Below are 57,671 nucleotides of genomic sequence, written 5' to 3'. Positions count from 1 at the left end.
CCGCGTTCGTCTACTACGCCTGGCTGGGTCCGCTCATCCCCGGCGACTTCGGGCACTCGGGCGCCACGATCCAGCGCATCTCCACGCACGTCTACCTGGGCAACGACGGGATCTACGGGCTCACGCTCGGGGTCGTCGTGACGTTCGTGTTCGTGTTCATCCTCTTCGGGGCACTGCTCTCCAAGACCGGCGGCGGCAACTTCTTCGTGGGCCTGTCCTACGTCCTCACCGGGCGCATGGTCGGCGGCCCGGCCAAGGGCGCGGTCCTGGGCAGCGCCCTGATGGGCTCGGTCTCCGGTAGCGCCATCGCCAACGTCGTCACCACCGGCCCCTTCACCATCCCGCTGATGAAGAAGGTCGGCTACAAGAAACACGACGCCGCCGGGGTCGAGGCCGCCGCCTCCACCGGCGGGCAGGTCCTGCCGCCCATCATGGGCGCGGGCGCGTTCCTCATGGCCGAGCGGCTGGGCATCCCCTACGCCGACATCGTCAAGGTCGCGATCATCCCGGCCATCATGTACTTCGCCCTGATGTTCCTCTTCGTGGACATCCTGGCCCGCAAGAACAACATCCGCCCGATGGACCGGGACGAGGTCCCCACCTTCGCCATCGTGATGCGCGCGGGCTGGCACTTCATGGCCCCGCTGATCCTGCTCATCGTCCTGTTGCTCAACTACGTGCCGCCCACGCGGGCGGGTCTGGCCGCCTGCGGCGCCCTGCTCGTCGTGGCCATGCTGCGCGCGGGCAGCCGCCTCAGCTTCAAGGACTTCCTGGAGGTGTTCGTGATGGCGGCCCGCAGCACCCTGCCGGTCTCCGTGGCGTGCGCCGTGGCGGGCATCATCGTGGGCATGGTCGGCCTCACCGGTCTGGGCCTGGTCTTCTCCGACGTGCTGGTCAACGCCTTCGCGGGCAACCTGCTCATGACCCTGGTGATGGTGGCGCTGGCCTCCCTGATCCTGGGCATCGGCCTGCCGGTGACCGCCTCCTACGTGGTGCTGGTCATCCTGGCGGGCCCGGCGCTGGAGCAGCTCGGCCTGGCGCTCATCGTGGCGCACATGATCGTGTACTGGCTCAGCCAGGACTCCAACGTGACCCCGCCGGTGGCCTTCGCGGCCTTCGCGGCGGCGGGAATCGCCAACTCCAGTCCCATGCGCTCGGGCGTGTCCTCGTGGAAGTTCGCCAAGGGCCTCTATCTGATCCCCCTGCTGATGGCGTACTCGGCGCTCATGGAGGTGGACGGGCCCGTCCTCGACCTGGTGATCGCGATCGGTACGGGATCGGTCGCCCTGGCGGCCGGAGCGATGGCGATCGAGGGCTTCTTCCTGCGCCGTACCCTGCTCGGTGAGCGCATCGCGCTGGGGCTGTCCGCCGCCCTGGTCCTGATCGCCCCCGAATGGAGCGGCTGGGCCGAGTCCCTGCTGTCCGTGAGCGTGTCCTCGGACGTGTTCATCACCGCCGGAACCGTCTCGGGCCTGGTGCTCATCACCCTCCAGGTGATCAACCACCGCCGTGACAAGGCCAAGGGCCTGGTAGCCCCGCTCGGCGAGGAGCAGCCGAAGACGGTGGAGACCGCGAACGCCTAGCGGTCCGCCCACGGGACCCGAAGGGGCCCCGGACGGGGCGCGGAGGCCACGGCCGCCGCGCCCCGTCGGCGTTCCCGGTCCCGGTCCCCGGACCGCATGTCCTAACCTCGCTGGCATGTGGCGATTCGGATGGAAACCGGGACGGGGCCTCCAGGGCACCGACCTGGAGGCGGTGCTGGTGTCGGCCTCCTACGGAACGGACCCCCTGCTGCGCTCCGCCTGCGAGGCGGTGCGCGAGGGCGACGCGGAGGCCGGCGCGGCCCTGCTCGTGGAGACCCGGCGGGACCCCGAGGCCCGCGCCTACCAGGCGCAGGCCCTGGGGCGGGCCGCCGTGGACCGCCCCGACGAGATCGCCGAACTGTCCGGGACGGGCGCCGACCCCGCCGACGTACTGCTGTGGCTCGGCCACGCCCTGCTCGCCCGCGCCGTGGCACTGCCCTCCGGCGGAGCCGACACCGCCCAGGCCGACCGCAAGGCCTTCGAGGCCGCCCTGCACGAGGCGCGGGTGCCGCTCGCGGAGTCGGCCCGCCTCAACCCCGACGACGCCGCGCCCTGGGCCGCCCTCCAGACCGTGGCGATGGGACTCGGGGAGCGGGAGGAGCGCGAGCGGGCCTGGGAGGAGGTGGCCGCCCGGGCTCCGCACCTGTACCCGGCGCACATGACCCGTGTGCGCGCCCTGGCCCCCGCCCGAGGGGGTTCGGCGGAGGAGATGTTCGCCGCCGCCGGTGCGGCCGCCGACACCGCGCCCGAGGGCAGCCCCCTGCCGTCCGTGCTCGCCCTGGCCCACGCCGAGTACCTGCGGGGCGAGCGGCGGCGTCTGGTCCGGGAGGGCAACAGCGCCTACATCACCTCCATGGCGATGGGGCGCCTGCACGGCGACGCCGTCAGCGAACTGTTCCAGCTGGCCCAGGCATGGGCGTCCGCCGCCGTGCCGCACGTGCGCGACGTCCAGGCCCACCACCTGTTCGGCTGGGCCTTCCACCGCGCGGGGGAGGCGGACCTGGCCCGGTGGCACCTGGGGTCGGTCGGCCGGTACGTGTGCGACGTGCCCTGGTCCTTCTTCGGTTCCGCGCGCACCGAGGCGGCTCTGGCCATGTCGGAGCTGGGAGTGGACCCCCGGGTGGCGCCCGGCGAGGAGTGAGCGGGGGGAGTGAGGAGTGAGCGGGCCGGGGAAGCACGGTCCGGCGCGAGGACCGGGGTGGGAGAGGGTCAGCGGGGGAGGCCCCCGGCCGGGTTGAGTAGCCGTACTCAGGTGCGTCGGGCGGGCCCGGACCAGACTGGTCCCATGACGAACACGACCCCCGCGTCCACCCCGGCCCGCGCGGCGCTCCTCGGCCTCGCCGCCGGTGCCGGAGCCGCCCTCGTCGCCGAGGGCCTCGGCTGGCTGGTGAGCACCGGCCTCGTCGCCACCCAGTCCGACGACGTCGTCGGAGCCAACATCGGCGCCGGGATGGCCGGTATGACCGTCGCCCTGTTGGTCGCCCCGGCCCTAGCCCTGCTCCTGCTGCGGCTGGCGCGCACCCCCCGCCCCCTCGCCGCCGTGCTCTACTCCCTGCCCCTCTACCTGCTTCTCACCATGGTCGGCACGTCGGCGGCCATCCCGCTGGAGACCTGGCTGTGGGACCGTTTCCCCGGCCTGGCCGCCGCCACCAGCCCCTGGCTGCCCTGGCACCTGATCACCGTGCTCACCCTGGCCGCCTCCCTCGCCCTGACCTCGCTGCTGACCAGCCGTTCCCGCGGCGCCGGGGCCCCGGACCGCGTCTGACACGGCCCGAGGCCGACCGAAAAGCACTGGTCAGCCTCGGCCGGGTCGGAAACAATGCACGGGTGCTACTGACGATCACCACCACCGCCCAGCCCGCGACGGACCTCGGGTACCTGCTGCACAAGCACCCCGACAAGGCGCAGAGCTTCGAGCAGTCCTTCGGTACGGCGCACGTCTTCTACCCCGAGGCCACCGAGGACCGCTGCACGGCCGCGCTCCTGCTGGAGGTGGACCCGCAGGCGCTGTTGCGCTCGCGGACGTCGGTGAGCACCCCCGACTTCGCCCTCGCGCAGTACGTCAACGACCGCCCCTACGCCTCGTCCTCGCTGTTCACGGTGGCGCTGGGCCGGGTCCTGCGGTCGGCCATGCGGGGCGACACAGAGCTCCGCCCCGAACTGGCCCGCACCCCCATCCCCCTGGAACTGCGCCTGCCCGCGGTGCCCTGCCACCCGGGCCCGGAGCGGGCGCGCGCCCTCTTCGAGCCCCTGGGCTGGACGGTCGCGGCCGAACCGGTCCCGCTCGACCCCGGCCTGCCCGGCTGGGGCGACTCCCACTACCTGTCGCTCACTCTGACCGGAACCCTCCGGCTGTCCGAGGCGCTCAGCCACCTGTACGTGCTGCTGCCCGCGATGGAGGGCGGCCACAAGCACTACTGGGTGGACTCCACCGAGATCGACAAGCTCCTGCGCGCGGGCGGCGCCCCGGTCGACGGCGCCCTGCCCGAGGACGGCCGCGACGCGGGCTGGCTGGCCGGGCACCCCGAACGCGACTGGATCACCCGCCGCTACCTCGCCCGCCGGGAGAGGTACGTGCGTACCGCCCTGGCACGTCTGACCGAGGCCGACGACCGGCGCGCGGCCGCCGACGACGCTCCGGAGGACGCGGCCGCCCCCGCCCGGGACACCGCCGCGACCGCACCGGCCGAACCCGCCGCCGAAGAGCGCGCGCCGTCACTGGCCGACCAGCGCGCGGGCGCGGTCACGGCGGTGCTCGCGGCCGAACGCGCCACCAGCGTCATCGACCTCGGCTGCGGCGGGGGCAAGCTGCTGGAACGGCTCGTCCGCGACCGCACCCTGGAGCGCGTCACCGGCGTGGACGTGCACCTGGGGAGCCTGGAGATCGCGCACCGCAGACTCTGCAAGGGCTGTGACCCGGGCGGGGGCCGGGGCCACCGGCCCCTCCTCGACGCCCCCGGCACCGGCCGCGACGGCGCCGCGTCCGCGACCCGCCCCGAGCTGCTGCTCGGCTCGGTCGTCTACCGCGACCGGCGTTTCCGGGGCCACGACGCGGCCGTGCTCATGGAGGTGGTCGAGCACCTCGACCCCTCCCGCCTGACCGCCATGGAACAGGTCGTCTTCGGCGACGCCGCCCCCCGGGTCGTCGTGGTCACCACGCCCAACGCCGAGTACAACCGCCACTACGAGGGCCTGGCGCCGGGCGCGTTCCGCCACCCCGACCACCGCTTCGAGTGGACCCGCCCCGAGTTCGCCGCCTGGGCCGACCGGGCGGCCGCCGAACACGGCTACACCGTCCGGTACCTTCCCGTCGGCCCCGAACACCCCGAGACCGGCGCCCCGACCCAGATGGGAGTCTTCACCAGATGACCGAGCCCAACGACGCGGCCCACCGCGAGCCCCGCGTGCTCGGCGTGCCCCGGATGGGGCTCGTCCTGCTGGTCGGGGTGTCCGGATCGGGCAAGTCCACCTTCGCCGCACGACACTTCGCCACCACCCAGGTGATCGGCTCCGACTTCTGCCGGGGCATGGTCTCCGACGACGAGAACGACCAGACCGCCACCGCCGACGCCTTCGCCCTCCTGGGTACCATCGTCGACGTGCGGCTCCGGCGAGGGCTGCTCACCGTCGTGGACGCCACCAACGTCCAGCGCAAGGCCCGCGAACAGCTCGTCCGTATCGCCAAGGCCAACGACGTCCTGACCACCGCGATCGTCCTCGACGTCCCCGAGGCGGTGGCCCGGGAGCGCAACCGGGCCCGGCCCGACCGCGACTTCGGCGACCACGTGATCCGCCGCCAGCGCCGCGACCTCAGGGACTCGGTCAAGCGGATGTCCCGCGAGGGCATCCGCAGGACGTACGTCCTCAAGGGGCAGGAGGAGATCGACGCCGTCCGGATCGAGCTCGAACGCCCCTGGCCGGAGCGGACCGAGCTCACCGGGCCCTTCGACATCGTCGGCGACGTCCACGGCTGCCGCTCCGAACTGGGGAGCCTGCTGGAGGAGCTCGGCTACGCCCTGCGCCTCGACGACCGGGGGCGCCCGGTCGGCGCACGTCACCCCGAGGGCCGCACGGCGGTGTTCGTCGGCGACCTCGTCGACCGCGGCCCCGACAGCCCGGGCGTCCTGCGCCTGGTCATGGGCATGGTCGCCGACGGCGACGCCCTCTGTGTGCCCGGCAACCACGAGAACAAGCTCGTCCGCTACCTCAAGACCGGCAAGGGCCGGCTCACCCACGGCCTCGCCGAGACCGTCGAGCAGCTGGACCGCGAGAGCGAGGACTTCCGCAAGGAGGTCCTGGAGTTCTGCGACGGCCTCGTCAGCCACCTCGTGCTGGACGGCGGCGACCTCGTGGTGGCCCACGCGGGGCTCAAGGAGGAGTACCACAACCGCGCCTCCGGCCGGGTGCGCTCCTTCGCCCTGTACGGCGAGACCACCGGCGAGACCGACGAGTTCGGCCTGCCCGTCCGCCTGCCCTGGGCCCGCGACTACCGGGGCCGGGCCACGGTGGTCTACGGCCACGTGCCCACGCACAAGGCCGAGTGGATCAACCGCACCATCTGCCTGGACACCGGTTGCGTGTTCGGCGGCAAGCTCACCGCGCTGCGCTACCCCGAACGGGAGATCGTGGACGTGGACGCCGAACGCACCTGGTACGAGCCGGTCCGCCCCCTGGTGGAGAGCCCGCCCGCGCGGGAGGGCTCCGCGGACGGGCGCGTCATCGACATCACCGACGTCGGCGCGGGCGACGCGCGCACCGGCCTGTTCGTGGAGACCGAGAACGGCACCGTGCGCGCCGGAGCCGAGAGCACCGCGGCGGCGCTGGAGGTGATGAGCCGCTTCGCCGTCGACCCGCGCTGGCTGCTCTACCTGCCGCCCACCATGGCCCCGGCGCCCACCGCCGTCGCGCCCGACCTGCTGGAACACCCCGACGAGGCCTTCGCCTCCTACCGGGCCTCCGGCATCGGTGAGGTGGTCTGCCAGGAGAAGCACATGGGCTCCCGGGCGGTGGCCGTGCTGTGCCGGGACGAGGCCGCCGCCTCCCGTCGCTTCGTGCCCGGCGAACTCGGCGCCTTGTACACCCGCACCGGCCGCCCCTTCTTCCGGGACCCCGAGGTCGGGGCCGAGGTCGTCGAACGGCTGCGCCGGACCGTGACCGAGGCCGGGCTGTGGGAGCGGCTGGGCACCGACTGGCTGGCCCTGGACGGCGAGATGCTGCCCTGGTCCGCGAAGGCCCGTTCCCTGATCCGGGAACAGTACGCCTCGGTGGGGGCGGCCGCCCGGGCCTCGCTGCCCGCCGCCACCGCCGCCCTGACCGCCGCCGCCGGGCGGGGCGTGGACGTCGCCGGGCTCGCCGCGACCATCGCCCGCCGCACCGAACAGACCGGCGCGTTCAGCGAGGTCTACCGCCGCTACACCTGGGACACCGACGGCGCCGACGGTCTGCGCTTCGCCCCGTTCGCGCTGCTCGCCACCGAGGGCAGGGAGTACACCGGGGCCGACCACCTCTGGCACATGGGTGTGGCCGAACAGCTCGCCGCGACCGGCGGCATGGTCCAGGCCACCCGCTACCGCGTGGTCGACACCACCGACCCCGACTCCTGCGCGGCGGCGGCCGCCTGGTGGCGCGAGATGGTCGACCGGGGCGGTGAGGGCATGGTGGTCAAGCCGCTGCTCGGCGCCCGCGCCCGGGGCCGCAAGGGTCTGGCCCAGCCGGGGCTGAAGGTGCGCGGCCCCGAGTACCTGCGCATCGTCTACGGAGCGGACTACACCGACCCGGAGCGCATCGCGGTGCTCAAGGACCGCAAGCTCGGCCGCAAGAACGGGCTCGCCATGCGCGAGCACAAGCTCGGACTCGAAGCGCTGACCCGCCAGGCGGCGGGCGAGCCCCTGTGACGGGTGCACGAACCGGTGTTCGCGGTGCTCGCCCTGGAGACCGAACCGGTCGACCCGCGCCTGTAGGGCGGGCTGGACCGGACCGGACCAGTACGGTGACGGCGGCCCGGACCTTGGAGGATCACACCGGGGTCCGGGCCGCCGCCTGTCGTGGGATCACAACAATCGGACACCGGGTCGCCTTCTTTTCACGCGCACTCCTTCAAGCGGACACCCGTGACCGCCATGATGTGGCCGCACAGACCCCGCGAATCCCCCGATCCCCGCAGAAACCGGAGCAGGCGTGTCCCCAACCCCCGCCAGACCCACGTTCCCGGCCCTCAGGAGAACCCTCGCCCCGGCGGCGGCCCTGGCGGCCGCAGCCCTGGGCGCGAGCCTCGTGGCCCCCCTGCCCGCCCTCGCGGCGGCCGACACCCCCGTGATCAGCGAGGTCTACGGCGGTGGCGGCAACAGCGGTGCGCAGCTGCGCCACGACTTCGTCGAACTGGGCAACCCGACCGCCGCCGACGTCGACCTGACCGGTTGGAGCGTGCAGTACCTGCCCGCCCGCCCCGGACCCAACACCCAGGTCCAGGTGACCCCGCTCAGCGGCGCCGTCGCCGCCGGTGAACACCACCTGGTCCGCCAGGCCGCGGGGACCGGGGGCACCACCGACCTCCCGACCCCCGACGACACCGGCAACACCAACATGTCGGCCACCGCCGGGACGGTGCTGCTGGTGGAGGGCACCGGCGCCGTCACCTGCCGCACCGCCGAGGCCTGCGCCGAGGACGGCTCGGTCGTCGATCTCGTCGGCTACGGCGACGCCGTGATCCACTCCGGTACCCCCGCACGCGGCGCGGGCAACACCGCCTCCGTGTCACGCGACGCCGCCTTCACCCACACGGGCGACAACGGCGCCGACTTCACCTCCGGCGACCCGACCCCCACCAACGGCGCGGGCGAGACCGCCGAGGGCCCCGGCGGCGGTGAGCCCGAGGAGCCGGTCGAACCCGGTGACCTGCGCGTCCACGACGTCCAGGGCACCACCCGCACCTCCCCGTACGCGGGGCGCCAGGTGAGCGGCCTGCCCGGCGTGGTCACGGCCGTGAACGCCTTCGGTAGCGGCCGTGGCTTCTGGTTCCAGGACCCCGAGGGCGACGACGACCCGCGCACCAGCGAGGCGCTCTTCGTCTTCACCGGCTCCACCACCCCCGACGTCGCTGTCGGCGACGAGGTCTTGGCCGCCGGACTGGTCAGCGAATACCGTCCCCAGGCGGGCGCGCAGACCATCACCCAGCTGGAGAGGGCCCGCTGGACCATCCTGTCCCGGGGCAACGACCTGCCCGAGGCGGTCCTGCTCGACGCCGACACCCTCCCCTCGACGTACGCCCCCGACCACGGCGGCGACGTCACCGACCTCGAACTCCGCCCCGACGAGTACGCCCTCGACTTCTGGGCGGCCCACGAGCACATGACGGTCCGCGTCGAGGACGCGCCGGTCATCGCGCCCACCGACGCCTACGACGCCCTGTGGGTGACCACCGACCCCGACGCGAACCCCACCCCCAACGGCGGCCAGCACTACGGCTCCTACGACGACCCCAACAGCGGCCGCGTGAAGATCGAGTCGCTGCTGGACCGGAACGTGCGCCCCTTCCCGCAGGCGAACGTCGGCGACACCCTCGCGGGCGTCACCGAGGGCCCGGTCTACTACAGCCGCTTCGGCGGCTACCTGGTCCGCGCCACCACCCTCGGCGAGCACGTCTCCGGTGACCTGGAGCGCCGTCCGGTCCGCCCCACCGCCCGCCACGAGATCAGCCTCGCCACCTACAACGTCGAGAACCTCGGCGGAGCGGACGACCAGGCCGACTTCGACGCCCTCGCCGAGGGTTTCGCGGCCTACCTGGGCTCGCCCGACATCGTCGGGCTGGAGGAGATCCAGGACAACAGCAGCGAGACCGACGACGGAGTCGTGGCCGCCGACGTCACCCTGGACCGCCTCGTCGACGCCATCGCGGCGGCGGGCGGCCCCGCCTACGAGTGGCGTGAGATCAGTCCCGAGGACAAGAAGGACGGCGGCGTCCCCGGCGGCAACATCCGCAACGCCTTCCTCTTCAACCCCGCGAGGGTCCAGTTCGTCGACGTCGAGGGAGGCGACGCCACCACCCCCGTGGAGGTCGTCGACGGCCCGCGCGGCGCCGCGCTCTCGGCCTCCCCGGGCCGGATCGCCCCCCAGGACCCGGCCTGGAACTCCAGCCGCAAGCCCCTGGTCGGGCACTTCCGGGCGCTCAACCGCGACGTCTACGTGGTCACCAACCACTTCAACGCCAAGGGCGGCGACCAGTCCCTGCACGGCGTCATCCAGCCGCCGAACCGCACCAGCGAGACCCAGCGCCACCAGCAGGCCACCCTGGTCCGCGAGTTCGCCGACGAGCTCCTGGCCGTCGACCCGGACGCCAACCTCGTGGTGATGGGGGACCTGAACGACTTCCAGTTCTCCACCACCCTCGACATCCTCACCGGGGACGGCGCGCTCACCAACCCCATGGTGGACCTGCTCGGCGAGGGCGAGGGCTACAACTACAACTTCGACGGCAACTCCCAGGCGCTCGACCACATCCTGGTCAACGGCGCCCTGGCCGGACGCGTCGACTACGAGATCGTCCGGATCAACTCCGAGTTCCACGACCAGGTGAGCGACCACGACCCGCAGGTCCTGCGGATCGACACCCGGCGCAGCACCTCCCCGGGCCGGAACTAGCCACAAGGCGACGGGCGGGGCGAACCGGACCTTGAGGGACCGGCGGCGAACGGGGCGGGCACCGGTGACGGCGCCCGCCCCCTCGCGTACCGGGCGCCCTCACCGAGGGGGCGGACCGACACGTCAGCGGGGTCACTCCTCCCGGTCGCCGCGCGCCCCTATCCTGGAAAGGTCCGCAGCGCCCACCCAGGGAAGCGATGATGAACGTACTGCTCACCGGCGGTGCCGGGTACATCGGCACCCACACCGCGGTCGAACTCCTCGAGGCCGGGCACGACGTCGTCGTCCTGGACTCCCTCGTCAACAGCCACGAGGAGGCCGTCCGCAGGGTCGAGCGGATCACCGGCCGCACGGTCGCCTTCCACCGCGCCGACTGCACCGACCCCGAAGCCGTGCGCGCCGTGTTCGACCGGCACGAGATCGACGCCGTCATCCACCTGGCCGGGCACAAGGCGGTGGGCGAGTCGGTCCAGCGGCCCCTGCGCTACTACCGCAACAACCTCGACGCCCTGCTCACCCTCTGCGAGGTCATGGACGGCGCCGGGGTGCGCGACCTCGTCTTCAGCTCCTCCGCCACCGTCTACGGCGACCCCCGCAGCGTGCCCATCACCGAGGACGCCGACCTCTCGGCCACCAACCCCTACGGCGCCACCAAGCTGTTCGCCGAGCGGGTCCTCGACGACCTGGCCGCCGCCGACCCGCGCTGGCGGATCATCTCCCTGCGGTACTTCAACCCGATCGGCGCGCACCCCAGCGGCCTGATCGGCGAGGACCCCCAGGGCGTACCGAACAACCTCTTCCCCTACATCGCCCAGGTCGCGGCGGGGCTCCGCGAGCGACTGAGCGTGTTCGGCGACGACTACGACACCCCCGACGGCACCGGAGTGCGCGACTACCTGCACGTGGTGGACCTGGCCGGCGGCCACCTCGCCGCCGTCGACCACCTCGCCGACACCTCCGGCCACCGCTACTACAACCTCGGCACCGGGCGGGGCACGTCGGTCCTGGAGGGCGTACGCGCCTTCGAGCGGGCCACCGGCGCCCCGCTGCCCTACACGGTCGTCGCCCGGCGCCCCGGCGACATCGCCGTCTGCTACGCCGACCCCTCGGCCGCCTCCCGCGACCTGGGATGGAAGGCCGAACTCACGGTGGACGACGCCTGCCGCGACACCTGGCGCTGGCAGCGCGCCAACCCCCGGGGGTTCGCGGGCTGAACCCGCCCGGGCCCCCGCACCCGCGTGCCGGGCGGCACACCCGGGCGTGCGCCCCGACCACGGGCAACGGCCTAGACTGAGGGGACATCCACTTCTTTCTGCGGAAGGTCCTCCGTCGTGTCCGTTGGTGCTGACAGCACGTTCGACACCGTCCTCGTCGTCGACTTCGGTGCGCAGTACGCGCAGCTGATCGCCCGACGGGTCCGGGAATGCCACGTGCACAGCGAGATCGTGCCCTCGACCATGCCGGTCGAGGAGATGCTCGCGAAGAATCCCAAGGCCATCATCCTCTCCGGCGGGCCGTCCTCGGTGTACGCCGAGGGCGCCCCGAGCGTGGGGGCCGAGCTCTTCGAGACCGGGGTCCCGACCTTCGGCATCTGCTACGGCTTCCAGGCCATGACGCGCGCCCTGGGCGGGGTCGTGGACCGCACCGACCTGAGCGAGTTCGGCCGCACCGCGCTGACCGCCAGCACCGGCTCGGTCCTCTTCGAGGGCCTGCCCGAGGAGCTGAGCGTGTGGATGTCGCACGGTGACTCCGTGGTCCAGGCCCCGGCCGGATTCACCAGCACCGCCAGCACCGCGGGCGCCCCGGTCGCCGCCTTCGAGGACACCGACCGCCGCCTCTTCGGTGTGCAGTTCCACCCCGAGGTCATGCACACCGAGCACGGCCAGGACCTGCTGCGCCGCTTCCTCTACGAGGGCGCGGGCTGCCGCCCCACCTGGACCATGGTGAACATCGTCGAGGAGCAGCTGGGGCGCATCCGCGAGCACATCGGCGACAAGCGCGTCATCTGCGCGCTCAGCGGCGGTGTCGACTCCGCCGTGGCCGGTGCCCTGGTGCAGCGCGCCGTCGGCGACCAGCTCACCTGCGTGTTCGTCGACCACGGTCTGCTCCGCAAGGGCGAGGCCGAGCAGGTCGAGAAGGACTTCGTCGCGATCACCGGCGCCAAGCTTAAGGTCGTCGACGCCGAGGAGCGCTTCCTGTCCGCGCTGGCCGGGGTCACCGACCCCGAGGAGAAGCGCAAGATCATCGGCCGCGAGTTCATCCGCGTCTTCGAGCAGGCGGCCCGCGAGGTCGTCGCCGAGAGCGGCGAGGACGGCGCCGAGGTCGAGTTCCTGGTCCAGGGCACCCTGTACCCGGACGTCGTGGAATCCGGCGGCGGCACCGGCACCGCGAACATCAAGTCGCACCACAACGTGGGCGGCCTTCCCGACGACCTCCAGTTCACGCTGGTCGAGCCGCTGCGCGAGCTGTTCAAGGACGAGGTCCGCAAGGTCGGCGAGGAGCTGGGCCTGCCGTCCGAGATGGTGTGGCGCCAGCCCTTCCCCGGCCCCGGCCTGGGCATCCGCATCATCGGTGAGGTCAACCGGGAGCGCCTGGAGATCCTCCGCGAGGCCGACGCGATCGCCCGCGAGGAGCTCACCCGCGCCGGTCTGGACCGCGACATCTGGCAGTGCCCCGTGGTGCTGCTCGCCGACGTCCGCTCGGTGGGCGTCCAGGGCGACGGCCGCACCTACGGCCACCCCGTCGTGCTCCGCCCCGTCAGCAGTGAGGACGCGATGACCGCCGACTGGTCGCGCGTGCCCTACGACGTACTCGCCCGCATCTCCAACCGCATCACCAACGAGGTGCGCGAGATCAACCGGGTGACGCTGGACGTGACCAGCAAGCCCCCGGGCACCATCGAGTGGGAGTAGCGGCGCGGCGCCACCCCTGACACGAACGGGCCCGGCACACGGTGTGTGCCGGGCCCTTCCGCGTCGGTACGGGTGCTCAGTCCGGGAGTTCGTAGACCTTCAGGACCGTGCTCTGGGCGCCCTCGGCGTGGAGGAGCTCCAGGGTGTCGGGCCGCTCGTTCGAGGCGACGCTGAACACCAGGTCGCCGTGGGCCTCGGAGCGGGGGGAGATGGGGTCCCACAGCGACCCCAACTTCTCGACGGAGGTGGGGGTCTCCGCGCCGATCTGACGGCCCTGCTCGGTGACCAGCCGCTGCTCCGCGGAGCTGAACTGGATCTCGTCGTCCCCCAGGTTCTCCAACGACAGGTCGACGACGCAGTACACGCCCCCGCTGAGCTTGGACCGCCCGTCGATCTCGTTGCCGCACTGGAACTCGGCGCGGTACCGGACCGTGCCGTCGGGCGAGGTGACACTGCCGTCGGAGTTCGTGGGATGGGGCGGTTCGGGCCTGGCGTCACCGAGGCCGTCGTCGGTCCCGGGGCCGACGTCGTCCTGCTCCTGCCGGGTGGGCGGAGTGCCCTGCTCGGCGCCGCCCTCGGGCTGGTTGAGGACCAGTACGGCCACGACCACCAGCAACAGGGCCAGGGCGATACCGCCCGCGACCAGGCCCCAGAAGAGTCCGCTGCCCCGGCCGGGGGCCGCGGGCTGGTGCGGGGGCGGCGGCACGGGTGGCACGTACGGCTGCGGACCCCGCTGCTGCTCGGCCGGAGGGGGCACCATCGGGATGGGGCCGGTGGCGGCGGGGTGCTGCACCGGAGGCGGGCCCGCCGGGGCGGGCCGCTGCTGGGCGTGGACGGCCGGGGGAGGCCCGGCCGGATGCCCCGCCACGGGATGTCCGGGCGGCGGGCCGTGCTGCGCGCGGGTGAAGTTGCCGGTCTGGTGCGCGGGAGGCGGCATCGGCGGCGGGGCCTGCTGGTAGGGCGGCCCGGGCACCGGGTGGCGCATACCCGTCATGGTCTGGTGCGCCGGGTGCGGCATCCCGGGCGGCATCGGGGGCAGGTTGGGCCGCCAGGACTGGTGCAGCGCGTGCGAGACCATGTCGTTGGGGTTGCTGGTGTCCTCGCCGCCGGCCAGCTCCAACAGGAGGTCCTGGGCGGTGGGGCGGCGGCCCGGCTCCTTGGCCAGGGCGCGGGTCACCAGGCGGTCCAGCGGGCTGTCGAGGTCCCCGATCTGCGGTTCGGCGAACAGCACCCGCTTGCCCAGCGTCATGGCGTCACCGTTGCCGAAGGGGTGCGTGCCGTTGCCCGCGAACGCGACCAGACAGCCCCAGGCGAAGATGTCCGCCGAGGTGGTGACCTTCTCCTCCAGCAGCTGTTCGGGCGCCATCCAACCGGGGCTGCCCATGACGATGCCGGTCTGGGTGTGGTTGGTCGCGGTGTTCATCGCCCGCGCGATGCCGAAGTCGATCACCCGGGGGCCGGAGAGCGACAGCAGGACGTTGGCGGGCTTGAGGTCGCGGTGGACCAGCCCGGTGCGGTGGATGGCGGCGAGCGCGGCGGCCACGCCCAGGGCGAAGCCGTGCAGCGTGGAGGAGTCCAGCGGGCCGTGCTCGGCGATGTGCTCGGCCAGGGCCGTGCCCGCGATGTACTCGGTGACCATGTAGGGGCGGTTCTCGAACGTCCCGTGGTCGAGCACCTTGGCGGTGCAGAAGGAGGCGACCTTGCGCGCGTTCTCCATCTCGTCGCGAAAGCGCGCCCGGGTCTGCTCGTCGAAGGCGAGCTCCGGACGGATGACCTTGATGGCTACCTGGTTGTTCTTCTCCGGCGTGCTGCCCAGGTAGACGGTGCCCATGCCGCCGCTGCCCAGCTTCCCGGACAGCACGTAGGGACCGATGGTGGCCGGATCTCCGGCGGCCAGCGGTTCCAGGTTCTTCGGGAGCCCATCCGACGGCAAGCGACCCTCCCCGACGGTGTCCAAACTCCGCCTTGCCCCAAGGTAGCGGTGTTTGTGCCCTGATTCCCACTCACGGACCGGATTGGGTCGTTCGGGGTCTGGGCGGTAGCTGACATGACAGTGGTGACGAACCCCGGTTCGAGGGGCCCCGCCCTCCCGGGCGCGCAGGTACGCGCCGGTGGAAGGCGGTGAACACGGCGCACCCCGGTGAGGGGTCTGTGTTCACGCAAGGTGGGGGTTCCTTTACGATTGGGGACTCGTGACCGTTGATACCACCGTAACCGTGCGGGTCCCCGCGAAGGTGAACCTCCAGTTGGCGGTGGGGCCCAGACGCGAGGACGGCTTCCACGCCCTCGTGAACGTGTTCCACGCCGTCTCGCTGTTCGATGAGGTTACCGTCAAGGCGGCGTCGCCGCGTCGGCCGCGTGCCCTCACCGCGTTGACCGCCACCGGCCAGTCCGAGTCGCACCTGGCCAGGGTGCCGCTGGACGAGCGCAACCTCGCGGCCCGCGCCGCGATCCTGCTGGCCGAGGAGACGGGTGCCGGCCATCCCGTGGACCTGCACCTGGACAAGCGCATCCCGGTGGCGGGCGGGATGGCCGGGGGCAGCGCGGACGCCGCCGCCGCGCTGGTGGCCTGCGACCTCCTGTGGGGCTGCGGAATCTCCCGCGAGAGCCTGCTCGGCCTGGCCGCGCGCCTGGGCAGCGACGTCGCGTTCGGTCTGGTCGGGGCGACGGCGGTCGGAACCGGGCGCGGCGAGCTCCTGGAGCCGATGACCAGCCCGGGGCGGTACCGATGGGTGTTCGCGCTCTCCCCGCGCGGTCTGTCGACCGCCGACGTGTTCGGCGAGTACGACCGTCTGCGCCCCGACGCTCCCGAGCCGCGCCTGGACAGCGGTCTGGAGAAGGCGCTGGCGGAGGGGGACGCGGTCGCCCTGGGCGCCTCGCTGAGCAACGACCTCCAGCCCGCGGCGCTCTCCCTGCTGCCGGAGCTCGGGCGGACGCTGGACGCGGGACGCTCCGCCGGGGCGTTGGGCGCCCAGGTGTCCGGCTCGGGTCCCACGTGCGCGTTCCTGGTGGGCGGCGGGGGAGAGGACCCGGCCGTGGTCGGGGAGCGGGAGGCCGCCGTGGTGGCGGCGCTGCGAGCCACCGGGCTGTGTGAGCAGGTCATCGGGGCGGACGGGGACGTTCCTGGCGCCACCGTCGTGTGACGCGAATCACGATCTCCTCGTGGTGGGTGTGGAGCGCTCCGGCGCTTGACCTCAACCATGCTTGAGGAAGAACACTGGTGGCATGACGACGCCAGCCACCTTCTCCAGGTACGCCGACCTTCCGGCCCTGATCGGGCTCATGGAGGGTGACGAGAAGCACAACGCCGCCGCCCACTCGACCCTCGACGTCCTCTGGGTCCTCTACGACCGGGTCCTGGCCGTCTCCCCCGAGACCGCCGAGGACCCGGCCCGGGACCGCTTCCTCCTGTCCAAGGGCCACGGCCCCGCCGCCTTCTACGCCGTCCTCGCCGCCAAGGGCTTCCTCGACGTGCCCACCCTGCGCGGCTGGACCGCCTTCGACTCGCCCCTGGGCCACCACCCGGACCGCGTCCTCGTTCCCGGCGCGGAGATCGGCAGCGGTTCCCTCGGCCACGGCCTCCCCCTCGGCCTCGGCACCGCGCTGGGCCTGCGCGCCCAGGACGTGCGCCGGGCGGACGGAACGCGACCCCGCGTCGTCGTGCTGGTCGGCGACGGAGAGCTCGACGAGGGCAGCAACCACGAGGCCATCGCCGCCGCCGGGCGACTGGGCGCCGACGAACTCACCGTCGTGGTCATCGACAACGCCTCCGCCACCCACGGCTGGCCCGGCGGCATCGGCCGCAGGTTCGAGATCGAGGGCTGGGAGACCCGCGAGGTCCGGGCCCGCGACCACGACGCCCTCCACGACGCCTTCACCCGCGAGCACACCGGACGGCCACTCGTCGTCGTCGCCCGCGTCCGCAACGGAATCTGAAAGCGAGTCAGGTCATGCGTGACACCTTCGCCGCCGCCGCCCACGAGGCGCTCGACAACGACCCCCGTACCGCCGTGGTGCTCGCCGCCATCTCGGCGGGGATGTTCCGCCGCGCCGCCGCCCGCCACCCCCGGAGGGTGATCGACCTCGGCATCCGCGAGCAGGCGATGATCGGCGTCGCCGGGGGCCTGGCGCTCTCCGGAATGCGCCCCATCGTGCACAGCTACGCGCCGTTCCTGGTCGAACGGCCCTTCGAACAGCTCAAGATCTCCCTCGGCCACCAGGCCGTCGGCGCGATCCTGGTGAGCATCGGCGCCTCCCACGACACCTCCTCCGAGGGCCGGACCCACCAGGCCCCCGAGGACGTCGCCGTGCTGGACGCGCTCCCCGGCTGGACGGTCCACGTGCCCGGCCACCCCGACGAGGTCCGCGCCGTGATGGAGGCTGCGGTTCCCGGGGACGACCTGGTGTACCTGCGGTTGTCCACCCAGACCAACCGGACCGCGATGCCCGTGGGGCCGCGCCTCACCGTGGTGCGCACCGGCTCCTCCCGCTCCGCCGGGGTGGTGGTGGCGGTGGGGCCCATGCTGGACCGGGTTCTGGAGGCCACCGCGGGGATGGACGTCACCGTGGCGCACACCTCCACCGTGCGCCCCTTCGACCACGAGGGCCTCAGCGCGCTCGCCGGGGCGGCGGGCAACGCCGACGTGCTCATCGTGGAGCCCTACCTCAAGGGGACCTCCGCCCACGAGGTGGCCGAGGCCCTGTCCGACCGCCGCCACCGGCAGCTCTCCCTCGGGGTGTCCCGACGGACCGAGGTACGCGGCTACGGCACCGCCGCCGACCACGACCGGGTCCACGGCCTGGACACCGAGGGAATCGCGAAGTCCGCCCGCGACTTCTTCCTGGTGTAGGGCGGACCCGGACTCGGGACCGCCGACCGACCCGCCCGGGGCCTCGCGTGGTGCGGCCCCGGGCGTTCCCCAGGGGACGGCGCGGTCCGCGCATCGTCGCGGGGGCAGCACAATGGAGGGTGATGACGAATCTGGTCAACCTTCAGGACGTGTCCCTGGCCTACGGGCCGCTCGTACTCCTCGACGAGGTGTCCCTCGGCGTGGACGAGGGCGAACGGATCGGGGTGGTCGGCCGCAACGGCGGCGGCAAGTCCACCATGATCTCCGTGCTCGCCGGGCGCACCGAACCCGACTCCGGCCGGGTCGTGCACAACCGCGGGCTGCGGGTCGGCTTCCTGCACCAGCGCGACGACTTCCCCGACAGCACCGTCGGCGAGTTCGTGCTGGGCGATCGGGCCGAGCACGAGTGGGCGGGGGACGCGCGCATCCGCGACATCCTCCGGGGCCTGCTCGGCGGTTGGGACCTGAACACGCCCATGTCCGGGCTGTCCGGCGGCGAGCGCCGCCGCTCCGGGCTGGCGCGCCTGCTGGTGGACGACCACGACCTGATCATCCTGGACGAGCCCACCAACCACCTCGACATCGAGGGCATCGCGTGGCTGGCCGAGCACCTGCGCGGCCGCCCCGAGGCCCTCGTGGTCGTGACCCACGACCGGTGGTTCCTGGACGCCGTGACCACCCGCACCTGGGAGGTCGGGCGCGGCACGGTCGAGCGCTACGAGGGCGGGTACGCCGCCTACGTGCTGGCCAAGGCCGAACGCGACCGCCAGGCCGCGGCCGAGGAGGACCGCCGCCAGAACCTCATGCGCAAGGAGCTCGCCTGGCTGCGCAGGGGAGCGCCCGCGCGCACGTCCAAGCCGAAGTTCCGCATCGAGGCGGCCAACCAGCTCATCGCGAACGAGCCGCCGCCGCGCGACTCCGTGGAACTGGTCCGCTTCGCCAGCTCGCGGCTGGGCAAGACGGTCATCGACCTCAAGAACGTCTCCGTCGCCATCCCCGACCGCACCCTGCTGGACGAGCTCACCTGGCAGCTGGGTCCCGGCGACCGGGTCGGGCTGGTCGGCGTGAACGGCGCGGGCAAGTCCACCCTGTTGAAGATCCTCGCCGAGGAGCGTGCCCCGGACTCCGGCAGCGTGCGCACCGGCCGGACCGTCAAGCTGGCGCACCTGTCCCAGAACGTCGTCGAGCTCGACCCCACCGCCCGGCCCCTCCAGGCCGTCATGGACGTGCGCGAGCACATCACCATCGGCAAGCGCGACTACACCGCGAGCCAGATGCTGGAGAAGTTCGGCTTCCGGGGCGAGCGCCAGTGGACGCCCATCGGCGACCTGTCCGGCGGTGAGCGGCGCAGGCTCCAGCTGCTGCGCCTGCTCATGGACGAGCCCAACGTGCTGCTGCTGGACGAGCCCACCAACGACCTCGACATCGAGACCCTCACCGAGTTGGAGGACCTGCTCGACGGCTGGCCGGGCTCCCTCGTGCTGGTCAGCCACGACCGGTACTTCCTGGAGCGGATCACCGACCGCGTGCTCGCCCTGATGGGCGACGGCACCCTCGCGTTCCTGCCCGGCGGGGTCGACGAGTACCTGGAGCGCCGCGAGGCCGGCGCGGGTGAGGTCACCGTTCCGCTGGGCGCCTCCGAGACCGCCGTCCAGGAGCCCGCGGCCGCCCCGGCGGTGTCCCAGGCCGAGCGCCGCGCCGCACAGAAGGAGATGCAGCGAGTCGAACGGCGGATGGACAAGATCGCCAAGCGTGAGGAGCGGCTGCACGAGCTGATGGCCGCCGCCGCGGAGGACTACACCCGGCTCGCCGAACTCGACGCGGAGGCCAAGACCCTCGCGTCGGAGAAGGAGGAGCTGGAGATGGTCTGGCTGGAGCAGGCCGAGCTGGTCGGCGACTGACCCCCCGGGGGGCGCACACCGTCGGGCGGAGGCGGGGCGGGGCCCGGCCGCCGTAGGCTGCTCGCAGGGCGTGTACGGCCCCCAACCCAGGAGGAGACGCCATGGCTGACCTGGACGAGATCCCGGTGACCCTGATCGACGGCCGCGAGACCACCTTCGGCGAGTGGTCCGGGAAGGTGCGCCTGGTGGTGAACGTGGCCTCCCGGTGCGGGCTCACGCCGCAGTACGGCGCCCTGGAGGCACTCCAGGAGCGCTACGCGGACCGCGGGTTCACCGTGATCGGGTTCCCCAGCAACCAGTTCCTCCAGGAGTTCGGAGGTGAGGAGAAGATCGCCGAGTACTGTTCGACGACCTGGGGGGTGACCTTCCCCATGACCGCCAAGGTCAAGGTCAACGGACGCGGCCAGCACCCCCTCTACGCGGAGCTCACCCGGGCTCCGGACGCGCAGGGCCAGGCCGGACGGGTCAAGTGGAACTTCGAGAAGTTCCTGGTGCTCCCGGACGGCACCGTGCACCGCTTCCGGCCCGCGACCGTGCCCGACGCCCCCGAGGTCGTGGAGCTCATCGAGGCGTCCCTGCCCCGTGCCGCCTAGCGGACGCGTTCGAGGAAGGCCTCGGCGATCGTCCGGGCCCCGGCCGGGTTGGTGTGGATGTCCGGGCCCCGTTCGGTGTCGCACATCCAGGTGAGGTCGCAGACGCGCTGGAGGTTGGCGGGCAGGCCCGTGGTGCTGTCGGCGGGCACCTCGGTGTCGGCGTCGTCGAAGGCCTCGGCCACATCGGCCACGTCGATGCCCGCGGCCTCGTAGGAGTCGGTCAGCGACGTGTTCACCCGGTCGAGGAACCCCGTGCTGCGTGCGGCCCCCGGGGAGTCGACGAGCGCCAGCGCGAGGAACGGGTTGTAGTAGGTCATCCCGACGATCCGGGTGTTCGGTCCCGCCGCCTCGACCAGCCGGTCGGCGATCACCGGTACCTCGGTCTCCAGGCGTTCCAGGCCGTCCTCGACGCAGTCCTCGTCGATCGTGCCGGCGTCGTTCACACAGCCGGTGAAGTTGTTGCCCCCGATGGTGAGGGTGACGAGGGTGACCGCGTCGCCGTTGTCCCTCAGGAACTCCTCTGCCTGGTCGAGCTGGGACCCCGCCTCGTAGCGGTCGTCGCACCGGGGGAGGCCTCCGCCGACGAAGGTCGTGGTGTCCTCCCCGCCGCAGCCCATGCGCTCGTGTCGCAGGGTGGAGTCGGTGTCCCTCAGCGCGGTGTACAGGAGGTCGGTGTAGCCCTCGGAGGTCTCCTGGGCCCGCCCCCGCTCGTCGGGCTGTACGCCCACCGTGAGGGAGTCGCCCAGGGACAGGTAGTGGTGCGGTGTCGCGGCCGGTTCCCCGGTGTCGTCACCGGAACAGGCCGCGACGACGAGGACGGCGGCGACGGCGGCGGTCCAACGGATTCCCACGGTTCCCAAGGCGCTCTCCTGTCGGGAGGTGACGGGCGCCCCCGGGGTCACCCTTGCGGGCCGGACGGGGTCCTGTCGAGGGGCGCGAGAAGGCTTCTCAGCAACGATGCCAGCTGTTCGCGCTCGGCGGCGGGCATCGGCGCGAGAAGGGTCTCCTCGTAGCTGAGGAGGGAGGCCAGGGCGGCGTCGATCCGCTCGGCCCCGCGTTCGGTCAGGCGTACCAACACGCCGCGCTTGTCGGCCGGGTCGGGGCGGCGGCGGACGAGTTCGGCGGCGGCCAGCCGGTCCACGCGGTTGGTCATGGTTCCGGAGGTGACCAGTGTGGCGCGCAACAGGCGCCCGGGGCTGAGCTCGTAGGGCGGGCCGGAACGCCGGAGCTCGGCCAGGACGTCGAACTCCCAGGGCTCCAGGGCGTGCTCGGTGAAGACGGTGCGGCGGGCGCGGTCGAGATGGCGGGCGAGCCGGGACACCCGGCTGAACACCTCCAGGGGTGTCACGTCCACGTCCGGCCGTTCGGAGCGCCACGCCTCGATCAGCCCATCCACCTCATCGCGCATGGGAACAGCATATCTCTTGACATCAAGATAGTGGGGCGGGTATACGAAGTACACCCGCCCCACTGGCGACCAGGGACGACACCGGTCCTGTGGTCGGCGCCACAGGGGGTCAGCCCGAGCGCCTCCCGCGCGTGTCCAGCCTCGGCTTGGACTCCAGCGCGGAGAGACCGTTCCAGGCCAGGTTCACCAGGTGCGCCGCCACCACCTCGCGCTTGGGCCTGCGCACCTCCAGCCACCACTGGCCGGTCAGCGCCCACATGCCCACCAGGGCCTGCGCGTACATCGGCGCGAGCGCCGGGTCGTAGCCGCGTTCGGCGAACTCGTCCGCCATGATGTGCTCGACCTGGCTGGCGATGTCGTTGATCAGACTCGCGAAACTGCCGGTCCCGGAGGCCACGTGCGAGTCACGGGTGAGCACCCGGAACCCCACGCTGTCCTCCTCGACGTAGCGCAGCAGGGCCAGGGCTGCCTTCTCGATCTTGCTTCGGGCGTGGTCGGCGGTGAGGGCCTCGCCCATCATGTCCAGGAGCGTACGCATCTCCCGGTCCACGACGACGGCGTAGATGCCCTCCTTGCCACCGAAGTGCTCGTAGACCACGGGCTTGGACACCCCGGCCCGCGAGGCGATCTCCTCGACGGAGGTCGCGTCGAACCCTCGTTCGGCGAACAGCTCCCGGCCGATCTCCAACAGCTGTTGCCGACGCTCCTTGCCCGTCATGCGCTTTCGGCGCACGCGGGTCCCCTGCTCGCTGTCGGCTGCTCCCATGATGGTTACCGATCCTAGACCTTGACCCGCTTGGCGGCGAGTCGTTCGTTGTTGGGCCAGCGCACCTTGGTGGCCCACCCGAACTTCTCGAAGATCCAGATGATCCGGGCGGAGATGTCGATCTGGCCCTTCAGCACACCGTGGCGGGCGCAGGTCGGGTCGGCGTGGTGCAGGTTGTGCCAGGACTCGCCGAACGACGGGATGGCCAGCCACCACACGTTGCGGGAGCGGTCGCGGACCTCGAAGTTCTCCTCGCCGATGGTGTGGCAGATGGAGTTGATCGACCAGGTGACGTGGTGCAGCAGCGCGATGCGGACCAGGCTCGCCCAGAAGAACGCGGTGACCGCGCCCCACACGGACATGGTGACCAGGCCGCCGATGGCGGCGGGGGCGAAGAGCGAGAACAGCACGATCGGGAGGAACAGCTTGTCGACGAGGACGACGTCCTTGTCCTTGAGCAGGTCCGGGGTGAAGCGGCGCGGCGAGGTCTTCTTCTCGTCCAGGTACATCCACGCCATGTGGGCGTAGTACATGCCCTTGGCCACGGACTTCCAGTCGTCGCCGAAGCGCCACGGCGAGTGCGGGTCGCCCTCGGCGTCGGCGTACTTGTGGTGGCGCCGGTGGTCGGCCACCCACTTGATGACGCTGCCCTCGATGGCCATGGAGCCCGCGACCGCCAGCGCGATCCGCAGAGGGCGCTTGGCCTTGAACGAGCCGTGGGTGAAGTGGCGGTGGAATCCGACCGTGATGCCCAGGCCACTGATCACGTAGAAGACGGTGGCGATGACGATGTCGGTCATCGACAGGCCCCAGCCCCAGAAGAACGGCACCGCGGCGAGCAGGGCGATCAGGGGGACGAACACGAACGCGAAGACGGTGTAGCGCTCGGCCTTGCCCCGGAGTTCGGGCTCGTACTCGGGGATCGCCTCGCGCCTGGGCGCGTCGGCGGTACCGGTGGGCGTCACGGCGCCATCGGTGGGCACCTCGGGGGCTGCGGTCATGGGTCTTGCACACCTCGTCACGGAGAACGTCGTCGCCGGTCGGGACGGCGTCACGGGCACCGGAGCACCCGTCGGGACGGCCCAACCTATTCCTACGTAACCGTAACCTACGACCCCGTAGGTTTGGCAAGCCCCCGGGGAGAGGCGCTATGTTGGTGTCGAACGTCCGGGCCGGTGCCCGGAGCGTTCCCGGATGATGTAATCGGCAGCATCTGGGGTTTTGGTCCCCATCGTCCAGGTTCGAGCCCTGGTCCGGGAGCTACCCAGCCGTCCCGCGACCGGCCTCCCACGGAGGCCGGGACGCACCCCGCACCACGCGGAAGACGGCGGCGGCGCAACTCACACCCGCGCCCGGCCCGCCCGCCCCACCGGGCGTCCGCCGGGCCGCCGCGCGCGGCGGGCCTCACGTGCCTGATGGGCGCCGGTGACGCGCATGTATCCTTCCCATGTCGGCCGCTGGTCATCCGACGGCCGCCCGCGCGGCATGCGGGTCGCGCCGCCGAAGGGTGAGCCGACGTTCATATGCCAGCTATCACGAGGGGTCTCCTCCAGTGAGCGTGAACCGTCCGGCTGCCGTGATCATCCTCGCGGCGGGTGAGGGCACCCGAATGAAGTCGAAGCTTCCCAAGGTCCTTCACGAACTCAACGGCCGCAGCATGCTCGGCCACGTGCTCCACGCGTCCCAAGAACTCGAACCCCGCGACACCGTGGTGGTCGTCGGCCACGCGCGCGACCGGGTGAGAGCCCACCTGGCGGAGACGGCCCCGCAGGCCGTCACGGCCGTGCAGGAGGAACAGAACGGCACCGGCCACGCCGTGCGCATGGCTGTGGAGGACCTCGCGGCCAAGGGCGTGGAACTCTCCGGAACCGTCGTCCTCACCTGCGGTGACACCCCGCTGTTGCGCGGCTCCACACTCGCCTCGCTGGTCGCGGCGCACGAAGAGGAGGGCAACGCGGTCACCGTGCTGTCCGCCCGGGTCCCCGACCCCCACGGCTACGGCCGCATCGTGCGCGACGCGGACGGCGCCTTCACCGCGATCGTCGAGCACGCCGACGCCACGCCCGAGCAGCACCTCGTCGACGAGATCAACTCCGGGATGTACGCCTTCGACGGCGCCCTGTTGAGCCAGGTCGTCAAGCGCCTGTCCACGGACAACGCCAAGGGCGAGGAGTACATCACCGACGCGGTCGCCCTGCTGCGCGGCGACGGCCACCGGGTGGACGCCTGGAGCGCCGAGGACTGGAACGAGGTCCAGGGCGTCAACAACCGGCTCCAGCTCTCCGAGGCACGCCGCGTCCTGAACGACCGGGTGCTGGCCGAGCACATGCTGGCCGGGGTCACCGTCATCGACCCCGCCTCGACCTGGATCGACGTCCAGGTCCGCATCGGGCAGGACACCGTGGTCGAGCCGGGCACCCGCCTCCGGGGCGCCACCGTCATCGGCGAGGACGCGCTGATCGGCCCCGGAGCCGCGCTGACCGACACGGTCGTCGGCGACGGCGCGAAGGTCGTGCAGACCACCGCCGACGGCGCGGAGATCGGCCCGGAGGCCACCGTCGGCCCCTACACCTACCTCCGGCCGGGCACCCGCCTGGCCGAGCGGACCAAGGCCGGAGCCTTCGTCGAGGTCAAGAACTCGAATGTCGGCACCGGCTCGAAGATCCCGCACCTGACCTACGTCGGGGACGCGGATATCGGCGTGGGCAGCAACATCGGCTGCTCCTCGGTGTTCGTCAACTACGACGGGGTCAACAAGTCCCGGAGCACCATCGGCGACCACGTCCGCATCGGCAGCGACAACACCATCGTCGCGCCGGTCACCGTGGGCGACGGGGCCTACTCCGGTGCGGGGACCGTGGTCCGTGACGATGTCCCGCCCGGTGCCCTGGCGATCTCCGAAGGACACCGGCAGCGTAACGTCGAGGGCTGGACGCGGCGCAAGCGTCCGGGAACTCCGCCCGCCGAGGCGGCGGAGCAGGCGGAACGGCACAGAGCCGACACCGCGAACAAGCAGTGACTGTGGGGGAGAAACACGTGACTGGCATGAAGGCCACCGGCCAGAAACAACTGATGCTGTTCTCGGGGCGCACGCACCCGGCCCTGGCCGAGGAGGTGGCGAAGGAGCTGGGGATCGAGGTGGTCCCCACCCGCTTCGACACCTTCGCCAACGGCGAGATCTTCATGCGGTACCTGGAGTCGGTGCGCGGCAGCGACGCGTTCGTCATCCAGAGCCACGCCGACCCGGTCAACGAGTCGATCATGGAGCAGCTGATCATGGTGGACGCGCTCAAGCGGGCCTCCGCCAAGCGCATCACCGTGGTCACGCCCATCCTCGGCTACGCCCGCCAGGACAAGAAGCACCGGGGCCGCGAGCCCATCTCCTCGCGCCTGGTCACCGACCTGTTCCGGACCGCCGGCGCCGACCGGATGATGGCCGTCGACCTGCACACCGACCAGATCCAGGGCTTCTTCGACGGCCCGGTGGACCACCTCTTCGCGCTGCCGATCCTGGCCGACCACATCGCCAGCCAGGTCGAGCACTCCGAGATCACCGTGGTCTCGCCGGACGCGGGCCGCGTGCGGACCGCCGACCGCTGGGCGGACCGCCTGGGCGCCCCGCTGGCCATCATCCACAAGCGCCGCGACCCCGACGTCGCCAACCAGGTCAAGGTGCACGAGGTCGTCGGTGAGGTCAAGGACCGCGTGTGCGTCCTGGTCGACGACATGATCGACACCGGCGGCACCATCGTGAAGGCCTCGGAGGCCCTCTTCGAGCAGGGCGCGAAGAAGGTCCTGGTCGCCGCCACGCACGGTGTGCTGTCCGGCCCGGCCGCCGAGCGCCTCCAGAACTCGCGCATCTCCGAGGTGGTCATCACCAACTCCCTCCCGGTGCCGGAGGAGCGCTCGTTCGAGAAGCTCACCCAGCTCTCGATCGCGCCGCTGGTCGCCCGCGCGATCAACGAGGTCTTCACCGACGGTTCGGTCACGAGCCTGTTCGACTAGGCGTAACGGCACCCGTGCCCGGCACGGGTGCCGTCCGGTCCCCCCGGGACCACCCATGTACGGAGTCGTCACCAGAGACAGTAGACTTGACCGAGTGTCCCCGTGTCCGGGTGGAGTCCGTTTGGTGTCTCCTCCTGGAACCAACACGGGCAGGGGTGCGCGACGAGCGTTCCCGGGCCGGACGGGTCCGGTGACGGCTCGCCGGGCACGCCTGGAACCCGGGCGGTCGAGTCCTCAGCGAGCTGGGTGACCCCGTCGCAATTCTTCGCCGAGGGCGAGAATCGTTCGTACTACTGGAGTCGTGTGCCCCGTGCTGCGGGGTTGAACCCGAGGAGTTTTGTCGTGTCCGAGGTACGTATCGCTGCCGAGCCCCGCACGGAATTCGGCAAGGGCGCCTCCCGTCGCGCCCGCCGCGCGGGTAAGGTGCCGGCCGTCCTCTACGGCCACGGCACCGAGCCCCGCCACCTGAACCTGCCGGGCCACGAGCTCATGCTCGCCCTGAAGACCCCGAACGTCCTGATCCGCCTCGACGGCCTGGACAAGGACAACCTTGCCCTCCCCAAGAGCGTGCAGCGCGACGCCATCAAGGGCTTCCTGGAGCACATCGACCTGCTGGTCGTCTCCAAGGGCGAGAAGGTCGAGGTCGAGATCAACGTCTCCCTCACCGGTGAGGTCAAGGCTCCCGGCGTGCTCAACCAGGAGCTCGTCACCGTGACCGTCGAGGCCGAGGCCACCCGTATCCCCGACGGTGTCGAGTTCGACATCGAGGGCCTGGAGGTCGGCGCCAACCCGACCGCCGCCGACCTGAAGCTGCCCGCGGGCGTTTCCCTGGTCACCGACCCCGAGTCGATCCTGCTCACCGTCTCCGCGCCGCGCGTGGAGGAGGAGCCGGAGACCAGCGCCGAGGCCGCCGGTACCGCGGAGGCCCCCGCCGAGTAGGCGCGGTTCCGCACCAGATCGCACCGAGCGCGCGGTCCCCGATCCGGGGGCCGCGCGTTCTGCGTGTGGCGGGCGGCGGGCACGGTGCCGGTAGTGTCGGTCGGCATGTGGAATGTGTTCAGCAGGTGGGGCAACCGGAAGAGCGGGGACGGCGGGGACATGGCGGAGGCGGAGCGCTGGCTGGTGGTCGGGTTGGGTAACCCGGGCCCGAAGTACGCGGGCAACCGGCACAACGCGGGGTTCATGGTGGTGGACGCCATGGCCGCCGAGAAGGGTGAGCGCTGGAAGGCCCACAAGGCGCACGCGGAGGTCGTGGAGACCCGGATCGAGGGCGCCTCGGTGGTCCTGGCCAAACCGCGCACCTTCATGAACCTGTCCGGCGGGCCGATCGCCGGGCTGGCCCGGTTCTACAAGGTCCCGATGGAGCGCGTCATCGTCGTGCACGACGAGATGGACATCGACTACGGGGCCCTCAAGCTGAAGAAGGGCGGCGGTTCCGGCGGCCACAACGGGCTGAAGTCGGCCACGTCCTCCCTGTCCGGCCCGGACTACCTGCGGGTGCGCTTCGGGGTGGGCCGCCCGCCGGGTCGGATGGACCCGGCCGCCTACGTGCTGCGGGACTTCTCCTCGACCGAGGCGCCGGAGCTGGACCTGAACGTGGAACGGGCCGCCGACGCGGTGCGGACCATCCTCAAGGACGGCCTGGACCGGGCACAGAACATCTTCCACACCGCCGCCTGACCCCCGGCCGGTCCCGGTTTTCAGCCGCGCAGCAGGCGCCAAGCGGCCAGGGCGGTGTCCGCGGGGGCGCGGCCGCCCCGGGCCGCGTGGGCGATCACCCCGACCAGGGCTCCGCCCAGGTGGGCGGCGTGCAGGTCCGTCGGGACGTCGTCGAACCCGGGCGGTCGGGCCCCCTCGGAGAAGCGTTCGGCCAACACCTCGGTGATCCGGTCGCGGAGGCGGTGGGTGAAGCGGGCACTGCCGCGTTCGGAGAACATCCGCCGGTAGAGCACCGCGTGCTCGGCCACGTGCGCGAACAGTGCCTCCAGCGGCTCGGGTGCCCGGTCGCGCGGAGCGTCCAACGGGCACAGCTCGGCACATCGCGTGACATGGGAGACCGCCCCCTCCATGGCGTCGGAGACCAGGGCCTCCAGATCGGCGTAGTGCTGGTAGGCGGTGGCCCGGTTGACCTCGGCGCGCCGGGCCACGGAGGCCATCGTCACGGAGTCCAGTTCGTGCTCGGCGGCGAGGGAGAGTAGCGCCGCGCGCAGGCGGTCGCGGGTGCGCCGTACCCGGGGGTCGTCGGGGTTCATCCTCTGATCGTAGACGACGCGGCCATTAAAAAGACACGTGTTGTTTTAGCAACATGTGTCGTTTATGTTGGCGGTATGCAACTGAGAGTGGAGATCTGGGCGGACGTGGTCTGCCCCTGGGCCTACATCGGCAGGCGGCGCCTCGCGAGGGCGGACGGCTCGGTCGGGGTCGTCTGGCGGCCGTACCGCATCGACCCTTCGGCGCCCGCCGTGGCCGAGCCCCTGGCGGAGGTGCTCCGCGACCCCCGCGTGGACGAGGCGCTGCGTTCGTGCGCGCCGCACCTGACCCCCGCCCAGAACCGGGACCGGGTCGCCGGGATCGCCCGTGAGGAGGGCCTCGGCGACCGGTGGGGCGCGGCCTGGCGGGCCAGCAGTCACGACGCCCACCGCCTCATCGCCCTGGCGGAGGAGGCGGGCGGACCGGAGCTCCAGGACGTCGTGGCCGAGGGAGTCATGGACGCCCACTTCGTCCGCGCCCGGGACATCTCCGATCCCCGTGTCCTGGAGGAGGTGGCCGTCGCGTCGGGTTTCGCCGACGGTTTCCCCCTCCTCGCGGCGGGCGGGGGAGAGGAGCGGGTGCGGGAGCTGCTCCTCACGGGGCGCGCGGACGGCGTGCGTACATCACCGACCCTTGTCGCTCGGGGCACCTCCCTGGCCGGGGCCCACGAGCCCGGGGTGATCCGGGACTTCCTGACGGAGGCGTCGCGGAGGCGTCCGCGGGAGCTGCCCGCGGAGGTGGTGCGCTTGCGCAGGGCGGAGTCCCTGCTCGACCAGGGCGACCCGCTGGGGGCGCTCGACCTGCTCCGGCCGTTGCGTGAGGAGCACGCCCGGGACCGCAACGTCCGCTTCCTCGCGGCGCGCGCCTACTACCGCTCCGCCCAGCTGAACCGCGCGCTCCGACTCCTGGAGGAGCTGCTGGAGGAGTCGGCCGACGACGCCTACACGCACCTCCTGCTCGGGCGTACGCTCCAGCGGCTGGGGCGGCACGGGGAGGCCGGTCCGCACATCAGGCTGGCCGCGGTGATGGACCCGCCCCTGGCCTGACGGAGAGGCCCGGGCGGCATCACGTTCCGCGCATGATTTCGGTCGGGCCTGTTTCCGGAGAGTACTTGTCCCAAAGAAGACGCCCTGTGTGGTCTCGGGACAGACACATTCTCGGTGGGAACGGGACTTCTTCCCCAACAGGCCGCCACTCCCAGCGACTTTTCCACTACTTTTGGTTACTGTTCGGGTTGACGGCAGGCGTTCTGTGCCCGGCGAGAATCCCATCCCCGCCCTTCGCGTGGTCCCACGCGCCCGGGGGTGGTCACCCATGGTGAGTAGTGGAAGCCGTACGTGCTCTTGGGGGATACGTGGTGACAACCAGCGGGACCGTCCAGGGAAAGCCCTCCGTTCGGCGGCGGGAGCATCCGGCGCGGCCCATCACGCCGACCACCGGAATCCGCCGGATTCCGGTCAACACCGGACCCCGCGCCGACGCGTGGCTGCGGCCCTACGTCCTCGGCCTGGTCGCCCTGGACCTGCTCGCCGCCCTCCTCGCCGCCCTGGCCGGAACCACGGTCCGCTTCCACGACGCGCTCCTGGCCCACAGCACCACGCCCTACCTGCTGCTCACGTTGGTCCTGCCGCCGGTCTGGATCGTCTTCGTCCACCTCGGCGGCGGCTACGAACGGCGCTTCCTGGGAGTCGGTACCGAGGAGTACCGCCGGGTCGCGGTCGCCGGGGCGGTCCTGGCCGCGACCGTCGCCATCGGCGCCTACGCCGTCAAGTTCGACCTGGCACGCGGCTACGTCGTCGTCGCGCTCCCGCTGGTGGTCCTGCTCTCCCTCGGCCTGCGCTACGCCCGCCGCAAGGCGCTCCACCGGCGCCGACGCGCCGGCTCCTGTATGAGCGGGGTCGTGGTCGTCGGCTACAGCCGGTCGGCGAGCGACCTCATCCGCCGGTTCCGCGACGAGAACTACCACGGCATGCGGGTCGTGGGCGTGTGCCTGCCCCAGCAGGAGGACGACGTGACCGAGGTGGAGGGCTGCCCGGTCCTGGGCTCCTTCACCGACACGGCCACCGTCGCCGCCCTGGTCGGAGCCGACACCGTCGCCGTCCTGGCCTGCCCCGAGATGGACGGCGCCGAGCTGCGCCGTCTGGCCTGGGAACTGGAGAAGACCGGGACCGACCTCACCGTGGCCTCCGCGCTCATGGAGGTCGCCGGGCCCCGCACCACGATCCGCCCCGTGGCGGGCCTGCCCCTGCTGCACGTGGAACACCCCGAGCTGGAGGGCACACGGCGCCTGGTCAAGGGCGCCTTCGACCGCTGCGCCGCCGCGCTCGCGCTCCTTGTGCTCTCGCCCCTCTTCCTGGTCCTGAGCGTCCTCATCCGATCGGAGGGCGGCGGCCCCGCCTTCTTCAGGCAGACCCGCGTGGGTCGGGGCGGCACAGAGTTCACCGTGTACAAGTTCCGTACGATGGTGGTCGGGGCGGACGCCCTCAAGGCGCTCCTCCAGCCCCGGAACGAGCACGACGGCGTGCTGTTCAAGATGCGTAGGGACCCCAGGGTCACGCCCGTGGGGGCGTGGCTGCGACGCTACTCACTCGACGAGCTACCCCAGCTCGTCAACGTGGTGCGCGGAGAGATGTCGCTCGTCGGCCCCAGGCCCCCGCTGCCGGAGGAGGTCGCCCAGTACGGGCACGACGTCCGCCGTCGGCTGGTGGTCAAACCGGGGATGACGGGCCTGTGGCAGGTCAGCGGTCGATCCGACCTCTCTTGGGAGGAATCGGTCCGTCTCGATCTGCGGTACGTGGAAAACTGGTCGCTGACATTGGACATCCAGATCCTGTGGAAGACGTGGTCAGCGGTGATCCGTGGGGCGGGAGCATACTAGCCGGTGAACAACATCCGAAACGATCATGAGGTGGCTCGGGACCTCGCGAGCGAGGCCGGCCAGCTGCTGCTGCGCCTGCGCGCCCGCCACGGGTTCGACGAGCCCGAGGTGCTGCGCACCCTGGGGGACCGCACCTCGCACGAGTTCCTCTTCTCCGCGCTCGGCCGACTCAGGCCCAGCGACGCGGTGCTGTCCGAGGAGGGCGCGGACGACCCGTCCCGGCTGCGGGCTCGGCGGGTGTGGATCATCGACCCGCTGGACGGCACCCGGGAGTTCTCCGAGCCCGGCCGCACCGACTGGGCCGTGCACGTGGCGCTCTGGGAGAACGGCGACCTGGTCGCCGGGGCGGTCGCGCTGCCCGCCCAGGGCAGCTGCCTGTCCACGGTCGATCCGCCGTGGCTGCCGGAGGAGCGCCCCGAGGGGCAGCGGCTGCGCATCACCGCCAGCCGGACCCGGCCGCCCGCGTTCGTGCAGCGCATGGCGACCCAGATGGGCGCCGAGGTCGTTCCCATGGGGTCGGCGGGTGCCAAGATCTGCGCGGTGCTGCTCGGCATCGCCGACATCTACGTGCACGCGGGCGGCCAGTACGAGTGGGACAGCGCCGCGCCGGTGGCGGTCGCGCGGGCCGCGGGCCTGCACGCCTCCCGGATCGACGGCTCCGACCTGCGCTACAACGTAGCCGACCCGCTACTCCCCGATATCCTTGTATGCCGATCGGAATTGTCGGGTATGTTGTTGGCAAGCATCCGCGACGGCGCGGACCTTGACAGCGCCGGTCCGCACGCGGGGGGCTGAACCGCAGTACCCACCGCGGCGGAACCGGTCGTGAGTGTCGGTATTTCTAAGGCGGATTCCATGGGTCAGGCGAGTCAGCAGGCGCTCGGGCGCTACCAGCTCTCCCAGCTGGACGTCCTCGAAGCCGAGGCGATCTTCATCATGCGCGAGGTGGCGGCCGAGTTCGAGCGGCCGGTGCTGCTCTTCTCCGGCGGCAAGGACTCCATCGTGATGCTGCGTCTGGCGGAGAAGGCCTTCTGGCCCGCCCCGATCCCGTTCCCCGTCATGCACGTGGACACCGGTCACAACTTCGCGGAGGTCATCGAGTTCCGGGACCGCCGCGTCGCCCAGGCCGGGGTCCGGCTGGTGGTCGCCTCGGTCCAGGAGCAGATCGACGCCGGGAAGGTCACCGAGCCGACCGGCCGGTGGGCCAGCCGCAACCGCCTCCAGACCGCGGCGCTGCTGGAGGCCATCGAGGAGCACGGGTTCGACGCCGCGTTCGGGGGCGCCCGCCGCGACGAGGAGAAGGCCCGGGCCAAGGAACGGGTCTTCTCCTTCCGTGACGAGTTCGGCCAGTGGGACCCCAAGAACCAGCGCCCCGAGCTCTGGAACGTGTACAACACCCGGATCAACCGCGACGAGCACATCCGGGTGTTCCCCATCTCCAACTGGACCGAGCTCGACGTGTGGGGCTACATCCGGCGTGAAGAGCTGGAGCTCCCCTCGATCTACTTCGCGCACGAGCGCAGCGTGTTCGAGCGCGACGGCATCCTGCTCGCCGACTCCCCGCTGATCCAGCGCGACGAGACCGAGAACCCCTTCACCGAGACCGTGCGCTACCGCACCGTGGGCGACCTCACCTGCACCGGTGCGGTCAAGTCCTCGGCGGTGGAGCTGGACGACATCATCGCGGAGATCGCCGCGACCCGGATCACCGAGCGCGGCCAGACCCGCGCCGACGACCGGGCCAGCGAAGCCGCGATGGAGGACCGCAAACGCGAGGGCTACTTCTAGGGCGTGTTCCGGCCCCGGCTCCGGCCGGGCCCGCACGGCGCCCCTCCTCCCGGCAGTCCATCCTTCGCGCATTGGAACAGGCACCATGAGCAACGACATCCTACGGTTCGCCACGGCGGGCTCCGTCGACGACGGCAAGAGCACCCTGATCGGCCGCCTGCTGTACGACTCCAAGTCCATCTTCGAGGACCAGCTCGACGCCGTGGAGCGCACCAGCGCCGCGCGCGGCGAGGAGCACACCAACCTCGCGCTGCTCACCGACGGTCTGCGGGCCGAGCGCGAGCAGGGCATCACCATCGACGTCGCGTACCGGTACTTCGCCACGCCCAAACGCACGTTCATCATCGCCGACACGCCCGGGCACATCCAGTACACCCGCAACATGGTCACCGGCGCCTCCACCGCCGACCTCGCGATCATCCTCGTGGACGCCCGCAAGGGCCTCCAGGAGCAGAGCCGCCGCCACGCCTTCCTCACCACCCTGCTCCAGGTGCCGCACCTGGTGCTCGCGGTGAACAAGATGGACCTGGTGGACTACTCCCAGGACCGTTTCGAGGAGATCAAGGCCGAGTTCGCGGAGTTCGCCGCCAAGCTCGACGCGCGCGACCTCACGTTCGTGCCGATCTCCGCCCTGCACGGCGACAACGTGGTCAGCCAGTCCCCGAACATGCCCTGGTACACGGGCGGGTCCCTGCTGCACCACCTGGAGAACGTGCACATCGCCTCGGACCGCAACCTGATCGACGCGCGCTTCCCCGTGCAGTACGTGATCCGGCCGCACCGCTCCGACGACCCCGAGCTGCACGACTACCGGGGGTACGCGGGCCAGCTCGCGGGCGGCGTCCTCAAGCCCGGGGACGAGGTCACCCACCTGCCCTCGGGCCTGTCCACCCGCATCGCGAGCATCCGGACGGCGGACGGGGAGGTGGCGGAGGCGTTCTCGCCGATGTCGGTCACCCTCCTGCTGGAGGACGACATCGACATCTCGCGGGGCGACATGATCTGCCGCCCCAACAACGCGCCGGCGGTGTCCCAGGACATCGAGGCGATGGTGTGCTGGATGACGGACGCGCGCAAGCTCACGCCGCGTTCCAAACTCGTCGTCAAGCACACCACCCGCACCGCCAGGGTGGTGGTGAAGGACCTGCGGTACCGGCTGGACGTGAACTCCCTGCACCGGGACGAGGCCGCGGGGCACCTGGGGCTCAACGAGATCGGCCGGGTGCGGCTGCGGGCCACCCAGCCCCTGTTCGTCGACGAGTACGCGAAGAACCGGCAGACCGGGGGGTTCATCCTCGTCGACGAGGCCACCAACACCACGGTGGGCGCGGGAATGGTCGTCAAAGCCGACTAGACGTACCCGGGAAAACGTCAAACATTCCTCACGGGGTCGCCTTTGTGCGGCCCCGTTTCGTGTGCCCTGAGTGGCGCCCGAAGAGGTCTGGTGTCGGACCGATCGGGGGCCGGTTTCTTACGGGGACATTTCCTTGTGTGAATCCTTGGAGCACTTTTTTGGTCCTCGGTGCCGATCGGGCCCGGGTCAATGGTGTGTCTGATGGAGCTCAAGTTACCCGGCGTTAGGGCCGTGTGCAGGGGCGAGAACCGAGCAGAGTGTCACCTCGAACGGAGCGATCCTGACCTTTCGGCTAGGTGTGCGGAGAGTGATCGTCGAGAAAAATTCTCTCAGCCCCTGGCAATCCGGGGTCAAGTCTGCCTAAAGTGTGCGAATCGCGTACGAGGTCGCAATCGAGCGAATACGCATGGTTATGGCCCCGCCGCGTGTCTCCCACCAAGGAAACCCCCACAAGGAGGAACCGCGTGAAGAAGCACCCCACTCGCAGGGTCGCGTTCAGCGCTGTCGCGGTCAGCGCGCTCACCATTCCCCTGGCGCTGTCCGGCGCCACCGCAGGCGCCTCCGAGCTCGCGCCGGTGTACACGAACTCCTCCGCCTCCAGCGGCGACTGGTTCGTGGTCCTCGAGGACACCATCAGCGCCAACTCGGTCTCCCCGGCGTCCCTCGGGATCTCGGAGAACCAGGTCAACCACGTCTATGAGGAGGCCCTCAACGGCTACTCGGCGTCGCTGAGCGCCTCCGAGGTCGAGGAGCTGCGCGCGCAGAACGGCGTCGCCTACATCGAGCAGGTCGGCGAGGCCACCACCATGGTTCCGTGGGGCCTGGACCGTATCGACCAGGAGGACCTCCCGCTCGACGGCTCGTACACCACCGAGTCCGACGGCTCCGGCACCTCCGTCTACATCATCGACACCGGTATCGACGAATCCCACCCGGACTTCGGCGGTCGCGCCGAGGTCGGCTTCGACGCCACCGGCGGTGACGGCGGCGACCGTCAGGGCCACGGCACGCACGTCGCGGGCACCGTGGGCTCCGACGCCTACGGTGTGGCGCCCGGTGCCGAGCTGATCGGCGTCAAGGTCCTGGGCGACGACGGCTCGGGCACCTACGACGACGTCATCGCGGGCATCGACTGGGTGGCCGCGAACGCCGCCGACAACGCGGTGGCCAACCTGTCCCTGGGCGGCCCGGCCTCGCAGGCCGTGGACGACGCGGTCAACGCCCTGGCCGACTCGGGCGTGTTCGTGGCCGTGGCCGCGGGCAACGAGGGCCAGGACGCCGGCAACGTCTCCCCGGGCGGCGCCGACGGCGTGGTCTCCGTGGGCGCCTCCGACAACACGGACGCCACCGCGTACTTCTCCAACCACGGCCCGGCCGTCGACATCTACGCCCCCGGCGTCAACGTCGAGTCCACCATCCCCGGTGGCGGCACGGACAGCTACTCCGGTACCTCGATGGCCAGCCCGCACGTGGCCGGTGCCGCCGCTCTGTACAAGAGCTCCCTCGGCGACGACGACCAGGGCGTCATCCTGGACTGGCTCATCGAGAACGGTGGTGCCGACAAGCTCAGCGGCGTTCCCAGCAACACCGTGAACCTGCTGCTGAACGTCCAGGGCCTGTAGGTCCCCTCCGGGTTGTGGAGACCCCGCGCGTCCACACCCACGGGATCTGATCCGCGACACCCGCGACACGGCGGCCCCGGGCCGGGAGCACGACTCCCGCCCGGGGCCGTCGTCGTGCGCGGCGACGGTGTCGTCACGATCCGTCCGTGCCTGGTGACGTCAGGTAATAGTCTGGGGGTGTGGATGGATATCGACTGGTGTTCGTCGGTGGAATGGGCCGTTCCGGGTCCACGCTGATCGAACGCCTCCTTGGTGAGCTGCCCGGGTTCTGCTCCGTCGGCGAGGTCGTGCACCTGTGGCGCCGGGGCCTGGTGGAGAACGAGCTGTGCGGGTGCGGTGCGCCCTTCGGCGACTGCGGGTTCTGGGGTGAGGTGGGACAACGCGCCTTCGGGGGCTGGCGGTGCCTGGACGCGGAGGCCGTGCTGCGGCTCAAGGACGGAGTCGACCGCACCCGCTTCCTGCCGGGGCTGCTCCATGGCGTGTCCGAGCAGGGCGCCCTCGCCGCCCGGTGCGCGCGTTACACCGAGCTGTACCACCGGCTGTACGCGGCGGTGGCCGAGGTCAGCGGGGCCCGGGTGATCGTGGACGCCAGCAAGCACGCCTCCCTCGCGGCCTGTCTGCGCTGGCGGTACGGCGCGCGTATGCGCCTGCTGCACGTGGTGCGCGACCCCCGGGCGGTGGCGCACTCCTGGAGCAAGCGGGTGGCCCGGCCGGACGCCGCCCCCGGTAGTTCGGAGCCGGAGATGGCGCGGTACTCGGCGGGGCGGTCGGCGGTGCAGTGGATGACGCAGAACTCGACGCTGGACGAGCTGGCCCGGCAGGGGGTCCCGACCCTGCGGGTGCGGTACGAGGACTTCGTGGACGCCCCCGAGGCCGAGTTCGGGCGCATCGCCGCCTTCGCCGGACACGCGGGCGAACCGCCGCGTCTGGGTGAGGGCGGGGTGGAGCTCTCCGGGGGGCACGCCGTCTCGGGGAACCCGATGCGCTTCCGGGCGGGGCCGGTCGGGGTCCGCGCCGACCACGGGTGGCGCCGGGGGCTGGCTCCCTGGCGCCGGCGCCTGGTCGAGGCGGTCACCGCTCCGACGCGCGGGCGCTATGGGTACTGATGTCCGCTAGCTGTTTCTTACTGCCACGAAGAGTGTTGCACCAGCAAAGGATGACGTATGGTCATTGTGTGAACACTCTGGGTTGTTATCGGGGGAGCTAGGGGGCGGTTGACCATGGTGGGCGGACCGGTACGAGGCATGGCGGCGACGGGAGCGGTGCTCGTCGCCCTGGGGCTGGCGGGGCTGGGAGACGCGCCCGTCGCCGCGACGGCACCGTCGGAGGACCGTCCCAGGATCGCGGGCCCGGTCCCCCACACCGCGCCCCTGCTCGGTCTCCCCTCGACACGGGAGACCCAGTGCACCGTCTCTGACATCCTCGAGCCCTCCTGCGGGGTCTGGTGGGGCGCCAGCCCGGACGGCGACGACGTGAAGGGGCTGGAGGCCGCCGCCGACCGGCCCATGGACATCGTCTACACCTGGCGCGGGATCGACCAGGCCGAGGTCCCGGGCGACCGCGAGCGGCGCATGATCGCCGAGGGGCGCTTCGTGCACACCAACATCGAGGCCCGTCGCTTCACCCGGCCCGGGCGTCCGGCCATCGCCTACCGCGAGATCATCGCGGGCGACCTCGACGCACCGCTGCGCTCCCAGGCCCGGGCCATCGCCGAGCTGGAGGTGCCGTACTTCGTCACCTTCGACCACGAGGCGGACGGCAAGAACCGGTACAACAACCGGGGCACCCCGGAGGAGTTCGTGCGCTCCTGGCGGCACATCGTCGACCTCTACCGGTCCGAGGGAGCCGACAACGTGATCTGGGTCTGGAACGTGACCGGCTGGCCCGCGAACCTGGACCGCCTCCCCGGGCTGTGGCCCGGCAACGACTACGTCGACTGGATCAGCTGGGAGGCGTACAACATGACCGGCTGCGAGAAGATGAACAACTGGGACCACGTCGACTCCTTCGAGGACGCCCTGGCCCCCACCTACGAGTGGATACAGGAGGAGGGCCCCAAGCACGGCATCGACCCCGGCAAGCCGGTGATGGTCGGCGAGATGGGGACCACCGACATCGGCCCCCGCGAGACCGTGAAGTGGTACACCGACGTCCCGGACGTCCTTCGGCGCTACGAGCGGGTGCGTGCCGTGAAGCTGTGGGACAGCCAGGTCGGAGACGACTGCGACTTCCGGGTCAGGGCCAACGAGTACGCCCGGCGCGGGTTCGAGCAGGCGGGCAAGGACCCCTACGTGTACCTGCCCGACCGTGTCCGGCGCCTGGCGGAGTACGCCGCGACCCGTAACTGAACGCGGGCGGCGGACGGCCCCGCCGTCCGCCGCCCCCGCCGTCCGCTGCCCTGCGGCGGGACCGGCTCAGCCGCCCGCGGGCCTGAGCATCGACCACGTGCGCGGGCCGCCGCCCGGCAGGTCGTACTCGGCGGTGACGGTGAACCCGAGCGAGGTGTACAGGCGCACGTTGTCCGGCGCCGAGGTCTCCAGGAAGGCGGGAACGCCCGCCGCGTCCGCCTCGCGCAGCCCGGCGCGCACCACCGCGCGCCCCAGCCCCCGGCCCCGGGCCCCGGGCCGCACCCCGACGGTGCCCAGGAACCAGACGGGCTCCTGCGGCCGGTGCTCCTCCATCGCCGCCTCCGCCGAGGCGTAGGCGTCGGCCCGGTCGCCCGCGAGGCCGACCAGGGTGGGCAGCAGCCCGGCCATGACCTCCTCGGCGCCGCCGGAGTCGGGCGTGGACCACACGGCGACGGCCGCCAGGTCGCCGCTCACCCAGACCCGGCCGTGCGGCAGGCCGATCTCGGCCAGGAAGATCCGCTGGAACTCGCGCAGCCGGGCGAGGTGATCGTCGGCGGCGATGGTGTGCCGTGTGAAGGGGTAGTCCCGGAAGGCCTCGGCGAGGGTGTCGGCGGCCTCCGCCACGTCCGTCTCGCGGGCCTCCCTGATCAGGTGTTCCTGGTGTGGTCGTGCCTGGTCCAAGCGATCCCCCGGGGTGTCGTCGTGCGCGTCGCGCGCGGTGTCGGTGGCGACGTTACCGGCCGGGTGCGGTCACCGTCTTCCCTTTTTTGACCGATCGGGCTAAAGTTTGACCATGCGTTCAAAAGACACGGTCACCTTCACCCGGGCCGCCCGCCGGGAACAGATGATCGAGGCCACCATCGCCACCGTCGCCGAACGGGGCCTGCACGGCGCCTCGCTCGCCCGCATCGCCGAACGGATGGGTATCGCCAAGGGCGGCATCCTCTACCACTTCTCCAGCCGAGACGACCTCGTGCGCGCGGCGCTCCAGGACGTCTACGACCGACTCACCCAGCACGTGGTCGACCGGCTCTCCAGCGCCGACAGCGTCCGCGGGGCCGTGCGCGGCTACGTCGTCGCGCTGGTCGGCTACCTCCACGACCACCGCGACGAGGTCAGACTGATCGGGGAGGGATTCACCACGACCCAGACCCCCGAGAGCGCCGACTCCCGGGTCCGGACGCGTTGGGGCGCCCTCGCGGACCTGCTCGACGCCGCCGTCGCCGAAACCGCGGCGACCGGCGTGGACACGAGGGTCCTCGCCATCACCGTCAGCGGGGGGATCGACGCCCTGGTCGCGGAGGCCCTGCGGGACCCCGGCCTGGACCTCCCCGAGGCCGGGGACCGGCTGGCCGACATGGTCGACCGGATCATCGCGCCCGGCGACCCCGCCGGACCCCGGACCGACACGGAAGGGGAACCCCGATGAGCGGGACCGCCGTCATCGAGGTCAGGGACCTCCACAAGTCCTTCGGACGCGTCCGCGCCGTCCGGGGCGTCGACCTCGACGTACGCGAGGGCGAGATCCTCGGCGTCCTGGGCCCCAACGGTTCGGGCAAGTCCACCACCGTCGAGTGCGTCACCGGCCTGCGCCGACCCGACCGGGGCCGCGTCCGCGTCCTTGGCCTCGACCCCCACAAGGACCTCGCCAGCGTGCGCCGCCTGGTCGGGGTCCAGCTCCAGGAGAGCCGGCTCCCGGAGCGGATCACCGTCCACGAGGCCCTGCGGCTCTTCGCCTCCTTCCACTCCGCCCCCGCCGACCCCGGCGAACTCATGGACACCCTCGGCCTGCGCGACAAGGCACGGCACCGGTTCGCCTCCCTCTCCGGGGGGGCAGAGACAGCGCCTCTCCATCGCCCTGGCCCTGGTCGGCGGCCCGCGCGTCGTCATCCTGGACGAGCTCACCACCGGCCTGGACCCTGCCGCGCGCCGCGACACCTGGGAGGCGGTGGCGGCCCTGCGCACCAGAGGTGTGACGACCGTCCTGGTCACCCACTTCATGGACGAGGCCGAGTACCTGTGCGACCGGGTCGCCGTCCTGACCGAGGGGCGGGTCGCCGCCCTGGACACCCCCCGGGCCCTGGCCGCCTCACTGGGCGGCACCCGGGTCCGGTTCCGTGCCGAGGGGGTCGACACCGGACCGCTGCGCGCGCTGCCCGGAGTGACGGAGGTGACCGCCGAGGGCGGCCCCGCCTCGGTCGTCGTCACCGGCGACTCGACCGACCTCGCTTTCACGGTCTCCGCCGAACTCGGCCGCCAGGGGGTGGTGCCGGACGGGTTCGACGTCCGCGCCGGCGGTCTGGAGGACGTCATGCTCGCCCTGCGCCAGGCCCCGCCGCGCCACCACTCCGAGGAGGAGCAGTCGTGAACACCGGAGTCCGGGTTCCCCCGCCCGTCCCGCGCGCCCGCATGGCGTGGGCCGTCTGCGTCAACGAACTGCGCGTCGCCGGGCGCGAACGCGTCGTCGTGGTCTTCACCGTGCTCATGCCGCTGCTGATCATGGTGCTGTTCGCGCAGCTGCCGGGCATGTTCGACGCCGATCCGGAGACCGGCCTGCGCGCCGTGGACACGGTGATGGCGCCCATCGCCCTCGGGATCGCGCTGCTGGTGACCACGTTGGTCATGGTGCCGTCCACGCTGGCCGCCGCCCGGGAGCACGGCTACCTGCGCCGGATCTCCACCACCCCGGCGCCGCCCTGGGCGGTGCTGCTCGCCCACATGCTGGTCGGAGCGCTGAACGTGGTCGGCGCGTGCGCGGTGATCCTGGGCGTGGGCCGGCTCCTGTTCGACCTGCGGATGCCGGTCTCCTGGGGGTGGTTCGTCCTCGGCCTGGCCCTGGCCACGACCTCGCTGCTGGCCGTGTCCGCCCTGATCGGCGGGCTGCTGCCCAACACCGCCTGGGCCAACGGCGTGGGTTCGGTGGTGCTGGTGCCCGCCATGTTCCTCAGCGGGGTCTTCGTCCCCGCCGAGGAGTTGTCACCCGCGCTCCAGCGGGTCGCCGAACTGCTGCCCTCCGGGGCGGCCCTGCACGTGCTGCGCGACGCCTGGGCCGGTCAGCCGCCCGCCCCGGCCCACCTGCTGGTGCTGGTGGTGGCCACGGGTCTGCTGTGGCCACTGGCCCTGCGCTTCTTCCGCTGGACCTGAACCGGGGTGCCGTCCCCACCACACGGGACGGCACCCTCCCGGCCGGCGCGGCCCTAGGGCGTGTTCCGCGGATCATTCCGGGCTCGCGACCACCAGGCTGCCTCTCGCTGCGCCGACTTCGCTCGGACAGCCAAACCCGGGGCTGACCTTCGCTCCTCGTCTTGCGAGAGATTGCCTGGAGGCCGCTCGCGTCGATCGGCGCGAGCGCCGAACCAACCGAAAGCATCCACGGAACACGCCCTAGAGGCCCTTGCCCCGCAGGTGGAGCAGGCGCAGAATCCACCCCGGGGGAACCCCGCACACCACCAGGAACGCCAGGTAGGCGCGGGCCTCCCACGGGCGACGGCGCAGGGTCCGCCCGGCCCACGACAGGGCCTGCCCGCGCCGCCCGGCCGACGCCTCGGCGAAGGCGATCTGCCCAGCGATCCTCGCGTAGCCGCGCGGCACCAGGGCGAACTCCGGGTAACGCTCCAGCAGCCAGCGCAGTGCGGTGGAGATGGTCTGCCAGCGCTCCGAGAAGAACGACTTGCGGTGCCACAGCACCCGCACACCGGCCTCGGGGATGTTGCGGATCGGGGCCCGCCGGGCCAGCCGCAACAACAGCTCGTAGTCCTCCGCGTAACTGCCGGGGATCTCCTCGCTCACCGTCCCGCAGCCGTCGATCATCGCCCGCCTCCGGATGAGGAAGGTGGACGGGTGCAGCTCGGTCAGGCGCGAGCGCAGCAGGTCGGCGAAGGTGACGGTGGTCCGGTCCAGGACCCGCTCGGACTCCACCCGGTCGTAGACCACCTGGATGCCGCAGCACACCATGTCGGTGTCGGGCTCGGCGCGCATGATCTCCACCTGTGCCCGCAGCTTGTCGGACATCCAGGTGTCGTCGTCGTCACAGAAGGCCACCAGCTCGGTGTCGGCCCCCAGCACGCCCGTGTTGCGCGCGCCCGCCAGCCCCGGGGTGAGCGAGTTGGTCACCACCCGGACGGGGCGGTCGCCCTCGGCGTGCGCGAGCGAGGGGTCCGGCTGGTCGTTGTCGAACACGACGATGGTCGTGACGCGCCCGGGGTAGTCCTGTTCGACGATCGAGCGCAGCGTGCGGCGCAGCAGCTCGGGCCGGTCCCGGGTGGGCACGACCACGGTCACCGCGGGCCAGGTGTCGCCCGGGACCGGGGTCGCCACCCTCGTCCCGGTGTCCCGGGAGGCGTCGGCGGCCGAGGCGCCGGCCGGACCCTCCTCGGTGAGCAGGTCGATCAGTTCCCCCGCACGCAGGGCGGCGCGGTCGGGACCGTCCTCGGCGGCCGGGTCGACCCGGAAGTCCTCCGGTGACTCCAGCGCCTTGTCGACGAACGCGTGCAACTGCTGCGCGGTGGCACAGGAGCGTACCCGGCCCGCGTCCTCGACCCGGCGGACGAACAGCAGCTGGTGCTCGTCCACGTGCTCGCCCAGTTCGGGGTCGCGGGCCACCACGATCGGCAGGTGCCCGGCCGTCCGCGCCTGCGTGATGGTGCCGGGGCCGCCGTGCGTGACGACCACTGAGGCGGAGCGCATGGCCTCCGACAGCTCCTCCCCGGTGAGGAACGCGGTGCCCGAGGCCCGGTCCGGGGCCCGGCTGTGCCCGTGCTGGACCAGGACGCGCAGGTCCGGGTGGCGGCGGGCGTAGTCGTCGATCCACCGCACGAGCCGGTCGAAGGCGTGGTGGTCGGTGCCCAGGCTGACGACCACGTCGGGGTGGTCGCTCCCGTCGGGGCGGTGGGTGGGGCGTGTGGTCTGTTCGGTCACAGGAGCGGTCCTACGGTGATGGCGGTCGGCATGAACGAGCGCTGTTCCTCCCACTGGGCGAGGTACAGCCGGGTGAAGGGCTTGCAGAGCCGGGCGGTGAGGGTGGGGGTGTCGATGCGGTCGTAGACCTCGATGTAGACGGTGGGCACGCGCATCAGCCAGGCCAGGACGAAGAACGGCAGTGCCACCCCGGCACCCGTGCTGACCACGGCGGACGGGCGCCGGGCGCCCATCGTCCGCAGCGCGAGGACGGTGTTGCGCAGGAGGTTGCCGACGTGCCGGGTGGTGGGGTGGTACGCCCAGCGCACCGACTCGTGGGCCAGGGCCGCCTCGGCGTCGGGGGTGCGGAAGGTGACCCACACGCGTTCGCGCCCCTGCCACCAGGGGCGCAGGGAGCGCAGCTGGGTGAGGTGGCCGCCGCTGGAGGCCACCAGGAGAACCGGTCGTGCAGACATGGAGTGATCATTCCATTGCTCTGGGTAGTTGATCATGGGTGTGGTGAGCGCGGGTGCGGGCGGACCGGACTCACCCGCGCAGTTCGAGGCGGTCGCGCAGCCGCCACACCGTGGCCAGGTGCCCGAGGGCCCCCACCAGCACGGCCGCGGCCAGGACGGGGAGCCCGCCACCGGTCGCCGCCTCCAACGCCAGCGGCAGGGCGCCGAACCACAGCAGCCCGCTGGCCGCCGCCGCCAGCACCGGGCGTCCGAACGGGTGCAGCACCACCAGGGAGCGCAGCTGCCACAGTGGAAGGAGCTTGCGGACCAGGACGGCGGCCACCAGGGCGAGCGCCGCGCCCGCGGCCCCGTACGCGGGGACGAGCAGCACGCACGCCGCCACGTTGGCGAGCAGCGACATCACGTTGTTGAGCAGGTTCAGCCCGGTGCGCCCGGTCATCGTCAGGACGAGGTCGCCCATACCGAGCACCTGACCGGTCAGCTGCCCCGCGCAGACGATCGCCAGCGCCACCGCCCCCGCCGCGTACTCCGCGCCGAACAGCCGCATGACCTCGGGGGCGAACACCAGACCGGTCAGGTACAGCGGCCAGGTCAGACACACCAGCCAGGCGGTACCGGCCTGGTACAGCCCGCGCACGCCCTCGTGGTCGCGCGCGGCCAGGAGTTCCGCGAAGCGCGGCTGCGCGGCGTAGAGCACGGCCTGGGTGCCGAACTGGCCGACGACCATGATGCGCGTGGCGGCCGTGAAGACCGCCGCGCCGGTGAGCCCGTTCAGCAGCGCCACCATCACCACCCCGCCGCGCTGCACCCCCATCTGGGCGACCCCGCCCAGGGCCCGGGGGAGCGCGAACGACCAGAACTCCGCCGGGGTGACCCGGGCGCCCCGTTCTCCGGAACGGCCCTGCGTATCGTCGGGACCGGGCTCCTCCCGCCAGCCCTGGTCCGCTCCTGGACCGTCTCCCGGGCCCGCGTCCGGCCCGGTCGCGGACGGGCCCGCCGCCCCCGGCTCGGATCGTGCCCCCTCCGGCCCGGCCCGGCGCACGATCCGGCCCAGCCAGAACCAGGCCAGCACCGCGGCCGGGAGGTAGGGGCCCGCCCAGGCCAGGGCCAGCAGCCCGGCCGAGCCCGACAGCGCGATCATCCCCACCAACCCGAGCTGGGCCAGCGGACGGCCCACCTTGTCCACCACGACCGTCACCGACATGTCGTGGTGCGCGCGGGTCGCCGCCAGCGCCGAGTCCGCGAGCACGGCGAACGGCAGGAAGAGTGCCAGCACCCGCAGGTACGCGGCGGCCTCCTCCGGACCCAGCGCGTCGGCCAGCGGCCCCGCCAGGACAAGCAGCGCGGCCGAGACCGCACAGGCCGCCAGCACGGCCGGGCCCAGCGCCAGCCGCAGCAGGGCGGGTACCGCCTCGGGCCGCCCGAACACGCGCATCCGGGCGATGAAGTACACCAGCCCGTCCGGGGCGCCCGCGTTGGCCACCGCCGCCATGATCAGGAACACCGAGGTCGCGGAGAACAGCAGCCCCGCCGTCTCCTGTGAGAACGCCCGGGTGATGGCCACGATCAGGGCGAGGTTGAGTGCCGCGCTCACCACCGCGCCCGCCATGTTCACCACACCGCCGCGCAGCACCCGGGACAGGCCGCTCCCGGGACGTGTCCCGGTGGGGGTCACACGCACCACGAGGGGGTGCGCCCCCACCACTCGGCCAACCGGGCGTCGCTGTCGGCGAAACGCGAGGTCAGCTCGGCCCGCAGCGACTCCGGCATCACCGCGCGCTTGCGGGCGTTGTGCCGCCCCAGCGACAACCCCGGCCTCGGCTGTAGGCCGAGGAAGCGCAGGACCCCGTCCAGGGCCCCGGGACCGCCGCCGAACAGGTCGGCGTAGTCCACCACGTGCATGCGCTCGCGCCCCACCTCCTTCTCCATGCGCTCCAGCTGGTCCGCGTAGCGGCCGCGCGCCACGTACCCGTGGTGCTGGTGCGCGTGCGAGTGGTGGGTCGGGTCCTCCAGCAGCCGCTCCTCGGTCCCGGCCAGCCGACTCTCCTCCAGCTCGAGCGCACGGGCGAACGGTACGGTCTCGAAGCCCCGCGCCGTCTCGTGGGCGTGCGCGGAGTAGGCCCGCTCGACCGGGTCGCGCAGGATCACCACGATCCGCGCCTCCGGCAGCTCCTCGGCGATCCGCGCCGCCGACAGCGGGTGGAACAGGTAGTAGGGGCTGGACTCGAACACCCGGACCCGGGGCCGTCCCCAGCGCGGCCGCAGGGAGGCGCGCAGCGGGAAGTGCGAGCGGTACCAGTCCGGTCCGTGGTGGTGGCCGGTGTCGAAGTAGTGCACCCCCTTGCGCAGGACGGGCCCGGTCGCCCCGGGGTGCTGGGAGAGGGCCTTGAACAGGGAGGTGGTACCCGAGCGCTGGGCCCCGCAGATGAGGAAGTCCGGGACCGACCGGGCGGCGCTGGTGACGCCCCCGAGTCCGTCCGCGAGCGGGAGCAGGGCCCGCCGTGCCGGTACGGCCAGGCGGTTCAGGGGCGAGGTGGCCCGGGGCATCGCGAGCTCCTAGGGTGTGCGCGGCCCCCGTCCGGGACGGGGACCTGGCTGTCGTCGGTGACCGCGGAACGGGCGCGGCGTGCTTGTTCGTGGCGGGGTCGGTGCGGCGCGGACGTCAGACGGGGTGGGCGGCCTCGTGCGCCGCCCGCTCCTGGAGTCCGTCCAGCGCGGGCAGCAGCCAGTCGTCGACGGCGGCGAGGTCGCTGCCCGACTCCGCCTGGCGGTCGTGCAGGTAGCGGGTGGCGAGGTCGATCAGGTACAGGGCCATCACGGTGGAGACCGTGTGCTCCCGCAGACCGCACTCCGCCAGCAGCGGGTCGCGGAGCAGGCGCGAGCCGCTGTCCAGCCACCGGTGGACACCCGGGTGCACCCCGGCCTGCACGCACTCGTTGAGGTCGTAGTGCAGGGCGTCGAACCCCGCGGGTGCGTCCATGGTGAGGCGTTCCCAGTCCCAGACGAAGGCACGACGCGCGGTACTGGCGATGTTCCACCTGGTGAGGTCGCCGTGCCAGGCCCCGAAGGGCAGTGACACGTCGGGCAGGCGGTGCAGGGCGGCGCGCAGCGGCGCGGCCTCGGGGCGGGCGCCGAGCCTGGCGATGCGCTCGTCCAGGTTCCTCCGGTACGGGCTCTCGGAGAGCCTGCGCTCGCGCACCGGCTCCAGCGCGATGATCTGGGTGACGCAACGCAACAGCTGGTGCCGGGTGGGGCGGTCGGTCTGGTGCCCCACCGGCAGGGCCTCCTGCACCAGCAGCGGCTGGCCGTTCCACTCGCCGTCGTAGAGCAGGCGCGGCACGGTGACGTCCCGGAGACGGGCCTGGGAGAGCCGGCGCAGGGCCCGGGTCTCGGCGCGCACCAGCCGCCCGGTGAGGTCGTTGACGGCCACCTTCGCGTAGCCGATGGTGCGACCGCCCGGGGTGAGCAGCAGCAGGACCGGCTTGCGGTTGGCACGCGGCGGCCCCACGTGGATCGCGATGGCCAGCTCGCGGTCCAGGGCCGTGGTGAGCGCGTGCTCGATCCCCGGCCCCGCCCCCACGAACAGGCGGTCGCGCAGCAGCAGCGGCGCCACCCCGGTGGCGAACGCGCCGGTGAGCAGCAGGGTCCGTAGCCGTTCGCGAAGGGAGTGCCCCTGCGCGAAGGAGGTGATGCCGCGCGTGGCCGCCGACCGGTTGTGCGCCGGCAGGATCACGCGCGGGTTGTGCGCGTTGGGCACCGGCAGGTACTGGTGGCCCCGGTTGCGGTAGGCCATCCGCCGCACCGCGCCGTCCCCGGTGCCGAGCAGGCCCCCGCAGGGCCACAGGACCGCCGCCAGGTCGGTCAGATAGGTGGTCTCGCTGTTCACCAGGCACCCCCGCCGGTGCGCGCGGTCCCGCCCCGCCCGAGCACCGGTTCCTCGACGCGCCAGAGCAGGGCGACGGCGATCATGGTGACGGCGAGGGGGGACATCAGCGCGACGTAGAAGAACATGTACCAGAACAGAAGCAGGACGGTCAGCAGCGCTCCCTGACCGACCGGCGTGGACGCGGCCCGGTAGCGCCAGGCCACCCACGCGAAGAATCCGAAGAGCAGGACGGTTCCCACCCAGCCGCTGGAGATCAGGGTGATCCAGAGCTGCCCGGCGTTGCCGATCACGTGCTGGCCGCAGCCGGGGCAGTCGGCCGTGGGGCCGATCGCGATGGAGTCGGAGCTGCCCAGCGCCTCACGGGTGGTGCCCCACCCGTTCACCGGCGACAGGTTCGCGGCCTCGACGGAGGCGGCGTTGGTCGCCGCCCGCCCGTTGTCGCTGTGCGGGTTGTCGGCCCGGGCCCGCACCACGTCCGCGAGCGGGGACAGGGCCAGCGCGACCAGCACCGCGACCACGGCGACGGCCCCGGCGCCCACCAGGACCACTCGCCCCCGGCGTACCGCCTGTACCGCGGCGAACCCCAGGGAGAGCGCCAGCCCGGCCCACAGCGCGCGGTTCAACGAGTGCACGACCGGCACCACGGACACGGCGAGTACGGCCAGGGCGCCCAAGCGGGCCCACCCGGACCCCCGCACGAACCAACCCACCACGACCCACACCAGCAGCAGGGACAACATGTAGCCCCACACGTTGGTGTACTCCCAGGGGGCCTTCGGGCGAGCCGACTCGACACCGCCGAACACGTCCATGACCTGGGCCGACGCCGGGTGGATCAGCGTCCGCATGTACGGGTCGTCGGCGAGTGACCCGGGAACGAGGTACTCCAGCGGCGCGGTGAACTCGAAGCGCGGGGCGAGCATGCCGAGGTAACCCCCGGCCACGGTCACCACGCACAGCACCGCCAGCGCCCACACGACCGCCCGGACCGGAAGCTCGCGCTCGGTCAGGTTGCCCACGTAGAGCAGCAGCACCGTGAGCACCAGGTAGTTGACCACCCGCAGCAGGGCGCCCGCGTAGCCGCCGCTCTCCGGCACGGTTCCCGGCATCTCCAGGGGCACCAGTGCCAGGCCGACGACCGTCCACACCAGGAACAGCGCCCACACCCAAAAGCCCGGCGGGACCCGCAGCCCCACCGTGCGGTGGCGGCGGACCAGCTCCGCGAGCATGGGAACGGCGAACAGCCAGTACGCGAACTGGCCCATGCCCAGCGCCCACCACAGCGGGTACCCGGCGATCAGCCACACCAGGGGGGAGCCGATGACCGGGGCGCCCCCGCGTCGCGGCGCGACCTCCCAGGCCGGACCGGGCACGTGTGGACCGCGCACGGCGGCGCCCCGGCCGGTCAAGGCCGCGACCCCACGGCCGGGCGCCCGCGCTTCGCCGACTTCTTCCCCTTGGCGGGGGCGTCGTCGTCGGAGGTGTCGGCGTCGTCTCCGGTCGCCGAGGTGGTGTCGGCACCCTCGGAGCGCTCGGCACCCTCGGTGCCCTCGGCACTCTCGGAGCGGTCGGTGCCCTCGTCCTGGGCGGAGGGCGCGGCCCGGTGCGGCTCGGGAGCCTGGTCGGGGTCTGCGGTCGCCTCCCCGGGGGCCGTCCCGTGCGCGGACTCGGCCGCCCGCGCCGGCGCGGGGCCCGGGGCGGGCTGGCGCGGCACGGTCACGGTGCCCGGAACGGTCACGCCGAACCTCTCCCCGGCGGTGACCAGACCGGTCAGGTCCGCCCGGCGGGTGCGGCCCAGCTCGACCACGGGCAGCAGCAGGTCGGCGGAGGCGGCCAGGGCGTGGGCGTCCGCGCTCTCGACGACGGCCGCGGTGACGACCACGACGAACGCGGCGCGCGGACGCAGCAGATCCACCAGTTCGGCGGCCCCGCCCTGCACCGGGGCGACCTCGCCCGGGCGGCCGTGGCGCAGCACCCTCAGACGCGGCACGGCGGCGGGACGGGCCTCCAGGTAGCCGGGGTCCTCGCCGTCCACCAGGACCTCCGCCAGACCCGGGCCCGTGGGCAGGCCGAGGAGCTCCTCGACGGCCTCGGTGCGCGGGTCGGCGCAGACCAGCAGGGTCTCGGAGCCGGTGCGGGCCAGCGCGGCGGCCACGTTCACGGCGGCGGCCGTGGCCGCGCGGCCCGGAGTGGTGCCGCTCACCACGAGCACGCGGCCCGGGGCGGGGGTGTCGTCGTCACCGGCCCGGGACGTAGCCGGGGTGAGACCGGCCTGCGGGGCGTCCAGCCGGGCGCGGACCAGGTGCGCGAACGCGTTGGCGCTCTGTCCGGCGGGCTCGGAGCCGGTGAGCAGCCCGGGGGAGCGCTCGGAGCGGTCGCCCGTCGCCGACAGGTCCAGCAGCACGGGGACGGTACCGATCCGCGCGGTGTCCTCGGTGTCGCGCACGCGCGGGTCGAGGCGGTCGCGGACCAGCGCGGCGAGCAGTCCGACGAGGAGCCCGAGCGCACCACCCGCGACCAGCCACAGGAGCGGGACCGGGGAGGAGGGCGACTCCGGCAGGTTCGCGGGGGTGATGACCTGGCCCGGCGAGACGGTCTCCAGCAGGGCGCTGAGCGGGCTGATCCCGTTGCCGAGGTCGCTGATCTCCTGCCGCAGGGCGTCCGCCTGGGCGTCGGCGCTCACCTGGGCGGTGCCCGCCCCTCCGGAGGAGAGCTCGGACAGCCGCTCGTAGAGGGCCTCCTGCTCGGTGCGCAGGGCGTCGAGCCGCCCGTTCACCAGGGCGCGGGCCTGCTCGCCGCGGTGCTCCAGATAGGCGGCGGCCAGGGCGTCGGCGCCGTCCCGGGCGGCCTCGGGGGAGCGGGCCGTGTAGTGGAGTTCGAGCACGTTGCTGTTGGAGGGGACGGTGACGTCGATCCGCTCCCGCAGGTCGGCGGGGGAGGGGTCGCCCGCGAGCGCCTCGGCCATGCCCAGGGTGACCTGGTCGGAGACGGCCACCTGGGCCTCGCTGTCGAGGTTGACGTCCCCGGTCAGGCGGCCGGAGCGCTCCCCGGTGAACTCCGCCATCCCGGTGGGATGGACCTGCACGGCCGCCACGGAGGTGTAGGTGGACGGAACCGCGAACAGACCGGCGGTGGCCAGGACCAGACCGCCGAGCACCCCGGCCCCCACGAGGCGCCAGCGCCGCCTCAGCAGGGCGGTGTACTCCTTCAGTTCCGGTCCGGACGGGCCGGGGACGTCGTTGTCCATCGGGTCCTCTCCACGCAGACATGGCAGCACTTTTAGTGAACGATTGCATACTAAGTGTAATCCCTTTGGCTGTGTCTGGTGGTTTGGGAAACCGCTCTTTTCCCAGGGAGTGATGTCCGCAAACCGGGGCTGACGTGGGGAGGTGTCACCACGTATCCGGACGGACACGGGCGAAACACCAGAGGGGGCGGCGGGAGGAACCCCGCCGCCCCCTCACGGAGCGCTACCGCGTGCCGGTCAACCGCCGACGATCGCCGGCGGCAGGCCCGTACCCGACTCCCACTCCTCGTCACACGCCTTCTGCGTGGACACCGTGTGGGATCGCGCCGAGCAGTCGCGGTACGCGGTCGCCTGGTCCTGGTAGACGAACAGCACCGAGATCACCGCCGTCGACACCACGATCCCCACCACGCCCAGGGCCACGCTCATCAGCGCGCCCGGGGCCTGCGTGTCGTTCGACCGCGCCGCGCGCCGGGCCCGGAACCCCTGCGCCACGCCGAACACGGACAACACCACGCCGTACGGCTGCAACAACAGACCCGCCAAGCCCAGGAACAGCCCCCACAGGCCTCCTCGCTCGACCCTGGGCGGCTGGCCGTCGGCACGGGGCTCCGGGCTGTTGTCGGTCACAGGTTCACTCCTTCGGGGGCGCCCCGCACCTCGGGGCGCCGTGGTCCGCTCCGGACGAGCGGAACGCGTGGCGATGGTGACACGCGACCGCACACCACCCCCGGCCCCTCCCACGAGAGGCGGAGACGGCCCGGTCCGCGTGAGGTAGACGCTACCCGGCCCGATAGGGTGGGAACGCGGACGGGCCGAGTAGGCCCAGGCCTGGCGTAGTACCAGGCGTACGCGATTCCCGGATGCTGCGCCGTCCCCCGGTGCCCCCGGGAGTGGGGACCCGGTCCCCGCACCGTTCTTCTACACATGAGGGAGAAGCACGCTTTGTCCGCGCGAGTGGTGGTTCTCATATCGGGGACGGGCAGCAACATGGCCGCCCTGATGGAAGCCGCGAAGAACCCCTCCTACGGGGCCGAGATCGTCGCAGTGGGAACGGACCGCGAGGGAACGCGCGGCGTGGAGGTCGCCGAGGCGGCCGGGATTCCCACGTTCGTCGTCCCCTTCCGCTCCTTCTCCGACCGGACCGCCTGGGACGCCGCCATGTCCGACCGGATCGCCGAACACGCGCCCGACCTCGTGGTCTCCGCCGGATTCATGCGCATCCTCGGACCCGCCGTGGTCGGCCGCCACCAGGCCGTCAACATCCACCCGGCGCTGCTGCCCTCCTTCCCCGGCGCGCACGCCGTCCGTGACGCGCTCGCCCACGGTGTCCGCGTCACCGGCACCACCATCCACTTCCTCGACGAGGGCGTCGACTCCGGTCCGATCATCGACCAGGTCGCGGTGCCCGTCGAGGACGGCGACGACGAGTCCAGCCTCCACGAACGGATCAAGGTCGTGGAACGGCGGATGCTGGTCGACACGGTCGGCCGCCTCGCCCGCGAGGGCTGGACCATCGACGGCAGGCACGTGCGGTTCGGCCGCACCGACACGAAGGAGTCCCGGTGACCCAGCAGGCCATCAGGCGTGCGTTGATCAGCGTGTACGACAAGACCGGCCTGGAGGAGCTGGGCGCGGGCCTGGCCGCGGCCGGGGTGGAGATCGTCTCCACCGGTTCCACGGCCGCCCGGCTCACCGCCGCCGGGGTCCCCGTCACCCCCGTCGAGGACGTCACGGGCTTCCCGGAGATCATGGAGGGCCGCGTCAAGACCCTGCACCCCTCCGTGCACGGCGGCCTCCTCGCCGACCAGAACAACCCCGACCACGTCGCGACCATCCGTGAACTGGGCATCGCCCCCTTCGACCTGGTCGTGGTCAACCTCTACCCCTTCTCCGACACCGTCGCCTCCGGCGCCTCCGAGGCCGACTGCATCGAGAAGATCGACATCGGCGGCCCCGCCATGGTGCGGGCCTCCGCCAAGAACCACGGCAGCGTGGCGATCGTGGTCGACCCCGCCCACTACGGAGACGCCCTCGACGCCGTCCGCGCGGGCGGCTTCACCCTCGACCAGCGCAAGCACCTGGCCGGGCTGGCCTTCCAGCACACCGCCGCCTACGACGCCGCCGTCGCCGACTGGTTCGCGGGTGCCTACGCCCCTGACGCCGAGGCCCGCGAGACCGGCTGGCCCGCCTTCCGCGCCGCCACGCACACCCGCCAGGCGGCCCTGCGCTACGGCGAGAACCCGCACCAGCGGGCCGCGCTGTACGCCGACAGCACCGGCGGCGGGCTCGCCGGGGCCGAACAGCTGCACGGCAAGGCCATGTCGTACAACAACTACGTCGACGCCGACGCCGCCCTGCGCGCCGCCTACGACTTCGACGAGCCGTGCGTGGCCGTCATCAAGCACGCCAACCCGTGCGGCATCGCCGTGGGCGCCGACAACGCCGAGGCGCACCGCAAGGCGCACGCCAGCGACCCGGTCTCCGCCTTCGGCGGGGTGATCGCCACCAACCGCGAGGTCGGCGCCGAGCTGGCCGGGCAGATCTTCGAGGTCTTCACCGAGGTCGTCGTGGCACCCGGTTTCACCGCCGAGGCCGTCGAGACGCTCTCGCGCAAGAAGAACATCCGGCTGCTGGTGGTGTCCGACCCCGCCGAGGGGGCCCGCCTGGAGACCCGCCAGATTAGCGGCGGCCTGCTGGTCCAGGACACCGACGTCATCGACGCCGAGGGCGACGACCCCGCCACCTGGACGCTGGCCACCGGGGAGCCCGCCGACGCGGCGCTCCTCGCCGACCTCGCCTTCGCCTGGAAGGCCGTGCGCGCGGTCAAGTCCAACGCGATCCTGCTCGCCTCCGACGGGGCGACCGTCGGTGTCGGCATGGGGCAGGTCAACCGGGTGGACTCCGCCGGGCTCGCCGTGTCCCGTGCGGGGGAGCGCGTCCGGGGCTCCGTGGCCGCCAGTGACGCGTTCTTCCCGTTCGCGGACGGGCTGGAGATCCTCACCAAGGCCGGGGTGCGCGCCGTCGTCCAGCCGGGTGGCTCGGTCCGCGACGCCGAGGTGGTCGCCGCCGCCGAGGCGGCCGGGGTCACCATGTACCTGACCGGCACCCGCCACTTCTTCCACTAGGGAGCTACGCATGAGCGCGATCGTTCTTGACGGCAAGGCCACAGCGAAGGCCATCAGGGAGGAGCTGGCGGAGCGGGTCGCCAAGCTGCACGCCAGGGGGGTTGTTCCCGGTCTGGGGACCGTCCTGGTCGGTGACGACCCGGGCAGCCACTCCTACGTGCGCGGCAAGCACCGCGACTGCGCGCAGGTGGGTATCGCGAGCATCCGCCGCGACCTGCCCGCCGACGCCACACAGGTACAGGTGGAGCAGGCCGTCCACGAGCTCAACGAGGACCCGGCCTGTACCGGGTACATCGTGCAGCTGCCCTTGCCTCGGGGGCTGGACGAGAACCGGGTGCTGGGGCTGATCGACCCGGCCAAGGACGCCGACGGTCTCCAGCCGGTCAACCTGGGCAAGCTGGTCCTCATGGAGAAGGCGCCGCTGCCGTGCACCCCGCGCGGCATCGTGGAGCTGCTCAACCGCTACGAGGTGCCGATCAGGGGCGCCGAGGTCGTCGTGGTGGGGCGAGGGGTGACCGTGGGGCGTCCGCTGGGACTGCTGCTCACCCGTCGTTCGGAGAACGCCACCGTCACCCTGTGCCACACGGGCACCCGTGACCTGGCGGAGCACACCCGCCGCGCGGACATCATCGTCGCGGGCGCCGGTGTGCCGGGGCTCATCACGAAGGACATGGTCAAGCCGGGTGCGGCCGTGCTGGACGTGGGTGTCTCACGTACCGAGGAGGGTCTGGTCGGGGACGTCGCCCTGGACGTCCCCGAGGTGGCGGGGTACATGTCGCCCAACCCCGGGGGTGTGGGGCCGATGACCCGGGCCATGCTCCTGGTGAACGTGGTCGAGGCCGCCGAGCGCCAGGCCGGTCTGTAGGGGTTGTTGCTACGAGGGGGCGGTTCCTGCGGGGGCTGCCCCCTTGGGTGGCTCGCTCCCGGTGCCGCCGACGCGGGCGGGGTTCGGAAGGCGCTGAGTCTTATGGCGACTATGGGTCGAACGTTCCCAGTGTCGGTATTTCGAGAAGTTGGGAAATGGGCACTTGCCGCTGGTAAGTTGCCAGGTCGAAGACTCTGCTCCCCGCGCACGCGGGGATGGACCCCGATGGCGCGGCGCCCGCTGACGCGCTTGTTCCTGCTCCCCGCGCACGCAGGGATGGACCCCCCGCCGGGGCCATGCCCCAGGGCCAGGTCGGCTGCTCCCTGCGCACGCGGGGATGGCCCCGACCACGTCCGGGTGCCCATGCCTACCCGGCGCCTGCTCCCCGCGCACGCGGGGAAGGACCCAGCAGGGTGTCCAATCAGGTGTGAGTCGCCACCCCGTCCCCCGCCTCGCAGAGGACCACGCCAATCCGCCCCTGCTCGCCAGTACAACAGGCAAGCCCCGGCTGGGTTGAGTCAGGGCCTGTTGCGTGCCGGGGAGGTCAGCGACCTCGACATGAGCACACGCGGGTGGGTGAGCGCTTGTTCGGTGCGGGGCCTGGAAGCGTGGCGGGGTTCAGCTATCGGGTTGGCGTCAGGCGCTGCCCGTCGTGGCTGCGAACGTGTGGGGTGTTGGGGTCCAGAGCGTCCAGGAGGCGGATCGCGTAGGCCTCGCTCATGCGCTCGGTGACCTCGTCGGGCGTGAGCCAGGCGACCGAGGTCGACTCGGCGGAAGGGCGTTCCGCGCCTCCGGAGGGCTTGCAGCGGAAGACCAGGGCGATGATGCCCTGGGCGGTGTTCTTGTAGACCCCGGTGAGCTGGTCGACCTCGACATGGACGCCGGTCTCCTCCAAGACCTCACGGCATGCCCCTGCCTCCGGGGTCTCGGCGAGTTCCAGGACGCCACCGGGAAGTTCCCACCTTCCGTTGTCCGCACGACGAATCGCGAGAAACCGACCGTCGTCACTGATGACGGCTCCAGCGACGGACACAGAATGCAGCGGCGTTGACGACCGATCCCCAGTGCTGTTACCCATGTACATGAGCATAGGAGGCAGGGAAGGACTATGACGAGCGCTGTAGGGGCAAGATCCGGTAAGCCCCGGTATCTCCAGATCGCGGACGACATCGAGGAGCAGATTAAGAGCGGCCGGTTGGCTCCCGCAGAGGAGGTTCCGAGCGAAACCGCGCTGATGGAACGCTACGGCGTTTCGTCGGGCACGGTCCGTAAGGCGATCGCCCAGCTGCGGACCTGTGGGCTGGTGGAGACGTTCCAGGGCAAGGGTTCCTTCGTCAAGTCCCGGCCTTTGGTCACCCGCAAGTCCTCGGACCGTTTCCGACGCTCGCACCGCAGGGCAGGGAAGGCCGCCTACATTGCTGAGAGTGAGCAGGCCGGAGTGAAGCCCAGTGTCAAGGTCCTCTCCATCGGGCCGGTGACCGCACCCCTTGAGATCGCTGAGCGCCTTGGCGTGGGCAGGGATGACAAGGTCCTCGCCCGCCGACGGCTGTACTTCAGCGACGGCACCCCCACGGAGGAGGCGACGTCGTATCTTCCCTGGCAGGTGGCTCGGGACATCCCCGAGTTGTTTGAGGAGAACCCCGGTGGAGGTGGTATCTACGCGCGTCTGGAGGAGCACGGCCACGAGCTCTCCGAGTACATCGAAACGGTGCGGGCTCGGCTGTCTACCAAGCAGGAGGCGAGCGCGCTGGGCCTGAGTCCGGGTTCCGTGGTCATCCATCTGACGCGCAACGCTGAGACCACGGCGGGGCAGGTGGTCGAGGTGTGCGACACGATCATGGCAGCGGATCAGTTCGTCCTGGACTACCGCATTCCGGCTGGCGACTGATCAGGTAGCCCATCAGGAGCACGTTCTTCGCCCACAGGGTTGACTCATGTATATAAGTGGGGCCGTCTCGAGCGCGTGCTCATATACATGAGTGCATGAGCGAATGTCACATGCCCCGGCGCGGCTCCCCGCGTGGGGATGGCCCAGCAGGTGTTCGATCAGGCGCGAGGCGCCGCCCTGCTCCCCGCCCCGCAGAGGCCCATGACAAAGCGCCCCTGCTCGTCAGTACAACGGGCAGGCCCGACCGGTCTGAGTCAGGGCCTGTTGGGTGCCGGGGCTAGGCACTGTTTTTTGAACGGGTCAGGTCACGGAGCCAGATCCTGATCGAGGCCACCTGCACAGTCCCGTCGAAGATCGCGGCCCGCTTGTCATAGCGGGTCGCGACCGCCC

The 57,671-nt window shown here is 72.0% G+C and carries 47 protein-coding genes, 2 pseudogenes and 1 CRISPR repeat array (1 of these 50 running past the window's edge); of the genes and pseudogenes, 33 read left to right on the top strand and 16 right to left on the bottom strand.

Translation table 11 applies throughout. The annotated features are described in order from the left end of the window. From ABZ635_RS18525 to guaA, 8 genes and pseudogenes are all read left to right on the top strand, one after another. Positions 1-1,583: the 3' portion of a TRAP transporter fused permease subunit gene (locus ABZ635_RS18525; RefSeq protein ID WP_357766394.1), read on the top strand. The gene continues 646 nt to the left of window position 1, outside the view; only the last 1,583 of its 2,229 coding nucleotides appear in the window; the start codon falls outside the window, past its left edge; the stop codon is at positions 1,581-1,583. A 115-nt stretch (positions 1,584-1,698) separates the two neighbouring features. After that, on the top strand, positions 1,699-2,724 hold the full coding sequence (locus ABZ635_RS18520; RefSeq protein ID WP_357766391.1) for a hypothetical protein: 1,026 nt from the start codon (positions 1,699-1,701) through the stop codon (positions 2,722-2,724). A gap of 144 nt (positions 2,725-2,868) precedes the next feature. Beyond that, the gene (locus ABZ635_RS18515; protein ID WP_357766388.1) at positions 2,869-3,348 is read left to right on the top strand and encodes a hypothetical protein; all 480 of its coding nucleotides are present in this window, start codon (positions 2,869-2,871) and stop codon (positions 3,346-3,348) included. 62 nt (positions 3,349-3,410) lie between these two features. After that, positions 3,411-4,952: a 3' terminal RNA ribose 2'-O-methyltransferase Hen1 gene (locus ABZ635_RS18510; RefSeq protein ID WP_357766384.1), complete on the top strand. Its 1,542-nt coding sequence runs from the start codon at positions 3,411-3,413 to the stop codon at positions 4,950-4,952. Continuing rightward, a pseudogene (locus tag ABZ635_RS18505) lies at positions 4,949-7,543 on the top strand (polynucleotide kinase-phosphatase). The gene ABZ635_RS18510 and the pseudogene ABZ635_RS18505 overlap by 4 nt, the downstream one beginning before the upstream one ends. 217 nt (positions 7,544-7,760) lie before the next feature. Continuing rightward, positions 7,761-10,220: an endonuclease/exonuclease/phosphatase family protein gene (locus ABZ635_RS18500; RefSeq protein WP_357766381.1), complete on the top strand. Its 2,460-nt coding sequence runs from the start codon at positions 7,761-7,763 to the stop codon at positions 10,218-10,220. Positions 10,221-10,420: 200 nt separating this feature from the next. Further along, complete coding sequence (gene galE / locus ABZ635_RS18495; RefSeq protein ID WP_357766378.1) at positions 10,421-11,434, top strand: UDP-glucose 4-epimerase GalE; 1,014 nt, start codon at positions 10,421-10,423, stop codon at positions 11,432-11,434. Between the two features lie 117 nt (positions 11,435-11,551). Beyond that, complete coding sequence (gene guaA, locus ABZ635_RS18490; protein ID WP_357766375.1) at positions 11,552-13,132, top strand: glutamine-hydrolyzing GMP synthase; 1,581 nt, start codon at positions 11,552-11,554, stop codon at positions 13,130-13,132. A gap of 76 nt (positions 13,133-13,208) precedes the next feature. Here guaA and ABZ635_RS18485 read toward each other — a convergent pair whose 3' ends face one another. Further along, the gene (locus ABZ635_RS18485) at positions 13,209-15,065 is read right to left on the bottom strand and encodes a protein kinase (protein ID WP_357766372.1); all 1,857 of its coding nucleotides are present in this window, start codon (positions 15,063-15,065) and stop codon (positions 13,209-13,211) included. Positions 15,066-15,324: 259 nt separating this feature from the next. On the opposite strand from ABZ635_RS18485, the gene ABZ635_RS18480 reads away from it, so the two are divergent. The 5 genes from ABZ635_RS18480 (at position 15,325) to ABZ635_RS18460 (ending at position 20,476) form a co-directional block, all read left to right on the top strand. Then, positions 15,325-16,275 carry a 4-(cytidine 5'-diphospho)-2-C-methyl-D-erythritol kinase gene (locus tag ABZ635_RS18480; RefSeq protein ID WP_357766369.1) on the top strand — a complete coding sequence of 317 codons (951 nt, stop codon included), beginning with the start codon at positions 15,325-15,327 and terminating at the stop codon, positions 16,273-16,275. An 82-nt stretch (positions 16,276-16,357) separates the two neighbouring features. Further along, the gene (locus ABZ635_RS18475; RefSeq protein ID WP_357766366.1) at positions 16,358-17,068 is read left to right on the top strand and encodes a thiamine pyrophosphate-dependent enzyme; all 711 of its coding nucleotides are present in this window, start codon (positions 16,358-16,360) and stop codon (positions 17,066-17,068) included. A 14-nt stretch (positions 17,069-17,082) separates the two neighbouring features. Then, positions 17,083-17,982, top strand: a complete 900-nt coding sequence (locus ABZ635_RS18470; protein WP_357766363.1) for a transketolase — start codon at positions 17,083-17,085, stop codon at positions 17,980-17,982. A 122-nt stretch (positions 17,983-18,104) separates the two neighbouring features. After that, positions 18,105-19,883, top strand: coding sequence for an ABC-F family ATP-binding cassette domain-containing protein (locus ABZ635_RS18465; protein WP_357766360.1), 1,779 nt, complete (start codon positions 18,105-18,107; stop codon positions 19,881-19,883). A 101-nt stretch (positions 19,884-19,984) separates the two neighbouring features. Further along, complete coding sequence (locus tag ABZ635_RS18460) at positions 19,985-20,476, top strand: glutathione peroxidase (protein ID WP_357766357.1); 492 nt, start codon at positions 19,985-19,987, stop codon at positions 20,474-20,476. On the opposite strand, the gene ABZ635_RS18455 is transcribed toward ABZ635_RS18460, so the two are convergent. The 4 genes from ABZ635_RS18455 to ABZ635_RS18440 form a co-directional block, all read right to left on the bottom strand. Further along, positions 20,473-21,327 carry a GDSL-type esterase/lipase family protein gene (locus tag ABZ635_RS18455; RefSeq protein ID WP_357766419.1) on the bottom strand — a complete coding sequence of 285 codons (855 nt, stop codon included), beginning with the start codon at positions 21,325-21,327 and terminating at the stop codon, positions 20,473-20,475. The genes ABZ635_RS18460 and ABZ635_RS18455 overlap by 4 nt on opposite strands. Before the next feature lie 47 nt (positions 21,328-21,374). Beyond that, entirely contained in the window at positions 21,375-21,884 is a 510-nt protein-coding gene (locus ABZ635_RS18450) for a MarR family transcriptional regulator (RefSeq protein ID WP_357766354.1), read from the bottom strand. A 109-nt stretch (positions 21,885-21,993) separates the two neighbouring features. After that, entirely contained in the window at positions 21,994-22,650 is a 657-nt protein-coding gene (locus tag ABZ635_RS18445) for a TetR/AcrR family transcriptional regulator (RefSeq protein ID WP_357766352.1), read from the bottom strand. A 14-nt stretch (positions 22,651-22,664) separates the two neighbouring features. After that, positions 22,665-23,651 (bottom strand): fatty acid desaturase, encoded by a 987-nt coding sequence (locus ABZ635_RS18440; RefSeq protein ID WP_357766349.1) that lies wholly within the window; start codon positions 23,649-23,651, stop codon positions 22,665-22,667. A gap of 551 nt (positions 23,652-24,202) precedes the next feature. On the opposite strand from ABZ635_RS18440, the gene glmU reads away from it, so the two are divergent. The 4 genes from glmU (at position 24,203) to pth (ending at position 28,335) form a co-directional block, all read left to right on the top strand. Then, positions 24,203-25,669 (top strand): bifunctional UDP-N-acetylglucosamine diphosphorylase/glucosamine-1-phosphate N-acetyltransferase GlmU, encoded by a 1,467-nt coding sequence (gene glmU, locus ABZ635_RS18435; RefSeq protein ID WP_357766346.1) that lies wholly within the window; start codon positions 24,203-24,205, stop codon positions 25,667-25,669. Positions 25,670-25,686: 17 nt separating this feature from the next. Further along, positions 25,687-26,655 carry a ribose-phosphate diphosphokinase gene (locus tag ABZ635_RS18430; protein ID WP_357766343.1) on the top strand — a complete coding sequence of 323 codons (969 nt, stop codon included), beginning with the start codon at positions 25,687-25,689 and terminating at the stop codon, positions 26,653-26,655. A gap of 342 nt (positions 26,656-26,997) precedes the next feature. Further along, positions 26,998-27,594 carry a 50S ribosomal protein L25/general stress protein Ctc gene (locus ABZ635_RS18425; protein WP_357766340.1) on the top strand — a complete coding sequence of 199 codons (597 nt, stop codon included), beginning with the start codon at positions 26,998-27,000 and terminating at the stop codon, positions 27,592-27,594. A 105-nt stretch (positions 27,595-27,699) separates the two neighbouring features. Then, entirely contained in the window at positions 27,700-28,335 is a 636-nt protein-coding gene (gene pth, locus ABZ635_RS18420) for an aminoacyl-tRNA hydrolase (protein WP_357766337.1), read from the top strand. Positions 28,336-28,355: 20 nt separating this feature from the next. Here pth and ABZ635_RS18415 read toward each other — a convergent pair whose 3' ends face one another. Next, positions 28,356-28,907: a TetR-like C-terminal domain-containing protein gene (locus tag ABZ635_RS18415; protein WP_357766334.1), complete on the bottom strand. Its 552-nt coding sequence runs from the start codon at positions 28,905-28,907 to the stop codon at positions 28,356-28,358. An 81-nt stretch (positions 28,908-28,988) separates the two neighbouring features. Between ABZ635_RS18415 and ABZ635_RS18410 the strand changes: the two genes are divergently transcribed. The 8 genes from ABZ635_RS18410 (at position 28,989) to ABZ635_RS18375 (ending at position 38,895) form a co-directional block, all read left to right on the top strand. Continuing rightward, a complete protein-coding gene (locus ABZ635_RS18410; RefSeq protein WP_357766416.1) occupies positions 28,989-29,951 on the top strand; it encodes a DsbA family protein in 963 nt (320 codons plus the stop codon). A gap of 308 nt (positions 29,952-30,259) precedes the next feature. Beyond that, positions 30,260-31,783: a sugar transferase gene (locus ABZ635_RS18405; protein ID WP_357766332.1), complete on the top strand. Its 1,524-nt coding sequence runs from the start codon at positions 30,260-30,262 to the stop codon at positions 31,781-31,783. A 3-nt stretch (positions 31,784-31,786) separates the two neighbouring features. Further along, complete coding sequence (locus ABZ635_RS18400; RefSeq protein ID WP_357766329.1) at positions 31,787-32,578, top strand: 3'(2'),5'-bisphosphate nucleotidase CysQ; 792 nt, start codon at positions 31,787-31,789, stop codon at positions 32,576-32,578. 60 nt (positions 32,579-32,638) lie between these two features. Then, the gene (cysD, locus tag ABZ635_RS18395) at positions 32,639-33,571 is read left to right on the top strand and encodes a sulfate adenylyltransferase subunit CysD (RefSeq protein WP_357766326.1); all 933 of its coding nucleotides are present in this window, start codon (positions 32,639-32,641) and stop codon (positions 33,569-33,571) included. A gap of 85 nt (positions 33,572-33,656) precedes the next feature. Beyond that, complete coding sequence (gene cysN / locus ABZ635_RS18390) at positions 33,657-34,925, top strand: sulfate adenylyltransferase subunit CysN (RefSeq protein WP_357766323.1); 1,269 nt, start codon at positions 33,657-33,659, stop codon at positions 34,923-34,925. A 464-nt stretch (positions 34,926-35,389) separates the two neighbouring features. Further along, positions 35,390-36,547 (top strand): S8 family peptidase, encoded by a 1,158-nt coding sequence (locus ABZ635_RS18385; RefSeq protein WP_357766320.1) that lies wholly within the window; start codon positions 35,390-35,392, stop codon positions 36,545-36,547. A gap of 212 nt (positions 36,548-36,759) precedes the next feature. Continuing rightward, the gene (locus ABZ635_RS18380) at positions 36,760-37,653 is read left to right on the top strand and encodes a sulfotransferase (RefSeq protein ID WP_357766413.1); all 894 of its coding nucleotides are present in this window, start codon (positions 36,760-36,762) and stop codon (positions 37,651-37,653) included. Between the two features lie 138 nt (positions 37,654-37,791). Beyond that, positions 37,792-38,895, top strand: coding sequence for a glycosyl hydrolase (locus ABZ635_RS18375; protein WP_357766318.1), 1,104 nt, complete (start codon positions 37,792-37,794; stop codon positions 38,893-38,895). Between the two features lie 66 nt (positions 38,896-38,961). Here the strand turns inward: ABZ635_RS18375 and ABZ635_RS18370 are convergent, their stop codons facing one another. Beyond that, positions 38,962-39,546, bottom strand: coding sequence for a GNAT family N-acetyltransferase (locus ABZ635_RS18370; RefSeq protein WP_357766410.1), 585 nt, complete (start codon positions 39,544-39,546; stop codon positions 38,962-38,964). 142 nt (positions 39,547-39,688) lie between these two features. Between ABZ635_RS18370 and ABZ635_RS18365 the strand changes: the two genes are divergently transcribed. From ABZ635_RS18365 to ABZ635_RS18350, 4 genes and pseudogenes are all read left to right on the top strand, one after another. Continuing rightward, positions 39,689-40,324 carry a TetR/AcrR family transcriptional regulator gene (locus ABZ635_RS18365; RefSeq protein WP_357766315.1) on the top strand — a complete coding sequence of 212 codons (636 nt, stop codon included), beginning with the start codon at positions 39,689-39,691 and terminating at the stop codon, positions 40,322-40,324. Beyond that, positions 40,321-40,671: pseudogene (locus ABZ635_RS18360) on the top strand (ATP-binding cassette domain-containing protein); the annotation flags it as partial. The gene ABZ635_RS18365 and the pseudogene ABZ635_RS18360, both read left to right, overlap by 4 nt. A 196-nt stretch (positions 40,672-40,867) precedes the next feature. Then, complete coding sequence (locus tag ABZ635_RS18355) at positions 40,868-41,263, top strand: hypothetical protein (RefSeq protein ID WP_357766424.1); 396 nt, start codon at positions 40,868-40,870, stop codon at positions 41,261-41,263. Next, the gene (locus tag ABZ635_RS18350; RefSeq protein WP_357766407.1) at positions 41,260-42,039 is read left to right on the top strand and encodes an ABC transporter permease; all 780 of its coding nucleotides are present in this window, start codon (positions 41,260-41,262) and stop codon (positions 42,037-42,039) included. Before ABZ635_RS18355 ends, ABZ635_RS18350 begins: the two co-directional genes overlap by 4 nt. A gap of 240 nt (positions 42,040-42,279) precedes the next feature. Here ABZ635_RS18350 and ABZ635_RS18345 read toward each other — a convergent pair whose 3' ends face one another. From ABZ635_RS18345 to ABZ635_RS18310, 8 genes are all read right to left on the bottom strand, one after another. Then, positions 42,280-43,812 (bottom strand): glycosyltransferase, encoded by a 1,533-nt coding sequence (locus ABZ635_RS18345; RefSeq protein ID WP_357766312.1) that lies wholly within the window; start codon positions 43,810-43,812, stop codon positions 42,280-42,282. Next, positions 43,809-44,267, bottom strand: coding sequence for a UDP-N-acetylglucosamine--LPS N-acetylglucosamine transferase (locus ABZ635_RS18340; RefSeq protein WP_357766309.1), 459 nt, complete (start codon positions 44,265-44,267; stop codon positions 43,809-43,811). Before ABZ635_RS18340 ends, ABZ635_RS18345 begins: the two co-directional genes overlap by 4 nt. A gap of 70 nt (positions 44,268-44,337) precedes the next feature. Then, positions 44,338-45,969 carry a polysaccharide biosynthesis C-terminal domain-containing protein gene (locus ABZ635_RS18335; protein ID WP_357766404.1) on the bottom strand — a complete coding sequence of 544 codons (1,632 nt, stop codon included), beginning with the start codon at positions 45,967-45,969 and terminating at the stop codon, positions 44,338-44,340. Continuing rightward, positions 45,939-46,814, bottom strand: coding sequence for a sulfotransferase (locus ABZ635_RS18330; RefSeq protein WP_357766306.1), 876 nt, complete (start codon positions 46,812-46,814; stop codon positions 45,939-45,941). Before ABZ635_RS18330 ends, ABZ635_RS18335 begins: the two co-directional genes overlap by 31 nt. A gap of 115 nt (positions 46,815-46,929) precedes the next feature. Further along, the gene (locus tag ABZ635_RS18325) at positions 46,930-48,153 is read right to left on the bottom strand and encodes a phosphotransferase (RefSeq protein ID WP_357766304.1); all 1,224 of its coding nucleotides are present in this window, start codon (positions 48,151-48,153) and stop codon (positions 46,930-46,932) included. Beyond that, positions 48,150-49,418, bottom strand: coding sequence for a ligase (locus ABZ635_RS18320; protein ID WP_357766402.1), 1,269 nt, complete (start codon positions 49,416-49,418; stop codon positions 48,150-48,152). Before ABZ635_RS18320 ends, ABZ635_RS18325 begins: the two co-directional genes overlap by 4 nt. Positions 49,419-49,558: 140 nt before the next feature. Then, on the bottom strand, positions 49,559-51,400 hold the full coding sequence (locus tag ABZ635_RS18315; protein ID WP_357766301.1) for a chain length determinant family protein: 1,842 nt from the start codon (positions 51,398-51,400) through the stop codon (positions 49,559-49,561). Between the two features lie 237 nt (positions 51,401-51,637). Then, the gene (locus ABZ635_RS18310; protein ID WP_357766298.1) at positions 51,638-52,030 is read right to left on the bottom strand and encodes a DUF4190 domain-containing protein; all 393 of its coding nucleotides are present in this window, start codon (positions 52,028-52,030) and stop codon (positions 51,638-51,640) included. 327 nt (positions 52,031-52,357) lie between these two features. On the opposite strand from ABZ635_RS18310, the gene purN reads away from it, so the two are divergent. From purN to ABZ635_RS18295, 3 genes are read left to right on the top strand one after another with little or no spacing between them, the layout of a single operon-like run. After that, positions 52,358-52,969: a phosphoribosylglycinamide formyltransferase gene (purN, locus tag ABZ635_RS18305; protein ID WP_357766399.1), complete on the top strand. Its 612-nt coding sequence runs from the start codon at positions 52,358-52,360 to the stop codon at positions 52,967-52,969. Beyond that, positions 52,966-54,528 carry a bifunctional phosphoribosylaminoimidazolecarboxamide formyltransferase/IMP cyclohydrolase gene (gene purH / locus ABZ635_RS18300; RefSeq protein ID WP_357766295.1) on the top strand — a complete coding sequence of 521 codons (1,563 nt, stop codon included), beginning with the start codon at positions 52,966-52,968 and terminating at the stop codon, positions 54,526-54,528. The genes purN and purH overlap by 4 nt, the downstream gene beginning before the upstream one ends. A gap of 10 nt (positions 54,529-54,538) precedes the next feature. After that, a complete protein-coding gene (locus ABZ635_RS18295; RefSeq protein ID WP_357766292.1) occupies positions 54,539-55,393 on the top strand; it encodes a bifunctional methylenetetrahydrofolate dehydrogenase/methenyltetrahydrofolate cyclohydrolase in 855 nt (284 codons plus the stop codon). A gap of 194 nt (positions 55,394-55,587) precedes the next feature. Continuing rightward, positions 55,588-55,800: a CRISPR direct-repeat array (repeat unit 29 nt; unit sequence CTGCTCCCTGCGCACGCGGGGATGGCCCC). 215 nt (positions 55,801-56,015) lie between these two features. Here the strand turns inward: ABZ635_RS18295 and ABZ635_RS18290 are convergent. Further along, complete coding sequence (locus tag ABZ635_RS18290; protein WP_357766397.1) at positions 56,016-56,477, bottom strand: NUDIX domain-containing protein; 462 nt, start codon at positions 56,475-56,477, stop codon at positions 56,016-56,018. Positions 56,478-56,501: 24 nt separating this feature from the next. Here ABZ635_RS18290 and ABZ635_RS18285 point away from each other — a divergent pair, with 24 nt between their 5' ends. Next, a complete protein-coding gene (locus tag ABZ635_RS18285; protein ID WP_357766289.1) occupies positions 56,502-57,281 on the top strand; it encodes a GntR family transcriptional regulator in 780 nt (259 codons plus the stop codon). The last annotated feature ends 390 nt before the right edge of the window (positions 57,282-57,671 follow it).

This window comes from Nocardiopsis sp. NPDC007018 (assembly GCF_040635075.1).
Classification (GTDB): domain Bacteria; phylum Actinomycetota; class Actinomycetes; order Streptosporangiales; family Streptosporangiaceae; genus Nocardiopsis.
The sequence above is the reverse complement of the archived record's forward strand: the minus strand, read 5'-3'. Positions and strand labels throughout refer to the sequence as shown.

What these genes read in the sequence shown, in the direction of transcription:
- ABZ635_RS18520 (WP_357766391.1), top strand. Translation starts at nt 1,699, where the DNA reads ATGTGGCGATTCGGATGGAAACCGGGACGGGGCCTCCAGGGCACCGAC.
- ABZ635_RS18515 (WP_357766388.1), top strand. Translation starts at nt 2,869, where the DNA reads ATGACGAACACGACCCCCGCGTCCACCCCGGCCCGCGCGGCGCTCCTC.
- galE (WP_357766378.1), top strand. Translation starts at nt 10,421, where the DNA reads ATGAACGTACTGCTCACCGGCGGTGCCGGGTACATCGGCACCCACACC.
- ABZ635_RS18475 (WP_357766366.1), top strand. Translation starts at nt 16,358, where the DNA reads ATGACGACGCCAGCCACCTTCTCCAGGTACGCCGACCTTCCGGCCCTG.
- ABZ635_RS18470 (WP_357766363.1), top strand. Translation starts at nt 17,083, where the DNA reads ATGCGTGACACCTTCGCCGCCGCCGCCCACGAGGCGCTCGACAACGAC.
- ABZ635_RS18465 (WP_357766360.1), top strand. Translation starts at nt 18,105, where the DNA reads ATGACGAATCTGGTCAACCTTCAGGACGTGTCCCTGGCCTACGGGCCG.
- ABZ635_RS18460 (WP_357766357.1), top strand. Translation starts at nt 19,985, where the DNA reads ATGGCTGACCTGGACGAGATCCCGGTGACCCTGATCGACGGCCGCGAG.
- ABZ635_RS18450 (WP_357766354.1), bottom strand. Translation starts at nt 21,884, where the DNA reads ATGCGCGATGAGGTGGATGGGCTGATCGAGGCGTGGCGCTCCGAACGG.
- ABZ635_RS18445 (WP_357766352.1), bottom strand. Translation starts at nt 22,650, where the DNA reads ATGGGAGCAGCCGACAGCGAGCAGGGGACCCGCGTGCGCCGAAAGCGC.
- ABZ635_RS18440 (WP_357766349.1), bottom strand. Translation starts at nt 23,651, where the DNA reads ATGACCGCAGCCCCCGAGGTGCCCACCGATGGCGCCGTGACGCCCACC.
- pth (WP_357766337.1), top strand. Translation starts at nt 27,700, where the DNA reads ATGTGGAATGTGTTCAGCAGGTGGGGCAACCGGAAGAGCGGGGACGGC.
- ABZ635_RS18415 (WP_357766334.1), bottom strand. Translation starts at nt 28,907, where the DNA reads ATGAACCCCGACGACCCCCGGGTACGGCGCACCCGCGACCGCCTGCGC.
- cysD (WP_357766326.1), top strand. Translation starts at nt 32,639, where the DNA reads ATGGGTCAGGCGAGTCAGCAGGCGCTCGGGCGCTACCAGCTCTCCCAG.
- cysN (WP_357766323.1), top strand. Translation starts at nt 33,657, where the DNA reads ATGAGCAACGACATCCTACGGTTCGCCACGGCGGGCTCCGTCGACGAC.
- ABZ635_RS18380 (WP_357766413.1), top strand. Translation starts at nt 36,760, where the DNA reads ATGGGCCGTTCCGGGTCCACGCTGATCGAACGCCTCCTTGGTGAGCTG.
- ABZ635_RS18375 (WP_357766318.1), top strand. Translation starts at nt 37,792, where the DNA reads ATGGCGGCGACGGGAGCGGTGCTCGTCGCCCTGGGGCTGGCGGGGCTG.
- ABZ635_RS18365 (WP_357766315.1), top strand. Translation starts at nt 39,689, where the DNA reads ATGCGTTCAAAAGACACGGTCACCTTCACCCGGGCCGCCCGCCGGGAA.
- ABZ635_RS18340 (WP_357766309.1), bottom strand. Translation starts at nt 44,267, where the DNA reads ATGTCTGCACGACCGGTTCTCCTGGTGGCCTCCAGCGGCGGCCACCTC.
- ABZ635_RS18330 (WP_357766306.1), bottom strand. Translation starts at nt 46,814, where the DNA reads ATGCCCCGGGCCACCTCGCCCCTGAACCGCCTGGCCGTACCGGCACGG.
- ABZ635_RS18320 (WP_357766402.1), bottom strand. Translation starts at nt 49,418, where the DNA reads ATGGGCCAGTTCGCGTACTGGCTGTTCGCCGTTCCCATGCTCGCGGAG.
- ABZ635_RS18315 (WP_357766301.1), bottom strand. Translation starts at nt 51,400, where the DNA reads ATGGACAACGACGTCCCCGGCCCGTCCGGACCGGAACTGAAGGAGTAC.
- ABZ635_RS18295 (WP_357766292.1), top strand. Translation starts at nt 54,539, where the DNA reads ATGAGCGCGATCGTTCTTGACGGCAAGGCCACAGCGAAGGCCATCAGG.
- ABZ635_RS18290 (WP_357766397.1), bottom strand. Translation starts at nt 56,477, where the DNA reads ATGTACATGGGTAACAGCACTGGGGATCGGTCGTCAACGCCGCTGCAT.
- ABZ635_RS18285 (WP_357766289.1), top strand. Translation starts at nt 56,502, where the DNA reads ATGACGAGCGCTGTAGGGGCAAGATCCGGTAAGCCCCGGTATCTCCAG.